A 57,671-nucleotide genomic window follows, 5' to 3' on the forward strand; every position below is an offset into this window, starting at 1 on the left:
AGGGATGTCCGTCGTATCCCCGCCGATCCCGTCGCTGCTCGTGACATGCACCACATCCGGTTCACGAAGTTCGGCAGCGCGTGAGGAATGCACCCGAAGCTGGGCCACAAAGGCCAGCGGAGCAGGAACATCGAATTGGATGTCGTACCCTAAGCGAATCAGCATGGTCACTTGGATGCCCTTGATTTTCTTAATGTTGTGAACTGCTGAGAAATTAGAGTGCCACAGAGCAGACCGCGGAGACCCGGAAGCGCATGACTTATTGTTTAAGCATCATGACACACGAAGGACTGGTCATGGCATCGGATTCGCGTACCAACGCCGGTTCTGACGATCTGAATGTTACGCGCAAGATGCACACCTTCGTTCAACCGGGTGAGCGCGTCTTCGTCATTCTATGCAGCGGAAGCCTCTCCCTCAGCCAGTCCGTCATCAATCTCCTGCGCACCAGTTTCGACTCCGGCGAGGGCTTGGCCAAGGCCAATTCGATGTATGACGCCGCCCGCGAAGTAGGCGAAGCGGTCCGCCAGGTCTCCGATCTGGACCGTGCCGCCCTGGAGCGCGACAGCTACAGCTTCAACGTCCACCTCTTGCTTGGCGGCCAGGTGCTCGGCGAAAAGCCGCAGACATTCCTGATTTATCCCCAGGGAAATCCCCTGAGTTCCACCGAGGATTCGCCATTTCTCCAGCTCGGCGAATGCAAATATGGCCGCCCTATTCTCGATCGCGGCATCGTTTTTGAGTCCACCAGCCTCAAATCGGCGGCGAAATACGCGCTGTTGTCTTTCGATGCCACCATGCGCTCCAACGTCACCGTCGGGCCGCCCATTGAACTGCTGCTCTACAAAAAGGACAGCCTGCACCTCGACACCTATCGCAAGTTCCGCGACAAGGACCCTGAGCTTGAAACCATCCATGCTCTCTGGGAGAGATCGCTCAGAAATGCCGTCGAAGACCTGCCCGACCTCGGCTTCGACCAGCATCCCTCCCAGCCGCAGCAACCGGTCCTGATTTAATTTCCTGCTTTTGTCGGAGGATGGATCGTCGCCAGGCCTCAGCAGTTGCGACGATTCAATCGGCACTTCGGGCAAGCCCCTTCGAGTCTCCCGGCAGGAAGATCCGGGTAATGGAGGGTCGAACGACCAGGTTCAATAGATCCAGCAGCGCATGTGCCCCGGCCGCAATCCAGATGTTTCCCGTCCACACGTAAAGCACTGTGAGTAAGGTGCCTACTACCGTCGTAGCCAACACCCCTACCCATCCCTGGTACGCGTGAATCAGCCCGAAAAGAATCGCCGCCAACACAAACGCCAGCATGGCCTTCCCCAGGATCAGTGTCAGCAGCAGGGGAATAAGGAGGCGAAAGAAAAACTCCTCGCTCAATCCGGCATTCAGAGAGAGCAGGGCGGTGTAAAAAGTCTCTGCCCAATTCCGAGGGAGCAGCGGTTCGAAATCGCCGGTTAGGGCAATGTTTTTCTTATGCTTGAGGAGTGTCGCAGCGATTGAACCGCCCACCATCCCGGCAACAATTGCTCCACTGAACCCGATCAAAAAACTTTTACTGACGGCCCATAGGCGGGAATGAGCCCGAAGCGCCTCGGCTACTCCAGCAAACTCCGCAGGCAAAGTGGAAAGCGAATGAATCTTCCCCAGGAAAGCTAGCCCCAGCAGGCTGGTCCCAAAAAAGAGAAGAAAACTCTTAAGCGTCCAGATTCGGTATCGTTTTTGCCGGTCCGAGGTCTCGGTCAGCAGTTTGAATGCCGCATAATCCGCAGCGTCGTTGCGTACGAAATACCACATCTCTCCAAGACAGAGTAAAAACAGCCCCCACTCAATAATTCGCATGCAGAAACCCTATCATTCGCATCTTCACGGCATTTTCAAAGAACGAACCTCGCGCCAAAACCCTGCAAAATCGACCTAGCTGGTAGAATGTAGAAATGCCGCACTGTGCGGCTGCTCTCCGCTCGTATGTTCCGGACGCGCCATGGGTTGCAAGCGTGCCTGAAAGGCCACCCCACGGAAAGCAGATGCATGGGCCACCTGCAAAACGGCCGCCTGCAAAGCCTTACCGGAACGCACAAACTGCGCTCAAGCAGCGTAATGAGTGATTGGCAAATCGGGAGAGCCCCGCGAACCGGCATGACCGGACGAGACAAGAACGCAACAACCTCCCCGCTGCCGGAATCCAAGGCAAAAGGGAATTAAGGAACAGTTACACCTGTGAGCCAGACCATCCGCAACATCGCCATCATTGCCCACGTAGATCACGGCAAGACCACCCTCGTCGACGCCATGTTGCGTCAGTCCGGCACCTTCCGCGCCAATGAAGCTGTCGCCGACCGCGTCATGGATTCCAACGACCTCGAGCGCGAGCGCGGCATCACGATTCTTGCCAAGAACACGGCCATTTTCGTCGATGGCGGCAAGATCAACATCATCGACACCCCAGGCCACGCCGATTTCGGCGGCGAGGTCGAACGCGGCCTCAAGATGGTCGATGGCGTCATGCTCCTGGTGGATGCTGCAGAAGGTCCGCTGCCCCAGACCCGCTACGTGCTGGCCAAGGCCCTCGCAGCCGGTCTTAAGCCGATGGTCGTCATCAACAAGGTTGACCGTCCCGACGCACGCGCGCAGGAAGTTCTGAACGAAGTCTATGACCTCTTCATCGATCTCGATGCGGAAGAAGATCAGCTCGATTTCCCCGTTCTTTTCTGCGTCGCCAAGCTGGGCACCGCAACCACCGATCTGGCCGTTCCCGGCACCGACCTCAAGCCGCTCTTTGACGCCATCATCAATACGATTCCGCCAGCCAAGGGCGATCCGGAAGCACCGCTTCAGATCCTGGTCACCAATCTCGACTACTCCGAGTACTTCGGCCGCATCGCCATCGCCCGCGTATTCCAGGGCACCCTGCATGTCGGCGATGAAGTCATGCTCTCCCGCCGCGATCTTTCCCTGCAAAAGGTCAAGATCACCAAGCTCTTCACCTTTGCTGGCCTCAAGCGTACCGAGACCACCGAGACCGAGATTGGCGACATCGTGGCCATTGCCGGCGTTGAGGGCATCACCATCGGTGAGACCCTCACCAGCGTTGAAAATCCCATGCCGCTGCCGCTGATCATCATCGACGAGCCCACCATCGCCATGCAGTTTTCGGTGAACAACTCACCCTTCTGCGGTAAGGAAGGCAAGTTCGTCACCAGCCGTAACCTGCGCGAGCGTCTCGATCGCGAACTGCTCACCAACGTGTCGATTCGCGTTGAAGATACCGGTAGCCCGGATAGCTTCAAGGTTCTCGGCCGCGGCGAAATGCAGCTCGGCGTGCTCATCGAAATGATGCGCCGCGAAGGCTTTGAAATCCTCGTTGGCCGCCCCGAGATCGTCGTAAAAGTTGTCGACGGCGTCAAAATGGAACCCGTCGAGCACCTCACCATCGACGTTCCCGAAGAGTTCACCGGCGTCGTCATCGAAAAGCTCGGACCCCGCAAGGGCGAAATGACCAAGATGCACAACCACGGCTCAGGCCGCGTTCGCATGGAGTTCCGCGTGCCCTCCCGCGGCATCATCGGCCTCCGCAGCGAAATGCTCACCGAAACCCGCGGCACCATCGTCATGAACACGCTGTTTGATGGCTACATCCCCTACCAGGGCGAAATCCCGCAGCGTCTCTCCGGCGCACTGATCAGCGACCGCACCGGCACCACCACCACCTACGCGCTCTTTGGCATGCAGGATCGCGGCGTTCTTCTCGTCAGCAGTGGTGTCGAAGTCTACGAAGGCATGATCGTCGGCGAGCACTCCCGCGACAACGACCTCGATGTGAACGTCGTTCGCGAAAAGAAGCTCACCAACATGCGTGCCTCATCTTCGGACGAAGCTCTGCGTCTGGCTCCTGCCCGCCTGATGAACCTGGAACAGGCCATCGAGTTCATCGCCGAAGACGAACTCGTCGAGGTCACTCCTAAATCACTCCGCCTGCGTAAGAAAGTTCTCCAGGCCAACCAACGTCCCAAGTCCCGCAAGGGCGGCAACGACTAAGCATTTCGTTTCCAACCGCATTTACTGTGGTGTCCTGTCTGAACCGCGCATACTCTGCGCAGTTCAGGCAGGAGAAACGAAAATCAGCTTCGTGCCTTCCGCCAGAAACCGCCGCCCGGGAATCCTGGCCGCCCATTATGGTACCGTTCAGATACGGAGCTAAGAGGTTTGGCGCCGATTTCGTGATGTCCGAGCAGCAACCGCCAAAGCCCGTTCCTCTCACGACTGCCTCACCGGCAGCCGACGCCTCAAGCCCAGCGATTATCTTGCCAACATCCTCTTCCAATCCGGCTCAGGCATCGCTCTTCCCGCAGATTCCGCCACCACTGCCAGAACCAAACCCAGGCACCCGGAGTCATCCTCCGCGCAGCCCCTATTGGCTGCGGCAAATGGTGCATTTCTTGTTCATCTATCTGCGTATGACACTCGGCATGGTGGTCTGCATGGTCCCCTGGTATTCGCCCTTCTGGGACGCAAATCCACTCTTCGCCCAGCCTTCAGGATTGGCGACTTTCATGGGTACCGGAGCTATCCGCGGCCTGGTTTCCGGTCTCGGCCTGCTCAATCTCTGGATCGCCGTCCGCGACGCCATGCACTCCCCGAAAGTCTGAGTCGCAAGTCCCAGCCCCCGAATTCGTTAAACGCCTCGGTTCTGCTCCCGATCACCACTCAGCCACACTCCCAATTACACTCATTGCTAGCACCAGTGAGGTTCCTCAGACCAGCATGAGTGAAGAATCCCGTTCCAATAATTCCCCCGGCGACAGCGCTCAGCCCGAGCCCGCCTTACCCGAGCCCGCCCTATCTGAGCCACCCATTCTTGAGCGTGCCGCGCTTGCCTATGAGAATCCGGCATTCGTAAACAGCGCCGAAGGCCGCCTCATCCGCATCCTCGCCGAATATACTGAGCCGCTCGCCCGTTTTCGCCGCGAACGTATCCAGGACACCGTAGTCTTCTTCGGCTCGGCTCGTTTTCAGGGCCGCGAAGAAGCCGACCGCGCGCTCGGCCAGATATTGGAACTGCTCGACAACACCGGCTCAGTCCAGCCCGCACCCGCATCGGAACAACCCGCCACCATCCCCGAGATTGCCGATGGCACTGCCAGCGAACTAGGCCGTCGCCGCGCCGTCGCCGCCGTTGAAATGGCCCGTTATTACGAGGATGCCCGGCGTCTCGCAGCCATGGTCACCACCTGGGCCAAGGAGATTCCCTCGCGCCGTCATCGCTTCGTCGTCACCTCCGGCGGAGGCCCCGGCATCATGGAGGCCGCCAATCGCGGAGCCTGGGAGGCCGGAGGCAAGTCCATTGGCCTCAACATCCGCCTGCCTTTCGAGCAGAATCCCAACCCCTACATCACCCCGGCGCTCAACTTCGAATTCCATTACTTCTTCATGCGCAAGCTCTGGTTCGCCTACCTTGCCAAGGCTCTGGTGGTCTTTCCCGGCGGCTTTGGCACGCTGGATGAAATGTTCGAAGTCATTACGCTCGCCCAGACTCACAAACTCGCGAAAAATATCACGGTCATCATCTACGGCCCCGACTACTGGAAAAAAGTCTTCAACATGCAGGCCCTCGTCGATACCGGGGCAATCTCGCCCAAGGATCTCGATCTATTCCAGTTCGCCGATACGCCAGAGCAGGCCTTTGAACTCCTGAAAAAAGGGTTGACCGAGAATTACCTCATTCCCGAAGCCGAGCAGCAGAAGCAGCATCCCGCGCAGGAAGTTACCCCCGGCTTCAGCCTCGAAGACTTCCTCGGCCCGGAATTTGCCCGCACCCGCTAACGTCTGCCTCGAATGCTCCCTGCCCTGAATAGGGGGCAACCCGCAGGGTACTCCCTTGATTCCCCAGTCTTTGAATCCGAAGTTTTGAACCCAAATTAGCACCCTATTCACAGCCTGTTTACCGCATGCGCGGGATACTACCCCGTAGAACCATCATCCAGAGAGCGGACAGGAGACTGTATGCCTAATTCCACGATCTCGTATCTGTGGCGCGATCCAGCAGCCGCGCGCAACTTCCAGGCTGGAGTCTCACTCCACAGTCATACCAATCAGTCGCAGGAGACCCTCGACTTCGTGGCTGCCTGGAGCGCCCAGTATGCCCCCCTTCGTCCGCTCATGAGACGCCTGGAGCGCCGCTCGAAAGAAAGACACGGCATCGGCGTCAACTGGACAGAAAGCTATTGGACTCCGCCGCTCACTCCTCGCCTGGCTTTTGACCTGGAGAGCGGTCAGATCGAGAAGCTCGATCTCGCTGCGTTCGTCTCTTTTTCCGATCACGACAATATCCATGCTCCGCTGCTGCTGCGCTCCATCCCCAGCGCGCGCCACATTCCCATCTCCGTCGAGTGGACAGCCCCCTACGCGGGTGTTCAGTCTTTCCACCTCGGCATTCACAATCTGCCCAGCGCCCGCGCATCCGAGTGGATGGAGACCCTGGCCGATTTCACCAAGAACCCCAGCGACAAGCGCCTTACCGAGATACTGGTAGCGTTGAATGAAGAGCCGAATGTTCTGGTCATCTTCAACCACCCGCTCTGGGATCTCTACATGATCGGGCAGGAGAAGCACGAGTTCCTCGTCAACCAGTTCCTGCAGCAAAATGGAGCACACTTCCACGCTCTCGAACTCAACGGCCTGCGCAACTGGGAAGAGAATCGCGCTGTCCGCCGCCTCGCCGAGCGCTGGAACATGCTGCTCATCTCCGGTGGTGATCGCCACGGCGTTGAACCGAACGCCAACATCAATCTCACCAATGCCACCAGCTTCAATGAGTTCGTGCACCAGGTTCGCAAGGAGCGTCGCAGCGACGTGCTCTTCATGCCGCAATATGCCGAACCGTGGAAGCATCGCATCATGCAGTCCACCATGGACGCCATCCGCGACTATCCTGAGTTTCCTCAGGGCTCCCGCACCTGGGATGAGCGTGTCTATCACCCGGATTCGAAAGGCGTCGTTCGTCCCCTGTGCGAGATATGGCCCAACGGGCGTGCGCCGAGAATCCTGCAAAGCATTCTTTCACTCATCCGCCTGATGGGTAAGGCCCCGGTTTCCGGCAGCCTGCGCCTCGCGTGGAACGAGTCTCATGAACTGCGCTTCGAACTTGGCGACCAGGAAGCCTAGAACGGTTTCATCGAAACTGTCCGGGCTTGCCATCCTGAACGAAGTGAAAAGATCTGCTTTTGTACTCCCGATTTAGAACAGTTTAGTTCCCATCCCTGCGTTGTTTCATCGCGCCAGGGGTGGGGTTAAACTAAGCTGATAAGCAGCCGTCTCAATCTTTCGTATGCCAATAAATCTGCCCCGAGTAGCGTACTTTCCTGACTCCTTCCATGAGGTCAACGGGGTTGCGCATACCAGCCGCCATTTCGAGGCTTTCGCACGGCGCGGCAACCTGCCCTTCCTGTGCATTCGCGGCGGTGACCGCAGCGAAGCCTTGATCGAAGACGGCAATGTCTGGACGCTTGAACTTCCGCGCGGCATCTTCTCCTTCGCACTCGAAAAAGATCTTCGCTTCGACCCCGCGTTCCCGCGCCATATTCCCATCATCGGAGAGGTCCTCGACCGCTTCCGTCCCGACCTCATCCACATTACCGGCCCCAGCGAAGTAGGCATGCTGGGCGCAGGTCTCGCCTACCACCGCGACCTGCCGCTCGCCGCCTCCTGGCATACGAATGTGCATGAATATCTCGCCCGGCGCTCCGACTGGCTTCTGCGCCTGCTTCCCGAGCGCCACTCCTTCACCGCGGGCAAAAAGATTGAGAACGTAACCCTTGCCACCGCTGCCCGTTTCTACGCGCTTGCCAAGGTGTTGTTCGCGCCCAATATCGAGCTCTGCAAACTACTCGAATCCTCGACCGAACGCCCCTGCCATCTCATGCCGCGCGGCGTCGACACCGAACTCTTCACGGCAGCCCGCCGCAATCGCGCAGCGGATGACACAGCCTTCGTCCTCGGTTTTGTCGGCCGTCTTTCCGTTGAGAAAAACGTCACCCTGCTCGCCACGATCCATGACCAGTTGATAGCGCTCGGCCACACCAACTTCCGATTCCTCATCATCGGTCATGGGCAGGAAGAAGCCTGGCTGCGCGAGCGGATGACCAACGTAGAGTTTGCCGGCGTTCTTCGCGGCGAAGAACTCGCCCAGGCCTATGCCAACATGGATCTCTTCGTCTTCCCGTCGCACACCGACACCTTCGGCAACGTCGTCCTCGAAGCGCTCGCCAGCGGCGTTCCAGCCATCGTCACTCCCGACGGAGGCCCCAGGTACATCGTGCATGACACTGCGAACGAAACCGCAACCGGCAGAATCGTCCCGGATGAGGGCTTTACAGAGTCAATAGCCGCGATTTTAAGCAGCCCCGCAACCCACAGCGCCATGCGTACAGCCGCCCGAGCCTACGCACTCACCGCCTCGTGGGATGCAGTCTTTGAAGGCGTCTACTCCGGCTATCAGGAAATTCTTCCCGCCAGCCATGAACTGGCCGCGGCCATTTAGCAGGCAAGAAAAAGAGGAACCCGAAAAACGGATTCCTCTTTTCTTTCGCGCTTCAATCCGCACTTCAATCGAATCTACTCAACCTCACCGATATACACCCCAAACGGCGGCAACTGTACATTCTCAAGGCTCTCCGGATCAGCCACGCCTGGAGACTTCAGCAGCGTCTTTGCGTGATGGCCTGGCGTCTCGGAAGCACTCGTCGCGCCAAGATTCACCGTCTGCGGCTCAGCCGTGAAATTCACAGATACCACGACAGCCTGCTTCCCCGGCTCTTTGCGAAGCCAGCTCAGCACCTTCGTGTTCTCCGTATCCAGCATCACGTTTTCGCCATGAATGAACACCGGATTCGTCTTCTTCAACCGGATCAAAGACTCATACCAATTCAGCAGCGAGTCAGGATCGGCCTCTTCCGACTTCACATTGATCGTGTCCTTGTTCGAAGGCACCGGGAGCCACGGCGCGGCCGTTGAAAAGCCAGCATACGTCGAGTCATCCCACTGCATCGGAGTGCGCTCTCCATCGCGTCCCTTGTTCTTTGGCCAGCCTGTCAGACCTACCGGATCTTTGACATCTTCCTTGCGTGTCGGCGGGGTCGTCTTCATGCCAATCTCAGCGCCGTTGTAGAACAACGCCGAGCCCCTGCTCGCAAACAGCATCGTCGAGATCACGCGTGTAATCGCCGTGTCGTGCACCCCATCGCCGTACCGGGCGTCGATGCGCGCATTGTCGTGATTGTCAAAAACCAGCAGCGGTATATTGCCGTCGATCTTCGTCTCAACGTCATTCAGCTTGCTGCGAAAAGTCGCCACGTCCAGCTTGTTGATGAAGCCAACCTGCGTATCCATCGGCAACTGAAATTCCGGTTTGTCCGTTGTCCCATACATCGCCAGCAGATCCTTGATCGTTGGTACATACGTCTCGCCAATCATCACTCTGCGTCCGGGAAAGACATTCGGTTTCACACTGTCTTCCACCTTGCGGACATGCTCCACAACGCGATTGACCTCAGGCAGATTGTTGGTTCGCGCATCGTCCAGCGACACATCGCCATAGTCGTTGAGATAGGTCTTGCCGTCCTTGTCCAGCAATTCCTTATCGTCGATCCAGTTCGGATCTTCAAACAAAGTAGTGATTGCATCGAAGCGGAACCCTGCAACACCCTTGTTCATCCAGAACTTCAAAATCCCATCGAAAGCCTTCTCGACCTCGGGATTGTTCCAGTTGAAGTCCGGCTGCTGAATATAAAACTTGTGATAGTAGTACTGCCTTGTTTTCTCGTCCCACTCCCATGCCGAGTGGCCAAAGTCGGACTGCCAGTTATTGGGCGGCTCACCTTTACTCGTCGCTGTTTCGCCCTTGCCGTCTTTCCACACATACCAGTTGCGCTTGGGATTCTTCCGTGAACTGCGTGACTCTTCAAACCACGCATGTTTATCCGAGGAGTGATTCATCACCATATCCATCACGATGCGGATATCGCGCTTCTTCGCCTCTGCCACCAGGCGGTCAAAGTCAGCCATGGTTCCGTACTGTGGATCGATGCCCTCGTAGTCCGAAATATCGTAGCCAAAGTCCACCTGCGGCGATGGATAAATCGGCGAGAGCCAGATCGCTTCGACACCTAGTTTTTGCAGATAATCGAGACGAGAAGTAATGCCATTCAGGTCTCCGATTCCATCTCCATTCGAGTCCTGAAAACTACGCGGATAGATCTCGTAAATCACAGCGTTCTTCCACCAGTTTTCCAGGTCGGTAGAAGAAGTATGCATCGCAGAAGGCGCAGGATGAGGCGTCTGGCCCATCCCCGGCAGTGCCGCTAAACCCAGCGTCAGGACTGAGGAGAGTCCCAAGGCAAGGCCCGCGGTCAGATTCTTTTGATTCATGGCGCATTTCCTCCGAGTGTCATCTGACGCTCGTTTCGGCCGCAAAAAAACGCAGTCCTTCGGCATCGGTATGACAGAGCCAAACCTAATACATCCGCACTATTGCTGTATATGTGTTTCGCCCGCAGCTTTGGAACAGGCTTGCGTGAGATCGAGAGATTTGCATTATGGAAGGAGCTACTGCTGGGCCGCCTTCTGTGTCTTGCCCAACCGGTCAAAATCCACGCCAAACTTCGGGTCTTTACGTGTCCCTTTCACGTGAATCGGTACATCCAGCCCCGCGCCATTCTTGCTCAGCAACTTATCCGCCGGCTTCAGCAAAAATCCCTTCCATCCGCCAATGACCTGGGATAGCGAAGCATCCAGCTTTGCATCTCCATCAAAGTCCAGCGAGCCAGCCTTCAGACCGTAAGTTCCATGCGCAACGATCTGCGCTCCCGGAACCTGGTATTGAAGATCAGGCAACTGCAACATTCCGCCGCCCAGCTTGAAATGCCCCTGCATGTCAGAACGAACCGTCGTCGGATCGGTAGTCTTCACCTCGTCCGGCTTGCCCTGCCCGCGCAGGCTCAATTGCACAATCCGCCCCTGCATCTTGTCGTTGCTGAAGCGTGCTTGGCTCAGATGAAACTGCCCATCCAGCAGCAGCTTGTCCCACACACTCGCCTCACCCGGCGGCAGATGGAAGCTGGTCGCGAGCGACAGGTTTCCCGTCATGAACGGTGTCTCCGACGAGGCGGAGATATGCAGAATATCCTCGATCCGTCCCCGGTCCACATTTACCTGCAGCGTGATGTCGTGCCCATGCACCTCCGGTACGCGAACCACCTTGCCGCGCGCCAGGATATGCGTATGCCCCAGCATCGCATCCACTGGTTCCAGCCACGTGTCTCCGTTCGTGCCATCTACCGTCGCATGAAAATGCGCCGTCAGCGGAACTCCCGATCCATCCGCAACGCGCTGCAATCGGAAGTCCGGCGTCTGCGTCTGGCCGTCCACTTCAATCTTGCGCAGGGTTCCTGAATAGTGGCCAGTCGAAGAGAGCATTCCGGCAATCCCCTTGATCGTGCTCAGGTCCGCATGGTCAAAGTGATAATCGCCCTCCACCGGCAACTCTCCAGGATCGCCCGGCACCCACGGCCCAGCCTTGCCCGTCGAGTGAATCAACCCCACCGGCTTGGCATTGGTCAACTCCACCGCAAACGAGATCGGACCACCGTTGTTATCCGGAAACAGCGTGGCCTTGGACAGGAAAAAATCCAGGGGAATCTTGCCCTTGTCCCGATCGCGCTGGCCCTTTTCGATAATCAGCTCTGCGTTCTGGCACTCGATCTGCTTCACTACCACACGCGGCAGTTTCAACCAGCTATTCGTCGCCGTCGGCTGAACAGGAGCCGGGGGTGCCTGTTCAGCTTGAGGCTGCGTCGCGGCATTCTCCGTACCGGCCGGGCCAGCCGCGTTGGGATTCAAACCAGCAGCCTGCCCTGCGCCTGCCGATTTGGACCCCGACAGATTGAGCCGGTCCTCTTTCGGAGGCAGCAACACCTTAACGCCCTCGACGTGGATCACATTCACCACAATCGGCTGCCCTGGAGAGATGTGCCACGAAGCATGAAAGCGCAGTTTGTCCACCACGATCCACGGACCCGTAATCCACGGCTGATTCGCCGCGCCATTGACGGCAATCGCATTCTGCTGCGCTTCCACCGGCAGCCAGATGCGCAAACTACGCCCCTCCACCCAGAAGCCATCCAGCATCGAGACGCGGAAATCGCCTATCTCCACCTTGGAGTGGAAGCGCTTCTGCAGCGAATCCACCAGCGCCGCGCGCAGCATCGGCTCGGCCCGATGCAGGTAATAGTTCGCCACGCCGCACACGGCCAGCGCCAGCACCAGGGCTATGCCCAAACTCCACAACAGCCACTTCTTAACTCGACTTAAACGGCGCTTAGGCCGAACCTGCCCATCTGCATCCGTCATTCGCCGCTCTCGCTTCCCGTTTCCAAAGGCATTCCAATAGGACGCCATCCACGGTCATTTGGCTGCTTTATGTGTGCCGCGGCAGGAAGTAACGCCAGCAGCATCAGTCAACATTGCGCAATATCGCCAAATCCGGCCCTTAAACCTCAACCTGGTTCGATTTCGCCGCCAGATGCCGCAATAGTACTTCTTGAAACTGCGCCAGCCAAGTTGGGTGCGCAGGCCATGCTGGAGCCGTCACCAGCTTTCCATCCGTGATCGCATCTGTAACCTCAAGAGCCGCAAACTTTCCACCCGCCAGCACCACTTCCGGCGAACACGCCGGGTAGCAGCTTACCTGCTTGCCGCTGATCACCCCAGCCGCCGCCAGAATCTGCGCCGCATGGCAGATCGCCGCAATCGGCTTATCAGCCTTCACAAAATACCGCACTATCTCCAACACCTTTTCGTTCAACCGCAGGTACTCCGGAGCACGCCCACCCGGTATCACCAGCCCGTCATAGCTCTCCATATGCACATCCGCGAAGGTCGCGTTCAGTACAAAATTGTGGCCCGGCTTTTCCGAGTACGTCTGGTCGCCCTCAAAGTCATGAATCGCGGTGCGGACATGCTGCCCCTTTTTCTTGTTCGGACAAACCGCGTCCACAGTATGTCCCACCATCTGCAACGCCTGAAAGGGAACCATCACCTCGTAGTCCTCAACGTAATCGCCAACAATCATCAGTAATTTAGCCACTGCCATCGCTCCATCCCCCTGCCACAGATCATAGCCCTCACCTGCAAGCGGTTGCGTGTCGTACAACACAATGCGATACAGTTGGATCGTCCATTTCAGGGGTGAAAAAATGAGCATCAATCGTAGAGATCTAGTCACCTGGGCAGGCGCTGGTCTGGCCGCCACGCTCCCCGCGCTCGCCCAACCGCTGTCAGCATCCGCGTCAGCAAAAACGGCAACTGCCTCAACGGCTCCCGCCAGCGGTTTCAACGTCCGTCATTTCGGCGCAGTTGGCGACGGCAAAAATCTCGACAGCAAAGCCATCAATGCCGCCATTGAAGCAGCCGCAGACGCCGGTGGAGGCACCGTCTACTTTCCCGCAGGCGTCTATGCCAGCTACTCCATTCGCCTCAAGAGCCACATCACCCTCTATCTGGATCAAGGCGCGGTCATCCTCGCCGAGTCTACCCCGCATGAAGGCACAACCGGCGAAGGCTACGACGCAGCCGAGCCTCAGGGCGCATGGGAGCCCTATCAGGACTACGGTCACAACCACTGGCACAACTCCCTCATCTGGGGCGAAAATATCCACGACATCGCCATCCTCGGCCAGGGACTCATCTGGGGCAAAGGCCTCAGCCGTGGCTGGGAAAAGCAACTCGACCTGCCCCTAAGCGGCAAGCCCGGCGTCGGCAACAAAGCCATCGCCCTCAAGAACTGCCACAACGTTCTCCTGCGCGATTTCTACATCCTGCAGGGCGGCTGGTTCGGCATTCTCGCCACCGGCGTCGACAATCTCACCATCGACAACCTCACCATCGACACCAACCGCGACGGCATGGACATCGACTGCTGCAACAACGTCCGCGTCTCCAACTGCACCGTCAATTCGCCCTGGGACGACGGCATCTGCCCCAAAAGCTCCTACGCACTCGGTTATGCGCGCATTACTGAAAACGTAACCATCACCAACTGCTTCGTTACCGGCGGCTATCAACTCGGCAGCGTCATCGACGGCACGTGGAAAGAACACGAGCCCGGCCAGAAGGTCTACAAAAACGGCCGAATCAAATTCGGCACCGAATCCAACGGCGGCTTCCGCAACATCACCGTCTCCAATTGTGTCTTCGACAAATCTCACGGCTTCATCCTGGAGTCCGAAGACGGCGCCATCTGCGAAGACATCACGCTCACCAACATCACCATGCGCGACACCGCGGGCTCGCCCATCTTCATCCGCCTCGGCAGCCGTATGCGCGGACCTAAAGACGCAAAGGTCGGCTACATTCGCCGTCTCCTCATCAACAACATCTCCAGCTCCGGTGCCACCGTTCTTCCCAGCATCATCAGCGGCGTTCCCGGCTATGCAATTGAGGACGTGAAGATCAGCGATGTCTATCTTCATCAAGCAGGCGGCGCGTCGGCAGAGATGGCCACGCTTGACCCGCCTGAGAACGAAACCCAATACCCCGACCCGGAAATGTTCGGCGAAATCCCGGCCACCGGTTTCTTCCTTCGCCACATCAAAAATCTCGAAATGAGCAACGTCGAGATTGCGACGGAGGCACCCGACCCACGCCCCGCCTTCTGGCTCAAGAACGTCGATGGCGCAGACTTCTTCCGCCTTCGCGTCCCGCGCAACAATTCTACCGGCCCCACACCTGTCTTCGATCTCCGCCAGGTTAAGGACTTCCGCGTCTTCGGCAGCCAGTTCATCCCCGATTTCGCCAACGCAGACATCGAAACCAAAAAACTCTAACAACGCATAACCCTTTGCCTCTAAAAACACGCTTTAAAAATAAGTGGATGCCCCAATCTGAACCGTGCCGTAATGTAACCGCGCAGTAATATCGCGCGGTTCAGGCGGGGCAAACGCATCCCTACAATCCCCGATCAGGCAAAGTTCGATCTCAGAAATTACCCAGTTCAGACATCCATCGTCAAAACGGTATACGCTGAGAAACAGAAGTTATGCGCAAACCCTCCATCGCCGCACTATTCCTCACCGCCGCAATCCTCTCTGCCTCCCTGCTTCCAGCTCAGGCAGCCCAGACGGCCAGGGCGGCTAAGACAGCTCAGAGCAAAACTCCGCCCCCGGCCAAGCCAGCACAAGCAGCCAAGCCAGCCCAAAGCGCCAGCTCCAACGCGCAGCTCCTGCCCGCCGTCTTCTCCGGTTGGGAAGCAACCGGCGCCGCTGCTCCGCTCACCGATCCAGCCGCCCTCGACGCCGCCAATGCCGTCGCGCTCAAGGAATACGGCTTCACCGACGGTCAGCTCTCGAACTACACCCGCAGCGGCGACACCATCAAGATCAAGGCCCTGCGCTTCACCGATGCCAGCGGAGCCTACGGCGCATACACCTTCTATCGCCACACCGGTTGGCCCAAAGAACAAATCGGCACCGGCGCTGCCTCCGATCACAACCGCATTCTTTTCTGGGTTGGGAATGTCTTCATCGACGCGCAGTTCTCGCATCTCTCCGCCATGACCGGCTCAGAACTTCGCGATCTCGCCAGCAACATTCCCGTACCCGCCGGTACCAAGGCCCTGGCCCCGCCAATCCTCGGCAACATGCCGCAAAAGGACATCGACGGCCAGACCACGCACTATGCCATGGGCTCCGCCGGATATAAGGGTGCAGAGGGAACAGATGCCGTGTTGCCGCCCGATCTCGTCGGCTTTGATCGTGGAGCAGAAACTGCCACCGCCACGTACGCCCTGCGCTCCGGCCCTGCCGTTCTCACTCTCATCAACTACCCAACGCCCCAGATGGCAGCCGCAGAAGCCAAGGCCATCGATGCTTACCTCAAGGGCGGCAACAACCCTCAGCATCCCTTCACCAAGCCCTTGCAGGATTCCAACCCAGCCGCCCTTGAAGTCCGCCGCAGTGGGCCGCTCGTAGCCGTAGTCAGCGGCGATGCCATCCCCGACGAAGCGCATAAGCTCGTCTCTGCCGTCCACTACGAAGCCGACATGGCCACCTCCGTCCCCGGCAGCGGCGGCGATTCTGAAGTACAAAAGACCGCCAAGCTGCTCCTCGGCATCGTCTCTCTCGTCGTGGTCATGTTCCTCGCCGCCCTCCTGCTCGCCGTTTTCCTCGGAGGAGGCCGCGTAGCCTACCGCTTTGCCCGCGGCAAACCGATTTCTTCCCTCTATGACGAAGAATTCACTCGCCTCGACCTGAAAGATTAAAAATCGATAGGGGATTTAGGGAAGCCTCGAATGTACTGTGGAAAAACCAGTACAAAACCCTAGTAAAACCAGCCCTAACCCGCAGGAAGACACAAAGTAAAAGGGGAACAAAGGGAGAAAGTCAAGTCCGATAATCCTTCAAACGCGAACTTTCAAGTGGCTGATATGACAGTACTTATTTCCTGTGGGATTTTACCTTGACACCGCTGTTCCCCGCACCTACTATGCAGCCAGAAAGTTCTGATGGCCTTGCCTCCGTTGGAACTGTTCTCCCTAAGGAAAGAGCCGCCTGTTTTCAGGCGGCTCTTTCTGTTTCCCTATTGGGTTTTTCCAGGCCCCCGCTTTACGCACATCGCCCATCCCTGTAAAATCACCTCTGGAGTCCGCCGACGTAGCTCAGTTGGTAGAGCAACTGATTCGTAATCAGTAGGTCACCGGTTCAACTCCGGTCGTCGGCTCCAGATATAAGAAAACAGGCGGTTTCTGTAAGGAAACGGCCAATTATGCACCAATTGCGGTTCAAAAAAGCGGCAGAGCAACGGTCAAAAAACCGTTGCTCTACCGCTTTTCGCATTTACGCCTCAAGCAAGCTTGACGATCTCAAGAGTGCTTCGGCTTTTGTTATGCTCACGGACAAATCTCTCCGAGCCACGCAGCCGCTCGCCGCCCGAACCACCCTTAAAATTCAACACCCTAATCGTGTGCGCCAGCCCAAATTCTCGCGATTTTGCCTCAAATTCTCTCTCGGAACCAGATTAGGTACCATTTATCCACGATTTTCTTCAAACGACGGTTGTTAGAACGTGGTTATCCACGGATAATCGCGGCATAATCGCCTCAGTCCTCATGAGGTCGATGCAAGCCGGCCGAAGGGTGGACACCAATCGTGACCCGTAACGTGACCCGCTATAGCCGCCAGGATGTATTGAGAATTCTCCAGATCAGCCCCCGCCAGCTTCATGGCTGGGAGCGAGCGGGACTGATTCCCGTTCTGGAGACCTACGGTTTTCCCGAAATGTCTCAATTGCGTACCTTGCGTGAATTGCAGGTGCTCCGTATGAGCCCCGCATCCATCCGCAACTCCGTCCAGGCCATGCAGGCCGTCTCCGGCATCAGCAATCCGCTGCAGGAGTCAGCCGTGGTTCGTACCGGCGCGCGCCTCGCCTTTCGCCACTCCGGAACCATGTTCGATCCCATTCGCCGTCAGTTGCTTTTCGATTTCGAATCGACCGCGCGGCCACATACCGTCACCGTTTCCATGCTGCCGCCGGCTCGCACCGCAGGCACCCGCGAGCGTGAACTGCAAAACCTTTTCCTCCAGGCCGTTCAGGCCGAGGAACAGGGCCGCAAGCAGGTTGCTATGGGCTGCTACAACAGCATTCTGGCTCTCGACCCCGCCTACACCGCTGCGCTGATCAATCTGGGCACCCTGCACTATCACCAGAAGCAATACTCCCGCGCCGAAGAGCTCTATCGTCAGGCCACCGAAGCCGATGCCTCCTACGTCCTCGCCTTCTTCGACCTCGGCAACGTTCTCGACGAACTCCAGCGCCCCGACGAGTCCATCGACGCCTACAAGCGCGCCATCAAGCTCGCCCCGGCCTACGCCGACGCGCATTACAACCTCGCTCTCGCCTACGAACGCAAAGGCGAGCGCCGCCGTGCCCTGGCTCACTGGCAGGTCTATGTCCGGCTCGACAAGGGAGGGCCCTGGGCCGACCATGCCCGCGGCCAGATCCGCAAGCTCCTCAGCCGCGAAAAAATCAGCATCGCCCACCGCTCGCCGGACTTCTGTCGCCAGCCACACAAGACATGCTCACGCCTTGAGCTGGTCCCCACAGTCCGCGTCCCTGCGTAAATGCTGAGCTGCTGAGACACTGAGCTAAGCTGGTACCTGCCGCACCAGGAGCACCCATGCCCGACCAGTTGCCAGATCAGTTGCCAGACCAGCTAAGCCACTTCGACGCCACCGGCCGCGCCAAGATGGTCGACGTCAGCGAAAAAGCCATCACCCGCCGCCAGGCCGTCGCATCCGCTTTCGTTGAGCTGTCTCCAGCCGTCCTCGCCGCTCTGCCCACAAATCCCAAAGGCAACCCCCTCGAAGTAGCTCGTTTTGCAGGCATCCAGGCCGCCAAACAAACCAGCTCGCTGATCCCCATGTGCCATCCACTCCCGCTCAGCTTTGTCGATGTTGTCGCTGAAATCACCCCGACTGGCGTGCAAATTCACGCAACAGTAGCCACAACCGGCCCTACGGGTGTAGAAATGGAAGCGCTGACAGCAGCCTCCATTGCCGCGCTCACAATCTACGACATGACCAAGGCTCTGGATAAGTCCATCGTCATACGCTCCCTGCAACTGGAGTCCAAATCCGGCGGCAAGAGCGGAGACTATCGGCGAACTTCCTTCTAACCCGCTTCTGCATGCGTCACACCTGCTTCTTTTTGTCGAGATGTAAACATATTCATGAACTGAGGACTGACATGAAACTACGAACCCTCCTGCTCTCCGCCAGCCTGCTCTCTGCCTTGGCTACATTCCCTTCCACTCTCTGTCTCGCGCAAGCCCCGGTCGCGCAGACCCCACCCATGGGCTGGAATAGCTGGAACTATTTCGCCGACAAAGTCACCGACAAAGACATTCGCGGAGCAGCCGATCAGCTCGTCGCCACCGGAATGAAAGACGCCGGCTACATCTACGTCAACATCGACGACACCTGGGAAGGCGAACGCGACGCCAGCGGCGTTCTGCACACCAACTCCAAGTTTCCCGACATGAAGGCGCTCGCCGACTACGTCCACTCCAAAGGCCTCAAAATCGGCATCTACTCCGGCCCAGGAACCAAGACCTGCGGCGGCTATGCGGGCTCCCTCGGCCACGAGCAGCAGGATGCAGACCTCTATGCCTCATGGGGCTTCGATTATTTGAAGTATGACCTCTGCAGCTTCACTCCCGACGTCATGGAAAAGCAGGCTCCACACGACAAGGCCGCGCAGATGAAGCTCATGATCGCCGCCTACGAAAAGATGAGCAAAGCGCTCAAAGCCGCGACTGCCAAGACTGGTCGCCCCATCGTCTTCTCGCTGTGCCAGTATGGCTGGGATTCTCCCTGGGAGTGGGCACCTGAGCTCGGCGGCAACTCATGGCGCACCACCGGCGACATCGAGGCACACTGGCAGAGCATATATGACATCGTGAGCCAGCAATCTGGCCTCGAATCCTACTCCGGCCCCGGCCACTGGAACGATCCCGACATGCTCGAAGTAGGCAACGGCAAAATGAGCCTTGCTGAAAACCGCACTCACTTTACCTGGTGGGCAATCCTGGCCGCCCCGCTTCTGGCCGGCAACGATCTCCCCAACATGAAGCCTGAGATCAAGGCCATCCTGACCAATAAAGACGTTATCGCCATCAACCAGGATTCGCTCGGCAAGCAGGGCAAGCGCGCCTACAGCGACGGCGAAGTCGAGGTTTGGACCCGTGAACTTCAGGGCGGAGCCAAGGCCATCGCTATCGTCAACGTCGGCAGCGACCGCACCTCCAACCATCCCTTCCATCTCAATCTTGAGAAGGCTGGTCTCTCCGGCGAAGCCACCGGCAAAGACCTCTGGACTGGTAAAGAAGTCAAGCTGACCAACAACATGCCAATCGAGCTGGACTCGCACGATGTTCTGCTAGTCCGCGTAGACCACGCAATGTAATCGTCCAATAATCCGGGTTGTATTCAAACTTTCCGGACGTCCCATCCCTGGCGTAGTTTTCCTCATGCCAGGGGTGGGATAGCAAAAATTAAAAGTCCAAGTCGAATCAATTTAGCACTGCAATCTAAACCAGCACTGCAATCGAAAAGTATTAACCCTTCCGCCCCAGGAACACCGCAAACCATCCCGCCGGGTCCGTCCACTTCTCCACTACAGGAAATCCAGCCCGAGCCATCAGCATCGCCGCCCGTTCCATCGTGTATTTATAACTGTTTTCCGTATGCATCCGTTCGCCTTCAGCAAATCGAACATCGAGATCGAGTGCCTCAATGCGCACCCACTGTTCAGACAGGCTTTCCAGGTGCATCTCCATCCGCGAACTCGCCGCATTCCACACCGCGCAATGGGCAAATGCATCGAGATTGAAGTTCGCGCCCAGGTCGCGGTTGAGTCTTACCAGCACATTGCGATTGAAGGCCGCAGTCACCCCAGCGGCATCGTCATACGCCGCCACCAGGGCTTCCTCGCTCTTGCCGCCATAGCTATGCTGAGCACCCGCCCCTACCGGAGCAAGGTCCACCCCGAGCAGCAATCCATCTCCCGGCTGCATCGTCCGATTGATGCGCTTCAGCAACCGGCCAGCCTCTTCCGGCTCAAAATTCCCGATGCTCGATCCAATCCAAAGCAGTAGTTCGCGATCGGCATTTTCCGACGGCGGAGTAATCCAGTCCACCGTGTAGTCCGCCACCATGGGAGTCGTCCGGCAGGCAGGCAACTCCGCAGCGATCCGCTCGCAAGCAGCCTCCAGCGCTGTATCGGAAACATCGACTGGCCGATACTCCATCGTTCCCTGTTGCGCCAGCGTCGCCGAGAGCAGCGTCCGTGTCTTGTCCGCAGACCCGGCGCCAAGCTCCACCAGACGCAAACGCTCGCCGCCAGCGGCTGCAGCGATCATCTCTCCAGCATGGTCCGTCAGCAATTGCCGCTCGATGCGAGTGAGGTAATACTCCGGCAGCGCTGTGATCTCGTCAAAGAGCCGCGACCCCGCCTCGTCATAAAAGAGCCACGGAGGCAGTCGCTTCGGCACGGCTGCGAGCCCATCCCGAACGATCCGCGCAAGCGCCAAATCCACACAAAAAGCTTCCGTACGCTTCGAAACCTCGATAGCTGCCGTCGCCATAGTCATCCCCAGGATAGATTTACAGTACCCGTGCTTCGATGCAATTTACTGCTAACGGGTTAGGAAGAAGCCAGACGAATTCCAGAAAATTGCCATCGCGTCTCCGGCGAAAAGAAATTTCTGTAGCTCGCTCGAACATGTTCCGTGGGCGTTACGCATGAGCCTCCGCGCAAAACCATCTGCCCACTCATGAACTTGCCGTTATATTCCCCCAGCGATCCCGCCAGCGGTTGAAACCCCGGATATCCCAGGTAAGCGCTGCCCGTCCACTCCCAGCAATCCCCAAACATCTGGGATGGACGATACCCGTCGCCGTCTTTGCTGACGACCTGCTCAGGGGAGGAAGTAGTTCCCAACCGGCCGCTTTCCAGCAGATTGCCCTCAACCGGCAGTTTTGCGGCCACACTCTCCCACTCCGCTTCCGTTACCAGCCGCCTGCCTGCCCAATGGGCATAGGCATCCGCCTCAAAATAGCTTACATGCGCCACGGAAGTATCTTTCAGTGCGGCCAGCGTCTTCGCTCCGCGCAGCGTAAAGATGGACCACTCACCATTGACCTTTCGCCAGTAAAGCGGAGCCTCCCACTTCTGCTCCTGCACCGTAGTCCATCCCACCGAGAGCCAGAATTCAGGCCGCGAATACCCGCCATCCGCAATGAACTCCGCAAACTCCCCGCAAGTCACCAGCCGCGAAGCAATCTTGAACGGCTCCAGCCATACCCGATGCCGCGGGCGCTCATTATCAAAACTGAACTCCTCGCCAGAGTACCCAATCTCCACCAGGCCGCCTTCATAGGAAACAAACCGCATCGGGTCCGCTCCAGCTTCGGTCTCAACCTGCCCACCCGCATCCTCAGCCAGGTACGCAGGCTGCAGCGGATTCGTGAACAGCGCGTGTTTCACATCGGTAAGCAGCAACTCCTGGTGCTGCTCCTCGTGATTCAGTCCCAGCTCGATCCTTCGAAGCGCCTCTTCAGGCACCTCGCCTTCCAGCAGCCTTGCGAGAGCATCATCCACGTGCCGCCGGTAGCGCAGAATCTCCCCTAGCGCAGGCCGCGAAAACGAAGCCCTCAGCCGCTTGTCCGGAAACTCCGCAAAGCTCTGGTAATAGCTGTTGAAAAGCCAGGGGAAGTCTTTGTCGAAGACCTCATACTCTGGCAGGAATTCACTCAAAAGGAACGATTCGAAAAACCACGAAGTATGCGCAATATGCCACTTCGCAGGCGAAGCCTCCGGACACGATTGCACCATCATGTCCTCCGGCGTCAGCGGCTCACAGAGCTTCAAACTTCGCTGTCGCACCAGCCTGTAACGCTCGCGCAGTTCGATCGATGTACTTAACGCAGCAGTAGCCATAATCTCTCCGTAGACTCCCCGGCAGTTCTCTTTTTGAATTTTTCGTACGGTCATAAGTCCATCGAACTCGCCACCACGACCGATGTAGCTTTTGATGCATCTCACCCGTCTACGAGTAAGTGAGATGCTTTGGAGGACTAAAATGAGGGTAAATCTTTTTCGCGCCGTCGCTGCAGCAACTTTGTGGGGTTCATTTGCGTTGGGGTCATTTGCGCTTGTAACGGCAGGTGCATTGCACGCCCAGGATTCCCCGCAACCATCGGACGGCAACGGCTCGGGCCAGCGGCGCGGAGGAGGCGGCGGCGGAATGCGCGGCATGGCCGGTGCCCGCGGTATCCTTGGCACGGTTTCTGAAGTCACCGCCGAGCACTACACCGTCAAGACCGATTCCGGCGAAACCTATACCGTCCATTTCAGCGCCAATACCCGTATCCTCAAGCAGCCCGCCGGTGCCGGTCGTCAGCCAGGGCAGGCAGGCGAACGCCAGCAGGGCCAGGGAGGCGAGCGTCAGCAGCCGCTACCCATCAAGTCCACCGACATCAAGGTTGGAGATGCCATCACCGCCGGCGGTGAAATCGACGCCGACGCTAAATCCGTAGGCGCCATCTTCATCCTTCAGCTCGACCCCGAACGCGCGAAAGAGATGCGCGCCATGCAGGCCAATTACGGCAAGACATGGCTGGCCGGTCGCATTATCAAAATTGAAGACACAAAAATCACCATCGATGGCGTGGTCGATCACGCGCCGCACCTCATCGCAGTGGACGAAAACACCTCCTTCCACAAGCGCCGCGACGCCATCACCCTCGCCGACATCAAGCCCGGTGACAGTCTCCGCGCAGAAGGCGCAATGAAAGACGGAGCATTCCTCGCCACGACCGTAAATGCAATGGAGCCTCGCACTCCGGGTGAACGCGGCGTCAGGCAGGACCGGCAAGGAACTGGGCAGGGTCAGGGCAACGGCAACGGACAAAGCGGAGCCCCAGGCGCATCCCAATCCCCGAACCAGCAGTAGCAAGTAGCAGGTCACGTAGTAGCAAGTCACGTAGTAGCAGGCCACGTCGTTTCAGGAAGCGAGTGGCCTGCTACCACATGGCCCGCTACCGAATCTCTTCCAGATTCATCTCCGCCCACATCACCGCCTCGGCATACATCTCCGGCAGCTTTGCCCTGGCATCTCCCGTGCGCCCCAGCACCCCGGGAAACGACACGCTATCGCTGCACGACCAGTCGCCCTGCTCGTGACACTCCAGCCAATCCAGCACACTGCGTTGCGGATTCTTCTCTCCCATCAGCGCCGCATGTACCTCGGCCCGTAACGGCAGAGCCTTGGCCACCGCCTCCACCGACACGCCCAACATGGCTGGCAGCAGGCTGAGAACCCCCAACAAATACTGCTCCGTACTGTCCTGCATGGCCAGATCAGCAGCCAGCTCGCAAAACCGCCCGCGCACAAATGCCATCCGCAGCAACTCCGTCGGATGATCGCCGCCCAGCTCGCTCGCAATCGCCAGCATTGCCACCCGCCGAAACATCGCGTCCCCGATCATCACCAGCGCCCCATGAATCGACGTAACGACCTTGCGTGTCCCATACAGCGGCGAATTCACCATGCGCAGCAACCGGTACGTCAGCGAAGCATCCCTCTTCACCAGGTTGCTCATGCGCTTCGTATCCAGCGGTTCTTCATGCAGCGCCTGCAGTATCTCCAGGTGCGCCATCCGGTTTGCAGGAATATCCCGGTTCTCCATCATCACCGGCTTGCAAAAGTAGTACCCCTGAAACAGCGTGAACCCTTCGATTCGAGCCTGTGCAAAATCCTCGCGTGTCTCCACATGCTCCGCCACCAGTTGCGCCGTATAACCGTTGAGGTTCCGCATCAGGTGCGCACGCTCATCCTCATCGGTTGTCGACAGGTCCACCTTCACATAATCGGCAAGCGCCAGGAACGATTCCCACTCCGGCCTCCATGCGAAGTCATCCAGCGCCAGCCGGTATCCATAAGCCTTCAGCTCCGCACAGGCGCGCCAAAGCGCAGCGGAAGGCTCCAGTGTCTCCAGCAGCTCCAGCACCGTATCCGAGGCAGGCAATACCATCACCAGCCGGTCTTCCAGCGCCTCTTGTGTGCAGTTCACAAACGCAGGCAGGCCGCCCGTCAGCTTGTCCAATCCAAAGATGACCGCATTGTCCAGCACGGATCTCGTAGCCGCATTGCCGTCGCCGCTGAAAGCCAGCAGCCCCGGCCCGGCTCGAAACAGCAGCTCATACCCGTGAACCTCGCCCATCAGGTCCATGATCGGCTGCCGGGCCACATAGCGCAGCCCGGTCGGCCGCAATCCATCCGACATCAGGCAATCCGGACCGCGAACGGTCGCAGGCAAGCTCGCCTCATGCACAGACGCTATCGAGAATGGAGTCGTCATGCACCGCCCTAAACAGCCCTATCGGCAGCGCACGACCAATCCATGAATAAATTTTTACGAATCGGAGGAAGTAAAAAAACAGTTCAGAAAAGAGGGAATTTACCCTCCCATGAACATCCCGCCATTCACATCCAGCACATGCCCGGTCACATACCCCGCACCCTCGGATGCCAGGTAGGTCACCGCGTGAGCCACGTCGATCTCCGTTCCAGACCGTCCCAGCGGAATCGCACTCAGCATTGCCGACGTCTGCTTCTCATCCAGCACGGACGTCATCTGGGTCACAATGTATCCCGGAGCAACCGCGTTCACCGTCACTCCGCGCGAAGCAACCTCCCGCGCTAGCGAACGAGTCATCCCAATAAGCCCCGCCTTGCTCGCCGCATAGTTCACCTGCCCCGCCTGGCCGGTTTGTCCCACGATGCTTGAGACATTGATGATTCGGCCCCAGCGATTCTTCAGCATCGCAGCCAGCAACGCCTGCGTAAGCAGAAAAGCCCCGGTCAGATTGGTCGAAAGCACATCATCCCAATCCGCCCGCTTCATCCTCAACACAAGTCCATCCCGCGTAATCCCGGCATTGTTCACCAGGATCTCGACTTTGCCAAACCGAGCCAGAATCTCCTTCGCCCCAGCCTTGATGGACGCTTCATCCGCCACATCCAGCGCAAAAGCCGCAGCCGTTCCGCCCGCAGCCTCAATCTCGGCCTGGACCTCCGCCAGCTTTGCCACATTCCGCGCAGCCAGTGCCACCGTAGCGCCCTCAGCCGCCAGCGCCAACGCACAAGCCCGCCCAATTCCCTGCGAAGCCCCGGTTACCAGGGCAATTCTTCCTTGCACCGTACTCATAATTTTCCTCAATAGACAAAATAAACAAAGGATGACCGCTTGATGTAACAGGAGCCCAATGTAACAGCGCCAGCAGCGCCTCTCTAAGATTATAAAGAGGGATTACAGAGAAGAATCAAAGCAACGGCGGTTCCCGAGAAGGCCCAATCCGCAGGCTGAACTGACAGAAGAATCTCAAGCCGCCTGCATATACATCGGCGCTATTTCCATCACCGCGAAACCTACTGCGCTACCACCGGCGTTCCCGCTCGCACCACCGCCGGCAACACCACCTCCGGCGACCAGACATACACCGCCAGCCGTCGCGAATAGTGCAGCAGCGGCCTGGTTCGAGGCAGCTCCAGGCCCAGCGCGGAGGCCAGATCGTTCTCCTCGATCACCGCTTCAGCCTCTTCAAGTGGCCACGGAAGATGATGAATCTGCGCCCGCAACAGCCGCCCCAGCGCATCCCGCGTAAACAGGCAATACCGTTCCGTCAGAAAATACTCAATCGTCCCCGGACGGCTCTGCACCAATCTTCGCGTCGGACCCAGCCCTCGGTATCGCGCCATAAACCGCACAGGTTTAGCGCTCAGCAACCGTTTGCTATAAAACGAAAACTCCTGCTCGCCGCGCGGTTCAATCTTCATCTGCGCCCAGTAGTAGGGCAGATGAAAAATCCCCCTGGCCATCATCACCGCCAGCAGATTGCCTGCCTCAAGCGAAAAGAAATACACCCCCGGCATCCCCGTCTGCGTATCCCGAACGTAGGTTCTCAAATTCAGCTCAGGAGTCTGTCTCGCCCCCGGTATCGGCGGCAATCCCCACACCTGGATCTTGTCCATCCAGAACGGAACTACCCCGATCCACGCCGATCCCTGAAATACGTCCGCCTCAAGCCCATCCGGCAACAGGCTCTCAATCTCCGCCGCCCGCATAGGCCAGTGCGCAAAGAGCAGATCGTTCCACCGCTGTGCCATTACATGTCGCGCTGTAGGCAGCGGCCACGGTCGGTGCGAAATAGTATTGAGATCTTCACTCATCGGCAGGCATTCGCTTGCTGTACGGTTCATCCCGCCGTCTGCCCAGAACCCGAACTCCCGGTCCCGGCGACTTTTCCGGCGTCGCTCACTAGCAATGCTAGTCGAAGTACGCCGGATGCAACACACCATGCGAACCCAAAGTAGATTACAGGCTCGTCAATCTCTATGTTCGCCAGACCAAATCCCTATGTTTGCCAGACGTAAAGATAATCGCTGTCGCTCGAAGTCGCGACATTCAGCCCTCGCTCGCGCGTTGCCCGGTTGAGCGCAGAGCGGATGTTTTCCTTCGTGTCCGGCAGTTCGGCCAAAGGAATCTTGAGCGCGCTTCCCTTATCCAGTTGCGCGATGTTGTTCAGCAACTCGGTCACGATTTCCTTATGCTTACCGTTGCGCCCAGTGGGAATATCCACCTGCAGTACGGACTCGAACTTCATTCCTGGACGATTATGGTCTTTGTCGATAGCCATAACAATCTCTCCCCTGAACTAATCGTATTCTTAATCTAAACTGACGCTACGCTAACCTAACACGAATCTACACTCACCATCAAGAGGACCTCCCGCCACACTCTTGATAACCTGCAAATTGCACATCCAAAAAGAGTTATCCCGTATTTATCAGAAGCTGCTAAGGTGCATGAGAGGTTGTTTTTTATGCTGATTTCAACCCGTTTTAAGACCATCCCTTTAGCCCAGGTTCCAAGAACGGATCTGGTCTACCTATTCTCGAAATCGAGCCCCTTGCTTCTCGTAGTGCATGACGAGTGCACCGTTGCCGACACCCGGGCAGCCATCCTGGAAGGCTGGGGATTCAATGTCATAAAAGCCTATGACTGGGACACTGCCATCGATCTCGCACTATCCACGTCGCCCGATCTGCTCATCAGCGATGGAATCCTGACCGGTATTGACGGCGTCGAACTCGGCAAGGCAATTCGAGAGATAGCACCCCGCTGCAAAGTGCTGTTGTTCTCCGCAGAATTTTCAAGTATCGATGCGCTCTCCACCTGGGCTCTGGCATCGGCTGCTCAGGCATCACCCGCTTCGCTGCCACCGAACGCCGAACCATCCAGCCACACCTCATGGCTGTTGAAGCCCGTAGCCCCATCTCTCCTGTTTGCTCATCTGGAAAAACTCGGTCTGCACCCCGGACCCACCCGAGCCGCATAATCCGATCCGAATGGAAGTAGCAGCAGAACTTCCCCGGCCTGACGCTCTCATGCCGTATCCTGAACCCCAGAGAGCCATGTCCACGACTATCCCCACCACACGCCCCGCATCCGATCCAGCCTCCAGCCACGCCCACAATCAGACTGAGGTCTTCGCCGTACATGGCGCCGACCCGGAAGTCCTCGCCTACGCGATGGCCAAATACTCGCGCTCCTCGCTCTCCATGCGCCAGTCGCTCAAGGAAATCAGCTCTCAGCGCGCCGAGCAGTTCCTCAACACCTTTTACTTCCAGTACGGGCATCGCTCCATCGCCGACCTAGCCCATGTCGCCTTTGCCATTGAGCGCCTGTCGCTCCTCGCCGCGATTGTCCTCGTCGACGAACAGCGCTGGGACGGCCAGGAGCGCTCAACCCGCTACCAGAACTTCCTCAAGTCCGGCTGGTATCTGCCCAGCTTCGCCGAGTCCTCCGAAGCACAGCAGCTCTATGTCAAAACAGTAGAAGACCTCTTCACCGCCTACGAACGCACCTCCTCCGCCGTCTTCGAAGCGCTGAAAAAGAAAGTATCGTGCCCTCCTGAGATGAAGCAGGACGCCTACGAGCGCACCCTCAAGGCCCGAGCCTTCGACGTCGCTCGCTACCTGCTTCCACTCGCGACCAACACCTCGTTAGGCCAGATCGTCAACGCCCGCACCCTGGAGACACAGGTATCGCGCCTGCTCACCCATCCCGCCGCGGAGATTCGCGACCTTGGCGAAAAACTCAAGCAAGCCGCCATCGGTCCCGCCTGGAATCTGCACGCCGAAGAGCTCGCGAACATCCAGTCCAAAATTGCCGAAGCGAATCCTGAATTAGCCGCTGAATCCGCGCCCATTCTGACCAGGGAAGTTCACGTTGCGCCCACGCTGGTAAAGTACGCCACTCCCAACGAATACGAGATCAAAACCCGCGCCCAGCTAACACACGCCGCGCAGGAATTGTTATCCGGCATTCCAATCGACGCGGCTCCGCTAGTCGATCTCGTCGAACGCACCGAATCTCTCGAAGTCGAGTTAGCTGCAACACTCATCTACTCCGCGAGCCATCATCCCTATCGGCAGATTCGCGACCTGGTAGCCAGTCTTCCCGAAGCCCGTATCAGCGAACTCATCGAACTGGGCCTGCAGGATCGCGGACGTCATGATGAAGCCCTGCGCGCCTTCCATGCCGGGCAGGGACTTCGCTTCGACATCCTGATGGATATCGGTGGCTTTCGCGACATGCACCGTCATCGCCGCTGCACGCAGATCATCCAGGAGTTCACGCATCTCCACGGCTACGACACCCCTGAAACCGGCGACGCCGCAGGCCTGTCCGAGGCTGGCATCCTCGCCGACTACCAATCCACCATTGCCGCAGCCTTCGCCGCCAGCAGTCGTATCGCCGCCAGCAACGCGCCAGAGGCCGCGCAAACCGCTCTCTACCTGCTGCCGCTCGCTACCAGGATTCGTTCCCTGTTCAAGATGGACTTCGCCGAAGCCCAATACATCTCTGAACTGCGCAGCGGTCCGGCAGGGCATTTCAGCTATCGCAAAGTTGCCTGGGAAATGTATCTCGCCGTTCAGCGCCAACACCCGGCTCTGGCAAAATACTTTCGAGTAACCGACTTCACTCAGCCCATCGACATCTTAAAACGATAACTTGCTAACTATCTCTGAGTAACACTAAAAAATGGTGGTATCTCAATCGAGATACCACCATAACTAATTCAATTACATCTAGGGAACAATCTGTGCGAAGTTACTGGAGAGGAACGAGTGAAAGCAATGAGCTATTCACGTGGATCCGATTCAATCCGCTGTACTCAATGAATCCCATTTTGCGGAATCGGTTCATGAAAAAGCTCACACGTGAGCGGGTCGTTCCCACCATGTCCGCGAGTGTCTCCTGGCTGATCTTCGGCAGCGCGGCAAGCGACTCGCCATCCTTGCCCGTCTGCGATAGCAGCAGCAGCGTGCGCGCCAGCCGCTTCTCGCTTGAATTAAAGAGCTGATCCACGAGATCGGCCTGCATGCGCGTATTGCGTGAGATCAGATAGCGCGTAAAGAGCCGCGACATCGCAGGTTCTTCCAGCAGCACACGAATCATCTCCTGCCTGCGAATTCGCAGCAAGGTGCAATCCGTCAGCGCTTTTGAGGATGAGGTGCGCATCGGTTGCTCAGATGTGATGCACTCTTCACCGAGAAAATGGCCAGCTCCGAGAATGGCAATTGTCGCCTCTTTGCCAGTAGGAGAAACCACGCTGAGCCTGACTTTGCCCTTCTGCAGATAGTAGACAGTGTCGCCTGTCTCGCCCTGGCAAAAGATTGCTTCGTTCTTCTTGGTTTGGAGGATAGTCTTTCCGAATCCACCTCTGGCAAGATATTCCTGCGCATCGAATACATCATTGGTAACAGCCATTGGGTCAACCTTTCTCGGGAAATCACAAAGTTTGTATGTCGAGCAGTAACCACGATCAATGCAAGAAATAGACTGATCAATTGATCTACTGATCAACTCGATATGCGAGATAAGACGGCAGTAATTACTCCCGGGTTGTACGATATTGCACTCAGTACCTGAAATAAATCGGACGGGTAGGTCAAGATCAATAAAATGTGTAACATGCGACGTCATAAGCGCAGCATAAAGCGGCCATCAAAGGGCCTCAGTGAAGCTACTGTGTATAACTCTGAACTGTAATCGGGAGATAACAGATATAGGATGTCAACACACTCCCTGCGGGTTGTATCGATTTGCAATCAGAGCCAAAATCAGAGACCGCCCGTCTCCTGATTCGGCTGCTAAGCATATTCGTTTCAAACGCCAACCCCAATTTCTTTCGTCTCCCCCGAACTGTTACGCTCGGAGATGCCTCCACGCACCTTGCTGGTGGATGCGATAATCTCAGCAGAGAGAATCCATGTTCGTCATACTGTGGCAATTCGACATCGCGGAAGATAAAGTCCCGGCTTTTGAGGCAGCATACGGAGTCGCAGGCACTTGGGCGACGCTCTTCGGTCTTTCCCCGGAATACCTGGGCACCGAACTGCTCAAAGACGCCTACGTTCCCGGCCGTTACGCCACCATCGATCGCTGGCAAAGCGAAGACGCCTACCGCGCCTTCCGCAAACAGCATGATGCGGACTACGAAGCCCAGGATCGCGCCTGCGACTCACTCACCGACACAGAGACGCGCATCGGCGCCTTCTTCGCGTAATTCTCTACAGCACGTCACTCTCACAACACGATGCTCATGTACTCTGAAAAGCATCGAGATTCCGTTCTATTGTGAGGGTGTCATGGCTATGAGCACCGACCTTTTCCACGCCGAAACTCCCGTTTCAGATCTGCCATCGATGGATCGCGCATCCGTCCTCCATCCTTCGACCAGCATCGCGGATTTCGCAACCGGCAAAGTCCCCACCACCATCATCGACACCGCTAGCGGCATTCGCATTCGCGATACGCACGGCAAGGAACTGATCGACGCATTCGCAGGCCTCTACTGCGTCAACATCGGCTACGGACGCACCGAAGTGGCCGACGCCATCGCGCGTCAGGCCCATCAAATGGCGTATTACCACGCCTACGCAGGCCACTCCACCGAAGAGCTCATTCGCCTCTCCGATCGCCTCATCAGGATGGCCCCGGCTTCCTCCAATGGCGGCAAGATGAGCAGGGTTTTCTACGGCACCTCTGGCTCGGATGCCAATGAAACCAACGCCAAACTCGTCTGGTACTACCACAATCTCATCGGCAGGCCAAAGAAGAAACGCATCATCGCCCGCGAACGCGCGTATCACGGCAACACCGTGATGGCAGGCTCCATGACCGGCCTGAACTTCTATCACCACTTCATGGATTTACCTGTCTCCGCAATCCTCCGCACCCGAGCGCCGCACTACTACTTCGGCGCTGAACCCGGCGAAACAGAAGAGCAATTCTCCAGCCGCCGAGCCTCCGAACTTGAAGCCATGATCCTCCGCGAAGACCCCGAAACCATCGGAGCCTTTATCGGCGAACCGGTTCTCGGCACCGGCGGCCTCGTCCCGCCACCCGCAGGCTACTGGGCGGCTATTCAGGCCGTATTGAAGAAGTACGAAATCCTGCTCATCGCCGACGAAGTCATCACCGGCTTCGGCCGCACCGGTCGCATGTTTGGATCGCAGCTATACGACATCCAGCCCGACCTCATCACCATCGCCAAAGGCCTCACCTCGGCCTACGCGCCTCTCAGCGGAGTCATCCTCGGCGAGCGTGTCTACAATGCCCTGGAAGCAGGTTCAGCCGAGGCCGGAGTCTTCTCCCACGGCTACACCTACACCGGCCATCCCATCTCCGTGGCAGCAGCCAACGCCAACCTCGATATCCTCGAACGCGAAAACCTGACCCAGAACGCAGCCGAAGTAGGCGACTACATGCTATCCGCGCTGCACAACGCCTTCGACGGCCTGCCCATCACCGGCGAAGTACGCGGCGTAGGCCTCATGCTGGCAGTAGAATTCGTGGCCGATCCCGCAACAAAGCAGCGCCTCAATCCAGAACACAAAGTCGCCTACCGCATCTCCACATTGGCCCGCGAAAACGGCCTCATTACGCGAGCCATGCCCCAAAGCGAAGCGCTGGGTTTCGCGCCGCCATTAGTGCTGACCCGAGCCGAAGCCGACCAGATCGTAGACATCGCCGCAGCCTCCACCCGGCAGGTCATCGAAGAGCTGACGAATGAAGGCAAGCTGGCCTGATAAAAACGCTTCATGAAATGAACCTTATCAAGCCTCGTTATCAGGGCTCGTTGTAGTACCCGGCGTTGGTCAGAACAGTCATGCCCGGACGATTCACCGTAATCTTGATGCTGCGGAACTCGTCCTTGTGCTCCGGCGCGGGTGCCTCGAAATGAATTGTGTAATAAGGCGCATCGGCATCCTTCAGGCAATCTGCAATTTCCGGCCCCAGATACTGAGGGCTGTAATTGAAAACACGTCCGCCACTTTGCGCCGCAAGCACCTGCAATGCAAGATTGCCAAACTCCGCGCGGCTTGAGGACACAGCCGGCTTCAGATAGTCCTTGTACCGGTTCCACTGCAGAGAGTTCCCGCCGGTAATGCGATTCGGATCCATGCTGTAGAGGCTAATGCGAGCCAGGCGCAGGTCCGTCGACATGGTGACAACCTCGTTGAAGAGCGTCTGTAGCTGCAGCGTCGAAGGCGTACTGTTCGACCATGGAAGCAGCGGCCAGCCAGGGCTGAGCCACAGCAGCATTTTGCGTCCCGGCTGTCGGAGCTCCTGCCCTGCAATTGTGGTGAGGGCAGTCAGCGAGAACTGGATACGATCGACATCGCCATAGAAGCCCTGCGAGCGGAGAAATGGGTGAAGCGTCGCGTCGGCATTCTCCACTGCCGTTGCCAAAGCATTTCCATTGCGCGTCACCCCACTGATGGTCTGAACTCCGTTGCCATTCAGCAGCAGGATAGAGATCTGCCGATCCAGCTTGCCATTGTTCGAGCGCAGATACTTCACAAGCTCCTGGCGAACATACGAGACCTCTGTCAGAGAAGTATTGACCGTGTCGATCAGAATGATTGTCTGGACGGTCGGATCGAAATCGCGGCTGGGCATCGGCGTAGCCGGTGCCAGGGACGAAATCTTTCGCGGCTGATTCTCATCCAGCAGGGTGAAATCATTCGCCGTCAACCCGGCTACAGGCTTGCCGTTCTGATCGATCACCCGTACATCGACGCCAATGCTGTGCTTCATCTGGGCATTCGCTGCCTGCTGCCCTTGAATGGTAGCGAGAATCTTGCGAGCGCGAGCCTGCAGTGCAGGATTGGCGGATGAATTACTCGCATCCACAAGCATCTGTTTCGCACGTGTGGAGTTGCTCTCCGCCAGCAGGAAAAGCGCCCGCTCCTTGAATTGCTCCGGCTGATCGCTGTTCAGTACCGATTGAATCTCGGCCAGCGCCTGCGCCTGATCCTTATCCATCAGCGCATCGATCGCATGCAGTTTCGAGTTTTCGTCCTGCGCATCGCCCGTCTGAACCGGCTGATCCTTTCCGCTCTGGATCTCCATCTGCAGTGCATTGCATTCCTTTATCCATTGGCTGCCTGGATAGCCCTGCCGCAGATCGGCGCAGGTCTTCAATGCGCTCTCGGCGTGGCCCTGCTTATTCTGCGCGTATGCCTTCCAGTAGAGCGCTCCCTCACTATGCTCGCCATGCTGCTCGGCAATCTTGCCAAAGATCGATTCCGCGTCTGCCCACCGGCTCTCATGAATGGCCCGTGTACCCTCCGAATACGGGCTGTCCTCCCTGGTATCCGCAGAGAGCAGGCTGCTGTCCGTGCTCGCCTCCAAAGGCAAAAGCGCCTGCGGAGCAACCTGTGCCGCAAAGGATGGAACAGCCACGCCCAGCCTCACAACGAGAACGACCCCGGCCAGTGTTATGAAGAGATGCGAAGTCTTGAGAAAGTTGCTTTTCATGCAGTTCCACCTTGTCTGGAGATAGGTTTGGAGATAGGTCTGGAGATAGCCACGCCATTCTGTCTGCTGTTCCGCACACGCGAACGCAGAACCCTGACTTCAAACAACAGCCCACTCGTATTCATTTCCTTCTGTAAACGTGCAATTGCCGCCTGAGACAATCCATCTGGATTCGCGGCAACCTGCGCCAGCACTCGATCCAAATCATCGAGCGTGATTGCAACCGCCGGACTGGCGGTTGAATAGTTTGGAATAGTCCCAGTCGATGCAGTCGAAGTACTGCTACCCGCCGCACGCAGCCGGTAGCTCTCGTTCTCCGCAAGCAACTGCCGGGCAGTTGTTTGCAGCGCCGGATCGACCGCTGCCTCCTCAGGATGATTGAGTTCCACCAGCAACCGCTCCGAGCGGTCGAGATGGTCGCTCAGCACTAGCAGAATCACGCGCTGCGTAGCCTGTTGATTCGTCGAAGCCCCATTGTCTTTCGCTATTGCCGGGGCACGCTTCTGTTCCCAAAGCCGCCCCGAATAAAAAGCCGCAGCCACAAGAATTGCCGCCGCAACAGCCAAAGCCAGGCTCGCCGTCAGCCCCATTTTCCAGCCGGAAGGCGAAAACAAGCGCCGCCATCCATGCCGTTGCTGCCCCTCATGCGGAACCAGCAAAGGCTGCAGAGACCGCCATACAGCGTCGCCATATTCAGCCCCGCGATCCGGTATTGTCATCGCATCTAATTCCAATGCGAGCCGTGCAATATCCACCATGAGCGCCGCATAGGCATCGGCGCATTCAGGACAAGTCTGAATATGTCCCTTGCACTCGCTCAGCCGCGCGCTTTCGCCGTAATGGTATTGAATGAGTTCGGTTTCACTAAGATGATTCATGTATTCCCCTGCCCCGATGATGACGACGCTTTGAAGTATTCGCCGATGCCAGTCTGCGGCGTAGCTTCTGCACCGCACGAAAGACCGCTTGTTTCGCCGCATTCGGCGCGATGTTGAGAGCTGCTGCAATTTCCGTAGTGGATTGCTCCTCGACGTGCCGCAGCAGAAAGGCAGCCCGCTCCAGCGGAGTAAGCGAGTGCAGGGCAAACATCTGTTGCGCGCCCATCTCACTGCTCAACAGCAACCGCTCCGGATCGGCCGCGGTATCAACTAACTCATCCCCCGGCCCCGTAGAATTTCCATCCCCATCCACTCGCTGCGAACGATCGCGTCCAACCTCCGTCCTGTAGCGATTCGTCAGGTCGTAAGCGCAGTTCACAGCAATGCGATAAATCCAACTGCCAAAAGCCGCATCCTGATGAAACGAAGCCAGCTTCTGATAGCCGCGAAAAAACGCTTCCTGAACGACTTCATCCGCATCCGCCTCATTCTGCGTAATGCGATAAGCCACGCGAAACACCATTGCGCTGTGCTCGACCACCAGCGCCCTGTAAGCCGCCGTGTCTCCATTCAGCACCGCACGGATCACGCTTTTGTCGCTGGCACCCATTCAGCGCATTAGACAGGAAATCTCCAACCCCGGTTAGGGTAAAGTTTGGCGTATGGGAGAGAGTATGGAAAAGATGGCCATTTCGGATAAAGACACCCTGCTCGTAATCGATGTTCAACGCGACTTCTGCGCCGCAGGAGCCCTGGCAATCCCCGACGGGGACGCGGTAGTTCCAATCGTCAACCAGCTCGCGCAACACTTCCGGCACGTCATCCTCACCCAGGACTGGCACACCCCAGGCCATCACTCCTTTGCGGCCTCACACGTGCACAGGCATCCCTACGAAACCATCCAGGCTCCGTATGGCGAACAAACCCTCTGGCCTGACCACTGCGTCCAGGGAACCCCCGGCGCGGACTTCCATCCCGATCTCGACATTCCCCACGCCGAACTCATCCTCCGCAAAGGCTTTCGTCCCAACATCGACTCCTACTCCGCCTTCCTCGAAAACGACAAGACCACGCCCACCGGCCTTGCCGGCTATCTCCGCGAACGAGGCTTTCAGCGCATCTTCCTCGTCGGCCTTGCCTATGACTACTGCGTCCGCTTCTCCGCCGTCGATGCAGTCCGCGCAGGCTTCTCTGCGTTCGTCATTGAAGATGCCTGCCGCGCCGTCGGCCTTCCCGGTTCCGTCGAGGCCACCGGCCAGGAATTCGCAGAACTCGGCGTCAAGCGCATCCAGGCGACCGATATCCAACCTTGTCTTGAATCGAATTTCTCCAGCGCGGGTCTATCATAGTAGTAGAAAATCTCCGGCTATAGCCTCAGCCCAACCGGAGCGGGAACAATCGGTAATAAGGGAGAAATAATGCCGCAACTCATGAGAACGTCCAATCCAGCACTGAGCGACAGCGCCTTCCGCGGACAACCAAACCGCGGCGCACAGGCCATTCCGTATGGAACGCAAGGTCAATACGGCGAGCGCTTTGGCCGTGGTGGAGGTTTCAGCGACATCACCTCGCGCATGACGCTCAACGGCACCATCAACAAAACCGGCATCCTGCTCGTATGCGCCATCGCTACCGCCGGCTGGACCTGGCATCTCTTCATGCAGTCCGGCAACCCGGCAGATGTAGGGCCCTGGCTCTTCGGGGGTCTGATCGGCGGCTTCATCTGCGCCTTGATCACCATCTTCAAAAAAGAGTGGTCGCCCGTCACCGCGCCTGCCTATGCGCTCCTTGAAGGTCTCGCCCTCGGCGGCATCTCTGCGATGTATAACGTGCAGTCCTCGGGCATCGCGATCCAGGCCGTCGGCCTCACCTTCGGCACGCTCTTCGTCCTGCTTCTCGCCTATCGCTCCGGCCTGATCAAGGTCACCGAAAAGTTCCGCCTCGGCATCATCGCAGCCACCGGCGGAGTCGCAGTCTTCTACCTGCTTGAGATGGTGCTCGGCATCTTCGGCATCCACTTCACATCCATCAACGGCTCCGGCGTCATCGGCATCGGATTCAGCCTGATCGTCGTCTGCATCGCCGCTCTCAATCTCGTCCTCGACTTCGACTTCATTGAAAAAGGCGTGCAATACGGCGCCCCCAAATACATGGAGTGGTACGGCGCCTTCGGCATCATGGTCACGCTGGTCTGGCTGTATCTGGAAATGCTTCGCCTATTAAGCAAAGTAAGCCGCAGAAACTAAAACGTCACGAATGAACAAACACCCGAGGTATGCCGTGATCTTTCACGGCATACCTCGGCGTTTTAGAGCCAGTCCAACTCTCTCTTGTGCCTGACTCTGCAGAACAAGCTCTGCATATCCTCATTGTTTATTTCTTGACAGCCCGGCACTTTGTTTTATCATTCCCCTAGAATGTCTACCAAAGCTGACCGTATAGAGCTCTTACAGGGCACACTGGATCTTCTCGTCCTCCGCACGCTTGTTCTCTGCCCGCTGCACGGTCATGCCATCGCGAAAGCCATCGAACGCAACTCCGAAGATGTCCTTCTTGTCGAGCAGGGTTCGCTCTACCCCGCGCTGCATCGGCTTATCAAACGGGGCTGGATCAGCGCACAGGACGGAATATCGGAAAACAATCGTCGTGCCAAGTATTACAAGCTCACAGCCAAAGGCAAAAAGCAGCTCATTGTAGAGACCGGCAAGTGGGAAAAACTCACCCAGGCAATTGCGCAAATCCTCCGCCCCGCGGAGTAAGGAGCACGAATGGACGGAGATCGGCATCTCAACGAGCTGGACCAGGAAATTCGCGACCATATAGATTTCGAAGTCCAGGAAAATCTTGCACGGGGTATGACTCCCGAGCAGGCCCGCACAGCCGCCTCACGAAAATTCGGCAATGTTTCCGCAATCCGTGAAGAAACATACACCGTCTGGCATCGTGTCTGGCTGCAACAGGCTCTTCAGGATATCCGTTACGCACTCCGCCAGCTTAGTCTTGCTCCTGTCTTCACCGTCACCGTCATGCTCACGCTCGGGCTCGGTATCGGAGCAACCACAGCTATCTTTTCGCTGGTTCATGCCGTCATGTTGAGATCGCTTCCAGTCGTCGATCCATCCCATCTCTATCGCATCGGCTCTGGTAATGACTGTTGTTCGACGGGGGCGCTTCAAGGCAACTGGCAGGTCTTTTCCTACTCCCTATACAAACAAATCGAAGCAGCCGCGCCGCAATTCGACAACGTTGCCGCATTTCAAGGCAATGCAGGCGTTCTCAGCGTGCGCGACAGTACTTCCATCTCGCAAGCGCGGCCGCTCCTCGGCGAGTATGTCAGCGGCAACTACTTCCAGACCTTCGGCTTGCAAGCCTTCGCCGGTCGTTTGATTACCAAAGCAGACGATCAGCAGAACGCCACGCCGGTAGCTGTACTCAGCTACCGCTCCTGGCAGCAAAACTACAACTCCAGCCCATCCGTCATCGGAGCGACCTTTAACATTGAGACCCATCCCTTCACCATCATCGGCATAGCACCTCCCGGCTTTTTTGGCGAAACCCTCAGCAGCACACCTACCGAGATATGGGTTCCTCTTCAGACAGAATTTCTCACCGACGGCAAGGATGCCTTCAACCTCATTCCATCGCAGGCATGGCTCCATCTCATCGGGCATCTGCGCCCCGGCGCAAGCATCGGCGGCGTATCCGATGCACTCACTGCAACCCTTCAGCATTGGCTCATTACAGACGCCGATCTTCCACCCCAAAATCGCCCGCGATCCGCAGAGCAACTCACCCGCCAGACCATCCAGATCACGCCCGGCGGCTCCGGCATCGGAACCATGCGCGACGCCTATCAGGACAGCTTGCGGCTACTCTTCGCTCTGTGCCTCGCAGTCCTGCTGATTGCCTGTGCGAACATCGCAAATCTTCTTCTTGTCAGGGGAATCGCGCGTCGCGGCCAGATAGCTCTGCAACTCGCTTTGGGAGCATCGCGTCTGCGCATCCTGCGCCAGGCGCTTACCGAGAGCTCGGTCCTCGCGCTCCTTGGCGGCATCGCTGGCATCGGCCTGTCATGGCTTGGCGCAAAGCTGGTTATAGCCGTGGCCTTTCGTCACTCAACCAGCGTTCCTATCGACGTACGCCCATCCCTGCCTGTACTCGGCTTTTGCCTCGGCTTGTCCCTGCTCACTGGCCTTCTTTTCGGCACTGTGCCAGCATGGCTATCCTCGGCCACGGATCCAATCCAATCCCTTCGCGGAGCCAACCGCGCCACCCACAAAAGCGCCGCACTCCCGCAAAAACTACTCATCGTCTTTCAGTCCGCGCTTTCCGTCGTACTCATCGCCGTAGCAAGTATGCTCACCCACAGCATCCTCAATCTCCAGAATCAGGATCTCGGCTTTGCCACAGCAAACCGCCTCAGTATCCAGATGGAGCCGCCACTCGCGGACTATACTCTCGATCAGCTCAGCCTCCGCTACCGCGACCTGCGAGCTCGCCTCGCGCAACTTCCCGGAGTCCACAACGCCAGTCTTGCACTCGACGGCCCCGTTATAGGCGGCTGGCAAGAAGCAGTCGTCAAACCCGGCGAAGGAATGCCCCGCCTCGATGGATCCGAAAACACCATGTGGAATCGTGTAAGTCCTGGCTACTTCGAAACCATCGGCCTTCCTATTCTCCAGGGCCGAGGCATCCTCGATTCAGATCGTGCCGACACTCGCGGCGTAGTGGTCGTCAACCAGGCCTTCGTCAAAAAGTTCCTCAGCGGCCAGCCCCCTATCGGCAAATACTTCGGCTTTCATCTGCCCGCCTACAGCAATGCGTTTGAAATCGTAGGAGTAGTAGCTGACGCCAAGTCCGGAGACTTAAGCAAGCCGCCACCGCCCATGGCCTTTGGAGCCCTTGCCCAGCACATAATCTATACAGAAGAAATCCTCCAGGCCGATGACAAATGGGATCACTTCATTAACGAAGCACAGCTCTACTACTCCGGCGATCTCGGTACGCTTGAGCCTCGTATTCGTGAAGCCTTCCGGCTCGTCGATCCCAACTTCGCAATCATCGACATTCAGCCTGTACAGCAGCTCGTCGACACGCAGTTTGACCAGCAGCGAGCCGTTGCTCAGCTCAGCGGACTCTTCGGTATCCTAGCTCTCGTTCTCGCCTCCATCGGCCTCTACGGAGTAACCGCCTATACCGTAGCCCGCCGCACTAGCGAAATCGGTATACGCATGGCTGTCGGCGCCAACCGCACCAACATAGCCGCACTCATCTTTCGAGGAGCATTCACACAGGTTACGATCGGCCTCATTCTAGGTATTCCCCTGGCCATTCTCTTTGGAAAACTGCTTGCCAACCGCCTTTACCAGGTCAGCATCCTGGACCCCACAGCTCTCCTCATAGCCATCGGCACACTGATTCTGGGAGCAACTGTAGCGAGCATGATTCCAGCCCGTCGCGCCGCCTCCACCAATCTCATCCAAACCCTGCGCGCTGACTAGCCCACGCACCGACTAGCCTATGCACGACCTCTTTACTCTTCCGACTTAAACAACTGCAGGCTGTAGGCCAATCACTCAGCCCGCAGCGCTTCAACAGGATCGACAGCACTGGTGCGCAATGCAGGCAGATAACTCGCCAGCACCGCCGCAGCAACCAACGCAACCGGCACTGCCAGAAACGTCACCGGGTCCAGCGGACTGATGCCAAACAGCAGCGTCCGCATGAGCTGCATCAGCGCCGCCGCCGCTCCCAGGCCAATCGCAGTTCCCACGCCGGTAAGCACCAGCGCCGACCGAACGAACATCCACACCAGCTCGCTCTTCTTCGCGCCCAGCGCCATGCGAATCCCAATCTCCCGAGTCCGTTGCGAAACAGCATACGAAATCACGCCATAGATCCCGAGAATGCCCAAAGCAAACGCCATCGTCCCCGCAATCGCCAACATGACCAGCGTGAACGAAGTCCGAGCCATCGAGCCGCTGTAGATATCCTGCATCGTACTGACTTCCGCAACCGGCAGATTTGAATTCACCGACCACACCGCCTGTTGCATCTCGTTGATGAAGTCCTGCCTTCCGGCGCGATTGCTGCGTATCGCAAAGTACATCGTGCGCCACACTCCCAGCTTGTCCGAAGCAGTGACATCGTTCATCAACGAAGGCCAGTAGACAGTTGCGGGCGACACCTGGTCCACTCCGTTTTCGCGCACATCCTGAACCACACCCACCACCTCATGCCACGGCTGGCCTGAGAACTCATGGAAGCGCTTGCCGATAGCTGCCTGCGGCGATCCCCAAAGCTCGCGAGCAAGGCTCTCCGAGAGAATGCCGATCGGCCTCACGTTATAGATCTCCGCCCACGTGAAATCGCGCCCAGCCACAAATCGCGTGCCCGCCGTGTGAAAGTATCCCGGCGACACATAGTTGTAGAGGCGCATCGGGGCATTATCGCTTTCGTTCTGCTTGCCTTCGATCAAAATCTCGTCCCAGCTCGGCTCTGCTCCGCTCATGGGAACCGAAGCCACAAAGCCCGTCGACGAAACGCCGCCAATCGCAGCCAGCTTGTCCAGGATGCTGTTCTGAATTCGCACCACCGGCATCGAATCATGCACCAGCGTCTCCGGAATAGAAAGCCTCATCACCTGCAGAGATGCAGGATCAGAGAAGCCCGGATCGACATTGCGCATCGCCAGAAAGGTGCGGATCATCAGCACCGCGCCGATAAGCAGCACCAGCGCCATGGCCACCTGCGCCACCACCAGCACATTGCGTCCCCGCTGACGTTCGCGGCTCACGCTCGCCGTGCGCATCGCCCCCAGCAACGTCGGGCCCTGTCGCGAAGGCACGTATCGGAATACAGGAATAGCGCCGAAGAACAGGCCCGAAAGCACGGAGAGAACCAATGTGAACGCGACAGACCAGCCATCCAGCGAAATCTCGCTCAGACGCGGCAGTTCCCCCGGTCCGATCGTCGTCAACAGACGCAGCCCGGCATACGCCACGGCCACACCCGCCGTTCCGCCCAGCAGGCCCAGCGTAACGCTCTCCAGCAAAAGCCCTCGCGCTATCCTCCATCGCCCCGCGCCAAGCGCCGAACGCACCGCAAGCTCCTGCTGCCGCCCATCGGCACGCACCAGCAGTAGGTTGGCCACGTTGGTGCAGGCAATCAGCATCACCACGCCAATCGTCGCCATCACCACCCAAAGCACCGTCTGGATACTGCCCACCACGGTCTCTTTCAGAGGCTCCAGGGCCGGGGTAATCTTCCAGTTCAGATACCAGTGCGGATCGCTCCCCGCTCCATTCGTCCACGAGTCCATCCACACATTCAGCAGGCCCGCCACATCGGCATTCGCCTGAGAAATCGCAACCCCCGGTCGCAGCCGTGCGATACCGTGATACATAAAGCCGGCGAGATGTTCCTTGACTGGATCGAGACCCGCAGGAACCAGCAGATCGAAGTCGTAGTTCACCACCTTGAACCCGCGCGGCATCACTCCTGCAATCACCCGCGGCTGCGAATCTACGCTGATAGTGCGCCCCACAACGCCGGGGTCTCCGCCAAAGCGACGCTGCCAATAGCCATAACTCAACATCACCCGGCCCAGCCCATGCGGGTCCTGATCGGACTCTGTAAGCCATTGGCCATGCAGCGCGGGAACACCCAATGTTTCGAGAATGCCGCTGGAGATCATCGCCGTGTTGACCTGCTCCGGCTCGGCCAGCCCCGTAATGCTGGCCGTGTTCGAACTCCACACGCCGACAGATTGAAACACGCGGTTGTGCGAAGCAAACGTGAGATACATCGAGGCAGACAACCGCAGCTCTTTACGAAACTCGGCCAGCCCCGGCGCGCCCGGCGCATTCAGGTGCAGCGATACCAGTTGCTCCGGCTCCGGATAAGGCAGCGGCCTCAGCAACACGCTGTTCAGCACGCTGAAGACCGCCGTATTCGCACCAATGCCGATCGCCAGCGTCAGCACCACCGTAATCGCAAATCCCGGCGACCGCCTCAGCCTGCGAAACACATGCTTCAGATCCACCAGCAGAGACTCCAATCTCTGCCACTGCCACACCTCATGGCTCCGCTCTCGCAGGAGTGTCACATTGCCAAAGTCGCGACGCGCCGTTCGTTCAGCCACTTCGCGCGACATACCCACTTCCATCAGTTCATCGACCCGCTCGTCGATGTGCTCCTGAATGGAGACCGAGATGTCGTCATACCTGCGATTTCTAAAGAAGAAGCGACTGAATCGTGACAATCCACACCTCCTATGCCTTGGCTGCGGCAAGCACACGGGCAAAGCCCGCAAACATCCTCTCGAAGCTGACAACTTCGCTTTCAAGATGATGAATGCCCGCAGCAGTGAGCCGATAAATCCGCGTTGGCCTGCCCTTGGTGGAGGTTCCGGCCTGGGCTTCCAGCCAGCCTTCCTTCAACATTCGTTGCAGAGCCGGATAGAGCGAACCCTCCTCCACCTGGAGCAGATCATCGGAAACCTGCTTGATATGCTTCACCAGCGCATAGCCATGCATAGGCTTCAGCTTCAGCGATTGGAGGATCATAATCTCCAGTGCGCCGGGAAAAAGGTCGCGATGTTCAGGGTTCTTCGCCATTGCGGCAATTGTAATGTCAGAATACCTATTTTGAAAATAGGTATTCTCGAGTTTATAAAATAGCCCTTGTTTTGGAAGGCCACGCTTCAGCCGCGCCGCAAACGCAGACCCAGGACGGTAGACTTATCTACCATGAAGAAAATTGGCTTCCTCTCCTTCGGCCATTGGACACCGTCCTCTCAATCGCAAACGCAGTCGGCGGCTGATACGCTCCTGCAATCGATTGACCTCGCCATCGAGGCCGAGCGCCTGGGAATCGACGGAGCCTACTTCCGGGTTCATCACTTTGCGCGACAACTGGCATCCCCGTTCCCATTGCTTGCGGCAGTCGGCGCAAAGACACGCAACATTGAAATCGGCACCGCCGTGATCGACATGCGATATGAGAACCCTCATTACATGGCAGAAGACGCCAGCGCCGCGGATCTCATCTCCGGCGGACGCCTGCAACTGGGAATCAGCCGCGGTTCGCCGGAACAGGTGATCGATGGCTGGCGCTATTTTGGCTACCGCCCGGCAGAGGGTGAAACAGACGCCGACATGGGCCGGCGTCACGCCGCAGAGTTTTTTGAACTGCTACGCGGCAACGGTTTCGCTCAACCCAACCCACGTCCGATGTTTCCAAATCCGCCAGGCCTGCTGCGTCTTGAGCCAAACTCCGAGGGATTGCGGGATCGTATCTGGTGGGGCGCAGGTTCGGATGCGACCGCTGTCTGGGCCGCAAAGCTGGGAATGAACCTGCAAAGCTCAACCCTCAAAGACGACGAGACCGGAGAACCCTTCCACATCCAGCAAGCAACGCAGATCCGTGCCTACCGCGCCGCCTGGAAAGAAGCCGGACACGCTCGCACGCCGCGCGTTTCCGTCAGCCGCAGCATCTTCGCGCTGATCGACGACCGTGATCGCGCCTATTTCGGACGAGGAGACCAGGAAAGGGACAAGATCGGTTTCATCGATCAATCCACACGAGCCATCTTCGGCCGAAGCTACGCCGCCGAACCCGATCTCCTGATCCGCCAACTAAAGGAAGACGAAGCAATCGCAGAGGCCGACACCCTACTGCTAACCGTTCCAAACCAACTAGGCGTCGCCTACAACGCGCACGTCCTGGAAGCAATCCTAACCACCGTAGCCCCCGCCTTGAACTGGCGCTAGATCCCACAACGGGCATTTGCCTTTGCATTTGCCCTTGCAGTTGCAGTTGCTCTTGCAGTTCTGTCTGTCATTCCCGAAGGGAATCTGCTGTTAGCATTTGCAGTTGCTGCTGGCCCTTGCAGTTGCTCTTGCCCTTGCCTTTCTGTCTGTCATTCCCGCAGGGAATCTGCTGTTAACCCCGCCCCTTTCCCTTCCAGCAAAGGTAATCCACCCTCCCCACCTCACCACAACAAACTTTCGCCTTTTCTTCTAGTATTCACCACGCCATTCCTGCTACAATCCGTTCGATAGAACATTGTGAAGCGACTTCCTAAATAGACCTGTCTTTGCCTTCGCTGAAAGGGCCAAGTAGGCCTGGAGCGCGACAGGAGAAGAAAGCATGGCATACGCCGAAGACCGCGCCAAAGCAGTAGAAAGCGCACTCTCACAGATTGAAAAGCAGTTTGGCAAAGGCTCCATCATGCGTCTGGGCGCCAAGGACGCAATTGTGCCCATCTCCGTCATTTCGACCGGATCCATCAGCTTTGACGCAGCCCTCGGCGTAGGCGGCGTTCCCCGCGGTCGCGTCATCGAAATCTTCGGACCGGAAAGCTCCGGCAAAACCACCCTCACCCTGCAGATCATCGCCGAGGCCCAAAAGGCTGGCGGTCTCGCAGCCTTCGTCGATGCCGAACACGCACTGGACCCCATCTATGCCCGCAAATTGGGCGTAGATACGGACAATCTGTTGATTTCGCAGCCGGATTACGGCGAACAGGCCCTTGAAATCACAGAAGCCCTGGTGCGTTCCGGAGCCATCGACGTTCTGGTAGTCGACTCCGTAGCCGCATTGGTTCCCAAAGCAGAACTCGACGGAGAAATGGGCGATTCGCACATGGGTCTGCAAGCCCGTTTGATGTCTCAGGCCCTCCGCAAGCTGACCGGCACCGTCTCCAAGTCGCGCACCTCGCTCATCTTCATCAACCAGATCCGCGAAAAAATCGGCGTCATGTTCGGTAATCCCGAAACCACCACCGGCGGCCGCGCATTGAAGTTCTACGCCTCGGTCCGCGTGGATATCCGCCGCATTGCCGCCGTCAAAGAAGGCGATGTGGTTGTCGGCTCCCGCACCAAGGTCAAGATCGTCAAGAACAAGGTCGCAGCACCCTTCCGCGAAGCCGAGTTCGACATCCTCTACGGTGAAGGCATCTCCCGCGAAGGCGATGTTCTCGATCTGGCCGTCCTGCATAACATCGTCGAGAAGTCCGGCGCCTGGTATAGCTTCGACGGCGAGCGTATCGGCCAGGGCCGCGAAAACGTCCGCACCTTTCTCAAAAACAATCCGGAAGTCTTTACCAAGATGGACTCCCTGGTTCGCACCAAACTCGGCATCGGCGCAGTAGCCAAAGCCGAAGTCCCGGACGTTCCAGCAGACGGCCCCGCCGTGGCAGCTCAAGCCGTCCGCGCTAAAAAGTAAAAGGCATCCCAACCTGCGAACGGCCACCCGCGAAGGTGGCCGTTCGCCATTTGCAATGAATTCCGTGCCGCACTGCTAAAATCCGTGGGGAGCAGCCTCTGTGAATGTAAAAGCAATCTACCCCGGCACCTTCGATCCCCTGACCAACGGCCACCTGGATTTAATCGGGCGCGGTGCCAAACTGTTTACCCAACTAACCGTAGCAATTCTGAATAATCCCATAAAAAACCCGCTGTTTACGGTTGAAGAACGCGTAGAAATGCTGCGCGAATCCACCCGGCAATTAGAAAATGTTACAGTCGCCACCTTCGATGGGCTGATGGTCGATTTTGCCCGCCAGAATGGCGCCACTGCCGTTCTACGTGGAATTCGAGCCATTACGGATTACGAATATGAATTCCAAATGGCACTCATGAACCGGCGGTTGGCTCCTGAAGTAGAAACAGTGTTTTTACAACCGGCAGGGCGGTATTCGTTCGTCAGTTCGCGGATGGTAAAAGAGGTTTTCAGCTTTGGCGGTTCCGTTGAGGGATTGGTGCCTGCAAATGTTTTAAAGCGGCTGCGCGGCCGGATCAAAAAGGGTGAAATTCAGACTTAATGTTCCACGTGGAACAATATTGGATTTTCTATCGTGCTTACTTTGCCCAGCCTCGGTTTTATAACTGAGGCTCAGTCTTGAAATTAACAATCGGCCTTGCAGAAAATTAGGACGTTTTGTGATTCGCCGTCCTGGCAGAGGAAGCCGATCTGCGCTTGGCAAGCCTCGAAGCGCGAAGCCTATCTGCCTCCTGGATGTTATGCGCATTGACGATCGAGCCGATCAGCCCCGGAAAGCGCTGCTCAATCTCGGCGCATCGCGAGGTGTTATGCATCTCGACGCCCTGACGCTCGCCGCGGATCAGCCCTGCTTCCCGCAGCGCCTTGAAGTGCTGGGAGAGCGTTGATTTGGGTATAGTCTTGTCGCTGACAGTCAGAAAGCTGGAACAGTTCTGTGAGCAATTCGCGCCGACGATGTCAGCGTAGATAGCCACTCGAACGGGATCGGAAAGCGCGTGGAGGATTGCTTCCACCGTCACGTCTTCAATTGCGGGGTGAAAGAGGGGCCTCATACCTGATTATCATAGCCCCGAATCTATACATTTATATAGTTCATAAATTCAGAACTATTGAATCCTTGTACTATCGGTTCCCATCTTAACGTGCAGCTACTGATACTGAACCTGCGCAACTCATGCAGTTTCACTTGTCCATCTGATACAGGGAATTTCGAAGGATTTCGTCATGAGCAAACTTACAGGCAAAGTCGCAGTCGTTACCGGCGCATCCAAAGGTATTGGAGCCGCCATCGCCAAGTCACTCGCCGCAGCAGGCGCATCGGTTGTTGTAAATTATGCTTCCAGCAAAGCCGGCGCAGAGGCAGTCGTCGCCGCCATCACAGCGGCTGGCGGAAAAGCTGTTGCCGTTGGTGGAGATGTTTCAAAGGCAGCCGAGGCGGAGGGCATCATCGACGCGGCCATCAAGAGCTACGGACGTCTCGATATCCTGGTGAACAACTCCGGCGTGTACGAATTTGCGCCGATCGGGGACATCACGGAAGACCACTTCCATAAGATTTTCAACATCAATGTGCTTGGCTTGATTCTCGTTACACAGGCAGCGGTAAAGCATCTCGGTGAGGGCGCAAGCATCATCAACATCGGTTCTGCTGTGACCCGGCTTACACCTGCGAACTCCGCTGTTTATACCGGCACCAAGGGTGCGGTAGACGCGATTACCGGAGTCCTGGCGAAAGAGCTTGGGCCTAAGAAAATCCGCGTCAATGCCATCAATCCGGGCATTGTTGAGACGGAAGGAACGCAGAGCGCAGGTTTCATCGGCTCTGAATTTGAGACGCACTTTAATGCGCAGACTCCGCTCGGCCGTACCGGCAAGCCGGAAGAGATCGCTTCAATCGCCACGTTCCTGGCTTCCGATGATGCCGGTTGGATTACCGGTGAGCAGATCATCGCCAGCGGCGGACTGCGGTAAATAGCAGCACTAAATAACAAGGCACTTGAAAGCCCCCTCAATGCGAGCATTGAGGGGGCTTTTCCGTTTGTCCGAGCGTCTGTGTGAAACCGAGAATGCTTTAGAACTCGATGCGCCCGGAGAATTGGGCCACGCGCTGATTCGTCAACAATACGGTCGCCTGTCCAAAGTTCTGCGGATTATCGAGCGTTGCGCTAATGGAGTGCGAGTCAAAGCGCACACTGTTGGTGATGTTGAACATCTCCCAGCGAAATTGCAGCTTCGCGTGTTGGGTGAGATGGAACTCCTTATCGAGACCTGCATCCCAGGTGTAGTAGCCGTCGCCGCGCAGAGGATTACGCGTTCCGGAATCTCCCGGCAAAGCATGGTCAAAGGATGAAAAAACTGCGGCAGGATTGGCGAAGCGCTGGGTGAGAGATCCGCGGGCCGCAGCTTTTGAGGGGATCTTTGAAATCTGGCTGGCCCAGCCTTCGATATCCCAGTTTGTCGGGTAATAAGCCCCGTTATCGACGATGAAAGGGAAACCGCTTGTCCAGCGAACAATGCCGGTAGTTTCCCACCCGCCGATCAGGGCATCCGTCAGTCGATTGGCCGAGGACAAGTAGCGTTTGCCGCGGCCTACAGGAATAGACCAGATGTAATTGGAGTTGATCTGATGCGTAGCGTCGTAATCGGAGACGCCATAGAGTTGATTCGGCGCCCAGCTATTGATGATTTGTGAGTAATTTGTGGCACCCGAAGTATTCAGGCGCTCCGATTGCGAGGTGATGTCCATTGACTTTGAGTAGGTGTAGTTGAAGTCCGCCTGCAGACCTGCGCCGAAGCGCTGGCGATAGACAACTTCGAGCGCATGGTAGTTGGAGTTGCCGATAGATCGCCATGCGTAAAGAGCCGAGTATTGGTCGTGATAGTAACGATATGAGGGATAGGTCTGATCCGGGTTGACGCCCGCACCACTAAGGGAATCGGGAACGTCGAGTTCATAGAGGGCATAGGTTTCGTTGAATACGTTTTGTGCGAAGAGTTGATAGACGTTTTGTGTTGCAGATGCGGGACCAGCGCCGAGGCCGAGATCAACGCCGTCCAATGCCGAGAAGACCTGCTGGAAGTAGGGAATGTTATGAACAGCCGCAAGATTTGTTCCGGCACGAGACAAAATTGCCAGTTGTTTTGCCGCCTGAAAATAGGTTGAGCCACCAGAGGCAAGGTTGATAGGCATAGCCACATCTTCCTGTGCCAGCAGGCGATGAGCGAGCCGGCCAACGTAGGTGACTTCAAGTGAAGAGCCATTCTTCAATTCGCGGGCAATCGAGAAGTCGATGAGGTGCGAGTAGGGAGTCTTGATTGCCGAGTCCAAACCCCAACTGATCGCGAATTGATTCGCAGATGGAATGGCCGGGAATCCGCCCTTGGGTGCAGGAGGAAGCAGGCTGGATGGAATCGATGTAAGCGTTGTGAAGCGCGGCGCGGAAGCTATATTGACTGAGCCTGGCGGGTTTGAGAGATCTGAGGACAGGCCATAGGATCCATTGCTGTTGAATGTATTGACTGTCGCCGCTCCAAAGTGATCGAAGACCAGAGAGTAGCCTGCGCGGATGCTGGTCTTGCCGTCTCCAAGCAGCTTGTTCCAGATGCCACTATTCGGAGTGGGATTGTAGGCAAAGGCGAGACGAGGTCCGAGATCGAACTTATCTGCCTTCCAGAAATCGGGCTGATGGTTGTAACGTCCATTGAGATTGAATGCGACTTCGCCAATGCTGTTGGCAGCTCCGCCTGAAGCGGCCTGCTGGGCGCTGTCGTTGTAGTACTGCGAAAGCGAATAGGGCTTGCAGGCTGAACCGGAGATCATGCATGAACCAACCTGCGTGCCTGTTTTCTCCGCAGGAGGCTGCAGGTATGCGTAGTGAAGACCGTAAGTGAGCGTGAGATTCTTCAATGCCTTCCATGAATCCTGGAAGTAGAATTCACTCTCCTTCCAGCCGTAGTCGCGTGTGACCGGAGCTCCGACTGCAAGTGGTGTGCCTTGTTTGTTGTAGTTGTAAATGGCATCGCCTTCGGTAATGATGCCGGTAATTCCCAACAGGGCGCTGTTGTATTCGTTGCCGTAGTTAGAGAAATCAACCGTGGGGAAACCATAGACCGGAGGATCGAACGGGCCGCCGCTATTGGCGACGGTAGATCCGTTGGAGAGCCAGCCCTGGTTCATCTGCCCATCTGGGAAGGAGTTTGAATTACTGACGCTGCGATCATCGATGAGACGTAAATTCACTCCAAACTGAAAGTTATGCGTGTGCTTCGTCCATGAGGCATCATCGACGATATTCTGCACGGGGACGATGGTGGAGGTTGAGCGTGTGAAGGCCTGGGGATCGGATACAGCCGCTAGAGATACGTGCGGTTGGTTGGAAATGCCTGCGTTGTCCACCCCTTGACGGGTAAGGCCATAGCGAAAGTTATTAACGAAGTTATTGGTAAGCACCGCTGTGTAGCCAGCCGCGAAACCCTTGCTATTGGTGAGTACGGTTGTCGATGGAGGCTGGCCGGGGAATGCGGGAGCTGTGGGCTCGTTGTCGTTCTGCAGATTGCCTCGCCAGAAGAGGGTGTGTTTGCCGTTGGATGTAATGTTCCAGTCGAGCCTGGAAATATAGGTGTTGTAACTGCGCTGGTAGGTGTAGGGGAAGCGATAGCCTTCCGTGTTCAAGCCGTCGCCCTGGGTTGGATCGTTGGGCAGCGGATATGCGTTGAAGATCTGCAGGATCGCAGGATTTACGCCAATTCCCTGGGGATCCATAGCCTTGATGTCAGAGGGCGTGAGAAGGTATACGGCATCGCCGCTACCCTTCTGATATTCGTACTGCAAGTTGCCTGCACGGAATGAGGCTGTAGGCACGGTACCGGCACTTACATTTGCGCCTTGCGTGTCGCGACGCCCTTCGAAGTTTCCGAAGAAAAAGATCTTGTCTTTCCAGACAGGGCCGTCGATTGCCGCGCCGAAGACATTGCGGATCAACTTGGTTGGTACATTGGGTTCGCCTGCTGCGAGCTGCTGCTGTTTGTTGAAGAAGTCATTGGCTTCGAAGAGATTGCTGCGGTTATATTCATATACTGCGCCGTGAAACTGGTTGCCGCCGCTGCGAGTGACGAGCGCAACCTGTGCGCCGGAAGAGCGACCCTCTTCCGCATTGGGATTGCTGGTGGTCACGCGAAACTCGGCAACGGAGTCCTGCGTGACACGGAGAACGCTGGTGAAGGCATAACCATTGTTGATGTCGTTGACATCGACGCCATCGAGGGTGATGTTGGCCTGATCGCTGCGGCCTCCATTTACCGCGCCGCTACGCGAATCGGTTGCGTTGTTTCCTGTGGCCGTAGTGCCGGGATTATCGTCCGTCCGTCCCATATATGTAACGCCGGGCTGAAGAGTGAGCAGGTCTGGAACGTTGCGGCCCTCGATCGGCAGGGATGCTACCTGCTGGCTGTCAAACGCGTTGCCGAGGGTAGCATCGGTGGTATTCAGCACTGGCTGCACATTGCTGGTGACGTTGACCTGCGAGGTGACGGAGGCGACGCTAAGTGCGACATTCACCGTTGCTGGCTGACTTACCAGCAGGTCCATGCCGTTTCTCTCGGCTGTTCCGAATCCGGGTGCTGAGACGGTGAGGTTATAGCGGCCTGGAGCGATCTGCGAGAACTGGAATTCGCCACTGGAATTGGTGGTATTGACGCGTGTTGCATTCGTGGCGGCGAGGGTGAGAGTTACGCTGGCTCCGGGGATGATAGCGCCGCTTTTGTCGGTGACTCGACCACCTAGAGAGGTCGTAGCCTGCGCATCGGTTCGAGGAGCGTAGATACAGAAGAAGCAGCAGGCGAGGAGAAGAAAAAGCCTTTTTGTATGCATCATGACCTCGAATGGAAGGTGATGGACACTGCTCGAGTTCGAAAACTTGTGTAGTCGTTTATATCGGAAAGGTATGTGGGAAGAAAGAAGTATTTTGTCTATTGGTATATAAAACGCAAAACTTATCCCCGCCGTGAGTGATGCGGCGGGGATAAGTTTTGCAACTACGGTTGGAGTGAAGCCTGCAAATAGCGCTGTATTGTGCGCCATTTAGAACTTATAGATCAGGTCCATTCCGGCAAAGAATTGATTTCTAGCTTTGCCATTGTTATAGGCGGATTCATCCCATGAATGGTCGAAGCGAATCTCCGGCCTTATCATGACTGTGCTGCCGATGTACTTTGTTGCGTAGAGAGTGTTCTCTGTGTACTTGGTTGCGAAGCCGGTACGCTGGCCTTTCTTATCGTCGAGAAGATCAGAGCGAAAGCCGATCATCAGCTTACTGTTGATCTCTCGATTGATGTAATTCACGATAGCGTACTCAGGTGCTGTGCAGGTTAGCACTCCGGGTTGGCAGAAGGCTCCGTTGGCGCCTATCTCCGTGGGGATGGGGTTGGCTACGTTGCCTGCTACGTTGGGTACGTCGCGCTCATACATGTACCAGGCTTCGGTGGCGGAGTGCCATTTGGCATTGAACTTGTGGTACCAGGTGGCGTCGTAGTCCTGCAGGTTGTTGTAGGCGTATTTGCCGCTGTTGATGCCGTTGGCGCAGGCGTAGAAGTTGTCGTGGTTGCTGGCGGTGGAGTAATCCAGGCAGGTGATCAGAGATGGCTTGCGGTCGTCGGACCAGGGCGCTACATCGTGTCCTGCGGACAGGCCTACCTGCACGATCCATTGCTTGTTGACTTTGAGCGTGCCGATGATTCCGGTGTCGGTGAATGGATCGATTGAGTACAGCAGGGAGTGCGTCATGTTGTAGTTGTTCGGCGCTAACTGTGCTTCGATTCCGGGAACGGAGAGGAAACGGCCGACACGGATGTCGAGGCCTTCCTTTACGGGGAAGTAGAGATCGATGTATTCGAGGACGGGATCGAATCCATAGCGGCGGTTCTTTTGCAGCAACTGCTGGCTGAAGTAGTCCTTTGCCGTGGTGAAGCGGTAGTCGTTGCCGTAGAGCGCGGTGAGGTGATAGCCGAAGTCGAAGTGAGTCTTCTGCACGGTGTTCGGAAGGCGCTCGATGTAGAGAACTGCCTGGTTCAGGACAACGCTGTTGGGATAAATGTCGTACGAGACGGGGAAGTTGTTCTTGTCTGAGGTGCTGACGTTAAAGCTTGGCGAGATCCAGCCGTAGATTTTGGTGCGGCTGTTCTGGTGCTTGAAAGCGGTCATCAGCGGATAGACATTGGCGTCCGGAACGCCGATTGCGGGCGAGCCGCCATAGCCCCAATCGGAGCTGGGAAAGGGCGAGGAATCGAGTGGAGCTTCGAGAGCGCGGCGTTCTGGCGCGGGGCTTGAAGGGAGTGTTCCTGTCCAATCGCGATGGTAGAAGTTGCCTAGTCTTTCGAAGAAGTTGCCGCTTTCAAGATCTGAGGCGTTTGTGGCTGCCGGCTCCGCTGGAGTCGCTTGTGCGTGAAGTGAAGGACAGATGGCAAGCATCGAGGCCGACAAAATCAAGCATGGGAGCGACGATGAAGTAAAACGTGGGATTTGCATACATCTCCTGATCCGGGTGCGAATTGAGAGAGCTCAACTGCAGCAAATAAGAGACTATGCGGCGAACCGTAAGAAATTAGTAAGACTTGGGTAATGGAAAACTAACGATTTGCTTATAGGCCCAGTTACGGGCTGTGGCGAAGAGGTGGCGAATCGTACCCCAGGGGGGCTATGTAGATAAGCGCTTATCTTGTACCGGCGCTTATGGTTGTTTTCTTATTTATTGTGAGCCTGGGAGGGGTAATTCTCGGCAGTTGTTCAATAAAAGCTCTGCATACTTAGTGGAACTGACGGAGCGTTTATCATACGGTCATCGAGTGATACAGATAAAAGGTGATCTTCGGAATGCTGTCCATGAAAAAGCTACCGCCCAGCCACCTACACGGACGCATCCTCAAAAGCCGGGAAGTTTCCGGATTGATTTTTAGTGAAGCAGAGTACCCTGCGCGGACTTGCCTTCCACAGCATTCTCACGAAAACGGTTACTTTTGCCTACCTCTGCAGGGCAACTACACTGAACGCTGTGGCTCACGTGAAATTGCCTGCGAGCCTGCCACGTTGGCCTTTCGTGGCTCCGGGGTCGCCCATGGTGCAGTTCTGCATGACGCAGTATGTCGTATCTTCGTTCTCGAAGTTTCTCTACGCTGGGTGGAACGTCTGCGAGAAGAATCGCTGACACTGAGGAGCACGTTGGAAATTTCAGGTGGGGCCTTGCCTCGATTGTGCGCCCGTCTCAATCATGAGTTTCATAGGGCGGACAGCGCGGCTCCCTTGGCCATGGAAGGCCTCGCACTCGAAATGTTGGCCGAAGCGGCTCGTCAACCTGCCACGAGATCATCTCGAACGATCCCCTTATGGCTCAAACGGGCAAGAGAAATGATTATCGAACAGTTCCTGCAGACGCTAACTCTGGCACAGATCGCCTCTGAAGTCGGCGTCCATCCGGTACACTTGGCTACTGAGTACCGGCAAAATTATGGCGTTACCATAGGTGAGTCTGTCCGCCGGTTAAGGGTCGAGCATGCTCGTACCGATCTCAAGGGAAATCTCCCTTTGGCAGTTGTCGCTCTGCGAGCAGGCTTTGCCGATCAAAGCCATTTCTCCAAAGCCTTCAAGGCTTCTGTAGGCACAACTCCAGCCAGATATCGCAGAATGGTTCGAAATTCTTAACCAGAAACAAAATCCTAATCCGGTAATAGACAGCAGGATTGTCTGATCCTAGAGTCGAAGTTGAAGTCACGGTCACATTAGAGCGCCGTGGCACAACTTGAACGATCTCGCGAGGGTTATGCACATTCCCGGCTTTATCATGAATAATCGACGTATTGCATCACTTCTAAGCTGCTTACTGTTCTTCTTGGTGCATTCCGTTGCCGCCCAGAATGTGCTGCTCCCCGGTAAAGTGGAGGCGCATGAAATTGAGGGTGGCAAAGCCCAAACGTACTCGCTTGAGCTCAAGGACGGTGATTACGCTAGTATTTCTTTGCCACAACAGGGCAAATTGAATATCACTGTTCTGCGTCCAGATCGTTCCGTGATGCGCCGCTTCCCGGAACCCCTCGAAGATGCAGATAAACAATATGCATTCGTCGCCGAGGGTTCAGGAACCTATTCGATTCGTGTTGCTAATCCTGAAACGCAATCTTCCAAGTATGAGTTGAGGCTGGATAAAGTCCTTTCAATGAATGCGCGACTCCAAGCGCCTACATCCTGGATAGATCCCAATCCAAGCCCGCGGATTGAGGCCCTTCGTCAACAGATCCTCCGCGACCACGTCGGTACTGGTGACTTCTGGAAGCAGGTCGCAAAGGAAGGCACGCCTTTGGTCGAGCCGTTTGGCTCCAATGGCAAATATCAATTAGTGACCTTTCTGTGGCGTGCCACATATGACACTAGAAATGTGCTAGTGCTGGGCTCTTTGGCTGTGCCTAATTTGCCCCGCACGCAATACGTGATGCATCGTCTCGATAACACCGACGTGTGGTACTGGACAGTGAAATTGCCAGCAGGTGCACGCTTTTCTTACCACCTCTCGCCCAATGATTCACCTAACGAGGATCAGCGCAGCGCTACCGCGCAGTCTGATCCTCTCAACGCGCATCGTGTAGAGTGCCTTCCCACTTCGACCAGATTCGCCTGCCGCAGTCTCGCGGAGCTGCCCGGAGCGCCGCCTCAACCATGGCTCGTGAAGAATGCCAGCACTCCTCAAGGCAAGGTTGAAATGTTCACTGTTCACAGTGAAATTCAAAAGTTCGATAGGTTGATCTCGATCTATACGCCCGCAGGCTACAGGTCCGATGGGCCTCTTAATCGTCTTCTTATGCTGTTCGATGGCGATGAATATCTCAGTCCAACAATGAACATCAGGACCACGATGGATAACCTGATTGCCGCCCATAGAATTCCTCCTACGGTTGTGGTGTTAGTTTTCAATCCTGACGGAAAGCGGCTTAAGGAACTTGTTGCCAATCCTGAATTCGCCGATTCCATGGCCAAGGAAGTAGTTCCATGGGTATGGGTGCATTACAGCGTTGCACACGACGCAACACAGACTGTAGTTGGCGGTTACAGCGCTGGCGGCTTGGCTGCGAACTACTTGGCGCTTAGATATTCAAGCATCTTTGGCAACGTAATTAGTCAGTCCGGCGCAGTCTGGTGGTCGCCTGAGCAAGGCATCTACGATCGAGATCCAATGTATGACTCTAACTGGTTGGCGCGGCAATTTGCCGCCAGTCCCCGACTACCAGTGAAGTTTTACATCGAAGCTGGCCTATTCGAGATTGATCTTGGCGGTACAGGAGGCGACATTCTGGAAGCCAGCCGCGAACTCCGTGATGTACTCCAGGCGAAGGGAAACGACGTTCACTTCCATCAGTTCGCAGGCGGCCATGATGCTCTGACTTGGCCTGGCACGATCGCAGATGCCCTGATAGAACTCCTGGGCCGCTGACTCAAACCGTTTTCGGTTGGTTATTAGCAGAGATTCACCCGTCAGACAGAGTGTAGCGTGAGGTGGCCCGCTAGGTTTTTCATCGAACGGCTGGTCTTCCGGGAAGAGGGGAGAAGCAGATTCCCTTCGGGAATGACAGCCAAAACTGCAACGGCAACTGCAAAGGCAACGGCGGCGGCTTGGGCTTATTCTGGGTCTTTTTGTGTGCGTGCGGGAAATCTGTAAAGATATAAGGGATATGTCTACTTCTGTTTCTGTAGGGCGCAAGGTTTTTGCTGACCGGATTGGTCGGATTGAGGTTTCGGCGACTATGGCTGTGGCTGCCGAAGCTGCGAAGTTGCGGGCTCAGGGTGTGAACCTGACGGATTTTGGGGCGGGGGAGCCGCATTTTCCTACTCCTCGCCACATTAAAGACGCGGGGATTGCTGCGATTGAGGCCAATTTCACGCGTTATACCGTGGTGCCGGGTATTCCGGAGGTACGCAAGGCGATTGTGGAGCGGCATGCCTGCGATTTCGGTTCGG

The 57,671-nt window shown here is 56.9% G+C and carries 47 protein-coding genes and 1 tRNA gene (2 of these 48 only partly in view); 28 read left to right on the forward strand and 20 right to left on the reverse strand.

Annotated features, from left to right (window positions below):
- Positions 1–165 carry the 5' end (the start) of a transglutaminase-like domain-containing protein gene (locus OHL19_RS03590; protein WP_263356214.1) on the reverse strand. The gene continues 696 nt to the left of window position 1, outside the view, so only the first 165 of its 861 coding nucleotides appear in the window; its start codon is at positions 163–165; its stop codon lies beyond the left edge, outside the window.
- Positions 166–254: 89 nt separating this feature from the next.
- Between OHL19_RS03590 and OHL19_RS03595 the strand changes: the two genes are divergently transcribed.
- A complete protein-coding gene (locus tag OHL19_RS03595; RefSeq protein WP_263356215.1) occupies positions 255–1,016 on the forward strand; it encodes a peptidase in 762 nt (253 codons plus the stop codon).
- Positions 1,017–1,071: 55 nt separating this feature from the next.
- Here OHL19_RS03595 and OHL19_RS03600 read toward each other — a convergent pair whose 3' ends face one another.
- On the reverse strand, positions 1,072–1,800 hold the full coding sequence (locus OHL19_RS03600; protein ID WP_263356216.1) for a CPBP family intramembrane glutamic endopeptidase: 729 nt from the start codon (positions 1,798–1,800) through the stop codon (positions 1,072–1,074).
- 423 nt (positions 1,801–2,223) lie between these two features.
- Between OHL19_RS03600 and typA the strand changes: the two genes are divergently transcribed.
- The 5 genes from typA (at position 2,224) to OHL19_RS03625 (ending at position 8,542) form a co-directional block, all read left to right on the forward strand.
- Entirely contained in the window at positions 2,224–4,041 is a 1,818-nt protein-coding gene (gene typA, locus OHL19_RS03605; protein ID WP_263356217.1) for a translational GTPase TypA, read from the forward strand.
- Positions 4,042–4,226: 185 nt separating this feature from the next.
- Complete coding sequence (locus OHL19_RS03610) at positions 4,227–4,652, forward strand: hypothetical protein (protein ID WP_263356218.1); 426 nt, start codon at positions 4,227–4,229, stop codon at positions 4,650–4,652.
- A gap of 115 nt (positions 4,653–4,767) precedes the next feature.
- Positions 4,768–5,826 (forward strand): LOG family protein, encoded by a 1,059-nt coding sequence (locus OHL19_RS03615; RefSeq protein WP_263356219.1) that lies wholly within the window; start codon positions 4,768–4,770, stop codon positions 5,824–5,826.
- Positions 5,827–6,006: 180 nt separating this feature from the next.
- On the forward strand, positions 6,007–7,167 hold the full coding sequence (locus OHL19_RS03620; protein ID WP_263356220.1) for a hypothetical protein: 1,161 nt from the start codon (positions 6,007–6,009) through the stop codon (positions 7,165–7,167).
- A gap of 163 nt (positions 7,168–7,330) precedes the next feature.
- Positions 7,331–8,542 (forward strand): glycosyltransferase, encoded by a 1,212-nt coding sequence (locus OHL19_RS03625; RefSeq protein WP_263356221.1) that lies wholly within the window; start codon positions 7,331–7,333, stop codon positions 8,540–8,542.
- A 74-nt stretch (positions 8,543–8,616) separates the two neighbouring features.
- On the opposite strand, the gene OHL19_RS03630 is transcribed toward OHL19_RS03625, so the two are convergent.
- From OHL19_RS03630 to OHL19_RS03640, 3 genes are all read right to left on the reverse strand, one after another.
- Positions 8,617–10,428 (reverse strand): glycoside hydrolase family 13 protein, encoded by a 1,812-nt coding sequence (locus tag OHL19_RS03630; protein WP_263356222.1) that lies wholly within the window; start codon positions 10,426–10,428, stop codon positions 8,617–8,619.
- A gap of 177 nt (positions 10,429–10,605) precedes the next feature.
- Positions 10,606–12,408, reverse strand: coding sequence for an AsmA-like C-terminal region-containing protein (locus OHL19_RS03635; RefSeq protein WP_263356223.1), 1,803 nt, complete (start codon positions 12,406–12,408; stop codon positions 10,606–10,608).
- 139 nt (positions 12,409–12,547) lie between these two features.
- The gene (locus OHL19_RS03640; protein ID WP_263356224.1) at positions 12,548–13,261 is read right to left on the reverse strand and encodes a DJ-1/PfpI family protein; all 714 of its coding nucleotides are present in this window, start codon (positions 13,259–13,261) and stop codon (positions 12,548–12,550) included.
- On the opposite strand from OHL19_RS03640, the gene OHL19_RS03645 reads away from it, so the two are divergent.
- The 6 genes from OHL19_RS03645 to OHL19_RS03670 all read left to right on the forward strand — a co-directional run bounded on the left by OHL19_RS03645 (position 13,254) and on the right by OHL19_RS03670 (position 20,016).
- Positions 13,254–14,882 (forward strand): rhamnogalacturonidase, encoded by a 1,629-nt coding sequence (locus OHL19_RS03645; protein ID WP_263356225.1) that lies wholly within the window; start codon positions 13,254–13,256, stop codon positions 14,880–14,882. The two genes, OHL19_RS03640 and OHL19_RS03645, sit on opposite strands and share 8 nt — an antisense overlap.
- 212 nt (positions 14,883–15,094) lie before the next feature.
- Positions 15,095–16,315 (forward strand): DUF6599 family protein, encoded by a 1,221-nt coding sequence (locus OHL19_RS03650; protein WP_263356226.1) that lies wholly within the window; start codon positions 15,095–15,097, stop codon positions 16,313–16,315.
- 385 nt (positions 16,316–16,700) lie between these two features.
- Positions 16,701–16,776: transfer RNA gene (locus tag OHL19_RS03655), tRNA-Thr, on the forward strand.
- Between the two features lie 425 nt (positions 16,777–17,201).
- Entirely contained in the window at positions 17,202–18,173 is a 972-nt protein-coding gene (locus OHL19_RS03660) for a tetratricopeptide repeat protein (protein WP_263356227.1), read from the forward strand.
- 56 nt (positions 18,174–18,229) lie between these two features.
- Positions 18,230–18,727: a cyclic pyranopterin monophosphate synthase MoaC gene (gene moaC / locus OHL19_RS03665; protein ID WP_263356228.1), complete on the forward strand. Its 498-nt coding sequence runs from the start codon at positions 18,230–18,232 to the stop codon at positions 18,725–18,727.
- A 71-nt stretch (positions 18,728–18,798) separates the two neighbouring features.
- Positions 18,799–20,016 carry a glycoside hydrolase family 27 protein gene (locus tag OHL19_RS03670; protein ID WP_263356229.1) on the forward strand — a complete coding sequence of 406 codons (1,218 nt, stop codon included), beginning with the start codon at positions 18,799–18,801 and terminating at the stop codon, positions 20,014–20,016.
- A gap of 151 nt (positions 20,017–20,167) precedes the next feature.
- Here OHL19_RS03670 and egtD read toward each other — a convergent pair whose 3' ends face one another.
- The gene (gene egtD, locus OHL19_RS03675) at positions 20,168–21,196 is read right to left on the reverse strand and encodes an L-histidine N(alpha)-methyltransferase (RefSeq protein ID WP_263356230.1); all 1,029 of its coding nucleotides are present in this window, start codon (positions 21,194–21,196) and stop codon (positions 20,168–20,170) included.
- 59 nt (positions 21,197–21,255) lie between these two features.
- A complete protein-coding gene (gene egtB, locus OHL19_RS03680; RefSeq protein ID WP_263356231.1) occupies positions 21,256–22,605 on the reverse strand; it encodes an ergothioneine biosynthesis protein EgtB in 1,350 nt (449 codons plus the stop codon).
- Between the two features lie 88 nt (positions 22,606–22,693).
- Between egtB and OHL19_RS03685 the strand changes: the two genes are divergently transcribed.
- Complete coding sequence (locus tag OHL19_RS03685; protein WP_263356232.1) at positions 22,694–23,566, forward strand: DUF5666 domain-containing protein; 873 nt, start codon at positions 22,694–22,696, stop codon at positions 23,564–23,566.
- A gap of 85 nt (positions 23,567–23,651) precedes the next feature.
- On the opposite strand, the gene OHL19_RS03690 is transcribed toward OHL19_RS03685, so the two are convergent.
- From OHL19_RS03690 to OHL19_RS03705, 4 genes are all read right to left on the reverse strand, one after another.
- A complete protein-coding gene (locus OHL19_RS03690) occupies positions 23,652–24,974 on the reverse strand; it encodes an EAL and HDOD domain-containing protein (RefSeq protein ID WP_263356233.1) in 1,323 nt (440 codons plus the stop codon).
- Positions 24,975–25,073: 99 nt separating this feature from the next.
- Positions 25,074–25,823, reverse strand: a complete 750-nt coding sequence (gene fabG / locus OHL19_RS03695) for a 3-oxoacyl-[acyl-carrier-protein] reductase (protein WP_263356234.1) — start codon at positions 25,821–25,823, stop codon at positions 25,074–25,076.
- 221 nt (positions 25,824–26,044) lie between these two features.
- Positions 26,045–26,875, reverse strand: a complete 831-nt coding sequence (locus OHL19_RS03700; protein WP_263356235.1) for a YqjF family protein — start codon at positions 26,873–26,875, stop codon at positions 26,045–26,047.
- A gap of 155 nt (positions 26,876–27,030) precedes the next feature.
- Complete coding sequence (locus OHL19_RS03705; RefSeq protein WP_263356236.1) at positions 27,031–27,312, reverse strand: hypothetical protein; 282 nt, start codon at positions 27,310–27,312, stop codon at positions 27,031–27,033.
- A gap of 186 nt (positions 27,313–27,498) precedes the next feature.
- On the opposite strand from OHL19_RS03705, the gene OHL19_RS03710 reads away from it, so the two are divergent.
- Together OHL19_RS03710 and OHL19_RS03715 are read left to right on the forward strand one after the other, a co-directional pair.
- Entirely contained in the window at positions 27,499–28,014 is a 516-nt protein-coding gene (locus OHL19_RS03710) for a response regulator (RefSeq protein ID WP_263356237.1), read from the forward strand.
- 76 nt (positions 28,015–28,090) lie between these two features.
- Positions 28,091–29,692, forward strand: coding sequence for an FAD-dependent thymidylate synthase (locus OHL19_RS03715; protein ID WP_263356238.1), 1,602 nt, complete (start codon positions 28,091–28,093; stop codon positions 29,690–29,692).
- Between the two features lie 100 nt (positions 29,693–29,792).
- On the opposite strand, the gene OHL19_RS03720 is transcribed toward OHL19_RS03715, so the two are convergent.
- Positions 29,793–30,452, reverse strand: coding sequence for a Crp/Fnr family transcriptional regulator (locus tag OHL19_RS03720; protein WP_263356239.1), 660 nt, complete (start codon positions 30,450–30,452; stop codon positions 29,793–29,795).
- Positions 30,453–30,954: 502 nt separating this feature from the next.
- On the opposite strand from OHL19_RS03720, the gene OHL19_RS03725 reads away from it, so the two are divergent.
- Both OHL19_RS03725 and OHL19_RS03730 read left to right on the forward strand, forming a co-directional pair.
- Positions 30,955–31,251 (forward strand): antibiotic biosynthesis monooxygenase family protein, encoded by a 297-nt coding sequence (locus OHL19_RS03725; protein WP_263356240.1) that lies wholly within the window; start codon positions 30,955–30,957, stop codon positions 31,249–31,251.
- 88 nt (positions 31,252–31,339) lie between these two features.
- Positions 31,340–32,776 (forward strand): aminotransferase, encoded by a 1,437-nt coding sequence (locus OHL19_RS03730; RefSeq protein ID WP_263356241.1) that lies wholly within the window; start codon positions 31,340–31,342, stop codon positions 32,774–32,776.
- 40 nt (positions 32,777–32,816) lie between these two features.
- Here OHL19_RS03730 and OHL19_RS03735 read toward each other — a convergent pair whose 3' ends face one another.
- The 3 genes from OHL19_RS03735 to OHL19_RS03745 are packed head-to-tail and all read right to left on the reverse strand — an operon-like array spanning position 32,817 to position 35,999.
- Positions 32,817–34,511 (reverse strand): VWA domain-containing protein, encoded by a 1,695-nt coding sequence (locus OHL19_RS03735; protein ID WP_263356242.1) that lies wholly within the window; start codon positions 34,509–34,511, stop codon positions 32,817–32,819.
- Entirely contained in the window at positions 34,508–35,389 is an 882-nt protein-coding gene (locus OHL19_RS03740) for a hypothetical protein (RefSeq protein WP_263356243.1), read from the reverse strand. The genes OHL19_RS03735 and OHL19_RS03740 overlap by 4 nt, the downstream gene beginning before the upstream one ends.
- Complete coding sequence (locus OHL19_RS03745) at positions 35,376–35,999, reverse strand: RNA polymerase sigma factor (RefSeq protein ID WP_263356244.1); 624 nt, start codon at positions 35,997–35,999, stop codon at positions 35,376–35,378. The genes OHL19_RS03740 and OHL19_RS03745 overlap by 14 nt, the downstream gene beginning before the upstream one ends.
- A gap of 64 nt (positions 36,000–36,063) precedes the next feature.
- On the opposite strand from OHL19_RS03745, the gene pncA reads away from it, so the two are divergent.
- The 4 genes from pncA (at position 36,064) to OHL19_RS03765 (ending at position 40,890) form a co-directional block, all read left to right on the forward strand.
- Positions 36,064–36,738: a bifunctional nicotinamidase/pyrazinamidase gene (gene pncA, locus OHL19_RS03750; RefSeq protein WP_317890538.1), complete on the forward strand. Its 675-nt coding sequence runs from the start codon at positions 36,064–36,066 to the stop codon at positions 36,736–36,738.
- Positions 36,739–36,807: 69 nt separating this feature from the next.
- Positions 36,808–37,635: a Bax inhibitor-1/YccA family protein gene (locus tag OHL19_RS03755; protein WP_263356245.1), complete on the forward strand. Its 828-nt coding sequence runs from the start codon at positions 36,808–36,810 to the stop codon at positions 37,633–37,635.
- 171 nt (positions 37,636–37,806) lie between these two features.
- The gene (locus OHL19_RS03760; protein WP_263356246.1) at positions 37,807–38,148 is read left to right on the forward strand and encodes a PadR family transcriptional regulator; all 342 of its coding nucleotides are present in this window, start codon (positions 37,807–37,809) and stop codon (positions 38,146–38,148) included.
- A 9-nt stretch (positions 38,149–38,157) separates the two neighbouring features.
- The gene (locus OHL19_RS03765) at positions 38,158–40,890 is read left to right on the forward strand and encodes an ABC transporter permease (RefSeq protein WP_263356247.1); all 2,733 of its coding nucleotides are present in this window, start codon (positions 38,158–38,160) and stop codon (positions 40,888–40,890) included.
- A gap of 71 nt (positions 40,891–40,961) precedes the next feature.
- On the opposite strand, the gene OHL19_RS03770 is transcribed toward OHL19_RS03765, so the two are convergent.
- Both OHL19_RS03770 and OHL19_RS03775 read right to left on the reverse strand, forming a co-directional pair.
- Positions 40,962–43,652: an ABC transporter permease gene (locus OHL19_RS03770; RefSeq protein ID WP_263356248.1), complete on the reverse strand. Its 2,691-nt coding sequence runs from the start codon at positions 43,650–43,652 to the stop codon at positions 40,962–40,964.
- 10 nt (positions 43,653–43,662) lie between these two features.
- Positions 43,663–44,007: a PadR family transcriptional regulator gene (locus tag OHL19_RS03775; RefSeq protein WP_263356249.1), complete on the reverse strand. Its 345-nt coding sequence runs from the start codon at positions 44,005–44,007 to the stop codon at positions 43,663–43,665.
- A 132-nt stretch (positions 44,008–44,139) separates the two neighbouring features.
- On the opposite strand from OHL19_RS03775, the gene OHL19_RS03780 reads away from it, so the two are divergent.
- From OHL19_RS03780 to coaD, 3 genes are all read left to right on the forward strand, one after another.
- Entirely contained in the window at positions 44,140–45,162 is a 1,023-nt protein-coding gene (locus OHL19_RS03780; RefSeq protein WP_263356250.1) for an LLM class flavin-dependent oxidoreductase, read from the forward strand.
- A gap of 379 nt (positions 45,163–45,541) precedes the next feature.
- Positions 45,542–46,618 carry a recombinase RecA gene (gene recA, locus OHL19_RS03785; protein ID WP_263356251.1) on the forward strand — a complete coding sequence of 359 codons (1,077 nt, stop codon included), beginning with the start codon at positions 45,542–45,544 and terminating at the stop codon, positions 46,616–46,618.
- Positions 46,619–46,718: 100 nt separating this feature from the next.
- Entirely contained in the window at positions 46,719–47,216 is a 498-nt protein-coding gene (gene coaD / locus OHL19_RS03790; RefSeq protein WP_263356252.1) for a pantetheine-phosphate adenylyltransferase, read from the forward strand.
- A 106-nt stretch (positions 47,217–47,322) separates the two neighbouring features.
- Here the strand turns inward: coaD and OHL19_RS03795 are convergent, their stop codons facing one another.
- Positions 47,323–47,727 (reverse strand): helix-turn-helix domain-containing protein, encoded by a 405-nt coding sequence (locus OHL19_RS03795; protein ID WP_263356253.1) that lies wholly within the window; start codon positions 47,725–47,727, stop codon positions 47,323–47,325.
- Between the two features lie 172 nt (positions 47,728–47,899).
- Between OHL19_RS03795 and OHL19_RS03800 the strand changes: the two genes are divergently transcribed.
- Complete coding sequence (locus OHL19_RS03800) at positions 47,900–48,646, forward strand: glucose 1-dehydrogenase (protein WP_263356254.1); 747 nt, start codon at positions 47,900–47,902, stop codon at positions 48,644–48,646.
- Between the two features lie 100 nt (positions 48,647–48,746).
- On the opposite strand, the gene OHL19_RS03805 is transcribed toward OHL19_RS03800, so the two are convergent.
- Both OHL19_RS03805 and OHL19_RS03810 read right to left on the reverse strand, forming a co-directional pair.
- Positions 48,747–52,547, reverse strand: a complete 3,801-nt coding sequence (locus OHL19_RS03805) for a TonB-dependent receptor (protein WP_263356255.1) — start codon at positions 52,545–52,547, stop codon at positions 48,747–48,749.
- A 207-nt stretch (positions 52,548–52,754) separates the two neighbouring features.
- Positions 52,755–54,197 (reverse strand): porin, encoded by a 1,443-nt coding sequence (locus tag OHL19_RS03810; RefSeq protein ID WP_263356256.1) that lies wholly within the window; start codon positions 54,195–54,197, stop codon positions 52,755–52,757.
- 345 nt (positions 54,198–54,542) lie between these two features.
- Here OHL19_RS03810 and OHL19_RS03815 point away from each other — a divergent pair, with 345 nt between their 5' ends.
- The 3 genes from OHL19_RS03815 to OHL19_RS03825 all read left to right on the forward strand — a co-directional run.
- Positions 54,543–55,367 carry a helix-turn-helix transcriptional regulator gene (locus tag OHL19_RS03815; protein WP_263356257.1) on the forward strand — a complete coding sequence of 275 codons (825 nt, stop codon included), beginning with the start codon at positions 54,543–54,545 and terminating at the stop codon, positions 55,365–55,367.
- Between the two features lie 139 nt (positions 55,368–55,506).
- A complete protein-coding gene (locus tag OHL19_RS03820; RefSeq protein WP_263356258.1) occupies positions 55,507–57,147 on the forward strand; it encodes an alpha/beta hydrolase-fold protein in 1,641 nt (546 codons plus the stop codon).
- A gap of 238 nt (positions 57,148–57,385) precedes the next feature.
- Positions 57,386–57,671, forward strand: the 5' end (the start) of a protein-coding gene (locus OHL19_RS03825; RefSeq protein WP_263356259.1) for a pyridoxal phosphate-dependent aminotransferase. 917 nt of this gene lie beyond the right edge of the window; only the first 286 of its 1,203 coding nucleotides appear in the window; it begins with the start codon at positions 57,386–57,388; the stop codon falls past the right edge of the window.

It is taken from the genome of Acidicapsa ligni (assembly GCF_025685655.1).
GTDB classification, from domain to species: Bacteria; Acidobacteriota; Terriglobia; order Terriglobales; family Acidobacteriaceae; genus Acidicapsa; species Acidicapsa ligni.

Coding starts and splice junctions, on each gene's coding strand:
- OHL19_RS03635 (WP_263356223.1), bottom strand. CDS start 12,408: ATGACGGATGCAGATGGGCAGGTTCGGCCTAAGCGCCGTTTAAGTCGA.
- OHL19_RS03760 (WP_263356246.1), top strand. CDS start 37,807: ATGTCTACCAAAGCTGACCGTATAGAGCTCTTACAGGGCACACTGGAT.
- OHL19_RS03700 (WP_263356235.1), bottom strand. CDS start 26,875: ATGAACCGTACAGCAAGCGAATGCCTGCCGATGAGTGAAGATCTCAAT.
- OHL19_RS03620 (WP_263356220.1), top strand. CDS start 6,007: ATGCCTAATTCCACGATCTCGTATCTGTGGCGCGATCCAGCAGCCGCG.
- OHL19_RS03765 (WP_263356247.1), top strand. CDS start 38,158: ATGGACGGAGATCGGCATCTCAACGAGCTGGACCAGGAAATTCGCGAC.
- OHL19_RS03725 (WP_263356240.1), top strand. CDS start 30,955: ATGTTCGTCATACTGTGGCAATTCGACATCGCGGAAGATAAAGTCCCG.
- OHL19_RS03640 (WP_263356224.1), bottom strand. CDS start 13,261: ATGCTCATTTTTTCACCCCTGAAATGGACGATCCAACTGTATCGCATT.
- moaC (WP_263356228.1), top strand. CDS start 18,230: ATGCCCGACCAGTTGCCAGATCAGTTGCCAGACCAGCTAAGCCACTTC.
- OHL19_RS03625 (WP_263356221.1), top strand. CDS start 7,331: ATGCCAATAAATCTGCCCCGAGTAGCGTACTTTCCTGACTCCTTCCAT.
- OHL19_RS03630 (WP_263356222.1), bottom strand. CDS start 10,428: ATGAATCAAAAGAATCTGACCGCGGGCCTTGCCTTGGGACTCTCCTCA.
- OHL19_RS03690 (WP_263356233.1), bottom strand. CDS start 24,974: ATGACGACTCCATTCTCGATAGCGTCTGTGCATGAGGCGAGCTTGCCT.
- OHL19_RS03800 (WP_263356254.1), top strand. CDS start 47,900: ATGAGCAAACTTACAGGCAAAGTCGCAGTCGTTACCGGCGCATCCAAA.
- fabG (WP_263356234.1), bottom strand. CDS start 25,823: ATGAGTACGGTGCAAGGAAGAATTGCCCTGGTAACCGGGGCTTCGCAG.
- OHL19_RS03705 (WP_263356236.1), bottom strand. CDS start 27,312: ATGGCTATCGACAAAGACCATAATCGTCCAGGAATGAAGTTCGAGTCC.
- OHL19_RS03735 (WP_263356242.1), bottom strand. CDS start 34,511: ATGAAAAGCAACTTTCTCAAGACTTCGCATCTCTTCATAACACTGGCC.
- OHL19_RS03710 (WP_263356237.1), top strand. CDS start 27,499: ATGCTGATTTCAACCCGTTTTAAGACCATCCCTTTAGCCCAGGTTCCA.
- OHL19_RS03615 (WP_263356219.1), top strand. CDS start 4,768: ATGAGTGAAGAATCCCGTTCCAATAATTCCCCCGGCGACAGCGCTCAG.
- OHL19_RS03795 (WP_263356253.1), bottom strand. CDS start 47,727: ATGAGGCCCCTCTTTCACCCCGCAATTGAAGACGTGACGGTGGAAGCA.
- OHL19_RS03745 (WP_263356244.1), bottom strand. CDS start 35,999: ATGGGTGCCAGCGACAAAAGCGTGATCCGTGCGGTGCTGAATGGAGAC.
- egtB (WP_263356231.1), bottom strand. CDS start 22,605: ATGACCGTACGAAAAATTCAAAAAGAGAACTGCCGGGGAGTCTACGGA.
- OHL19_RS03595 (WP_263356215.1), top strand. CDS start 255: ATGACTTATTGTTTAAGCATCATGACACACGAAGGACTGGTCATGGCA.
- OHL19_RS03720 (WP_263356239.1), bottom strand. CDS start 30,452: ATGGCTGTTACCAATGATGTATTCGATGCGCAGGAATATCTTGCCAGA.
- OHL19_RS03740 (WP_263356243.1), bottom strand. CDS start 35,389: ATGAATCATCTTAGTGAAACCGAACTCATTCAATACCATTACGGCGAA.
- OHL19_RS03730 (WP_263356241.1), top strand. CDS start 31,340: ATGAGCACCGACCTTTTCCACGCCGAAACTCCCGTTTCAGATCTGCCA.
- OHL19_RS03600 (WP_263356216.1), bottom strand. CDS start 1,800: ATGTGGTATTTCGTACGCAACGACGCTGCGGATTATGCGGCATTCAAA.
- OHL19_RS03685 (WP_263356232.1), top strand. CDS start 22,694: ATGAGGGTAAATCTTTTTCGCGCCGTCGCTGCAGCAACTTTGTGGGGT.
- OHL19_RS03715 (WP_263356238.1), top strand. CDS start 28,091: ATGTCCACGACTATCCCCACCACACGCCCCGCATCCGATCCAGCCTCC.
- OHL19_RS03645 (WP_263356225.1), top strand. CDS start 13,254: ATGAGCATCAATCGTAGAGATCTAGTCACCTGGGCAGGCGCTGGTCTG.
- OHL19_RS03820 (WP_263356258.1), top strand. CDS start 55,507: ATGAATAATCGACGTATTGCATCACTTCTAAGCTGCTTACTGTTCTTC.
- egtD (WP_263356230.1), bottom strand. CDS start 21,196: ATGGCGACGGCAGCTATCGAGGTTTCGAAGCGTACGGAAGCTTTTTGT.
- OHL19_RS03670 (WP_263356229.1), top strand. CDS start 18,799: ATGAAACTACGAACCCTCCTGCTCTCCGCCAGCCTGCTCTCTGCCTTG.
- pncA (WP_317890538.1), top strand. CDS start 36,064: ATGGAAAAGATGGCCATTTCGGATAAAGACACCCTGCTCGTAATCGAT.
- OHL19_RS03810 (WP_263356256.1), bottom strand. CDS start 54,197: ATGCAAATCCCACGTTTTACTTCATCGTCGCTCCCATGCTTGATTTTG.
- OHL19_RS03650 (WP_263356226.1), top strand. CDS start 15,095: ATGCGCAAACCCTCCATCGCCGCACTATTCCTCACCGCCGCAATCCTC.
- recA (WP_263356251.1), top strand. CDS start 45,542: ATGGCATACGCCGAAGACCGCGCCAAAGCAGTAGAAAGCGCACTCTCA.
- OHL19_RS03610 (WP_263356218.1), top strand. CDS start 4,227: ATGTCCGAGCAGCAACCGCCAAAGCCCGTTCCTCTCACGACTGCCTCA.
- OHL19_RS03775 (WP_263356249.1), bottom strand. CDS start 44,007: ATGGCGAAGAACCCTGAACATCGCGACCTTTTTCCCGGCGCACTGGAG.
- OHL19_RS03815 (WP_263356257.1), top strand. CDS start 54,543: ATGCTGTCCATGAAAAAGCTACCGCCCAGCCACCTACACGGACGCATC.
- OHL19_RS03805 (WP_263356255.1), bottom strand. CDS start 52,547: ATGATGCATACAAAAAGGCTTTTTCTTCTCCTCGCCTGCTGCTTCTTC.
- OHL19_RS03780 (WP_263356250.1), top strand. CDS start 44,140: ATGAAGAAAATTGGCTTCCTCTCCTTCGGCCATTGGACACCGTCCTCT.
- OHL19_RS03755 (WP_263356245.1), top strand. CDS start 36,808: ATGCCGCAACTCATGAGAACGTCCAATCCAGCACTGAGCGACAGCGCC.